Below are 41474 nucleotides of genomic sequence, written 5' to 3'. Positions count from 1 at the left end.
ACTTTTTATTGTAGCTTGACACAGTTTAGTTTACACTCTCAGAGGGAATGCGTGAGCACTCCCTCTTATTCTTTCCGTATGTTCCGGCAATCACTATCAGCGACCGCCCCTAGCTCTTCTATCTCCAGCCATATCCGTCTTGGAACCACGATTCACCGATGATGGTTTATACCTAATTCCTGCCTTGGTATGTGAAGCATCCATTCCCCTTCGGGATGCTGATCCATACTTCTTATCGTGAGCAGCGTTGTGCCGAGCCAATTCCCTACGCTTAGCCTTCTGTGTAGGTGAAGACTCAAAGCGTGTATCGTATTTCTTCTTGCGCTCCCTTGCTGCCGGATGAGTCTGATAATATCTAGCTGATTGTGATACCATAGCTATCTTAAATTTAATGTCTTTTCGATTTCACTATATTATATTGCTCGCAGATGTCGCAGTAAACTCCATAAGCCAAGTTATCAACCATTTCATTGTACTTGTCACCATTGTGACCTTTCACCCAGTGAAAACGGACTCCTGCCAAATGAGCAGAGCATTTCTTGTATAACTCATAGAGGTCAGGATTCATCTTTGGTGGAGTACTCTTCCCCAACACAAGTATGCAGTACTGGCTATCTGTGTAAACATCAAGATAAGAACCATCTGGGCAAGACTTAGCTGCACTGATGATAGCAAGCAACTCCATACGGTTGTTAGTTGTCTGCAATCTGCCGTGATTCTTCATCTTGACAATCTCTCCATCCTTCAATACGATGTAAGCAGAACCTCCTGCCTTATACTTGGAATGATTGTCACAACTTCCATCCGTATAAGCCACATAGTTCATTCCATTATCAGGAAAAGGCTCCACTGGGTCGAAATCATCCGACTTTTCAGTCAATTTTGCTCTTATTGCACTAGAGAACTTTCCCTTGGCATTGAACACTCCAAAATTAGCATCTGTGAGAATCATCCAGTTCACTGGCTCCCCACCATTTGCCTTCTTCCAATTTCTTTCTTCAAGATGATCATACAGACTCTTGATGTACTCATCTGTTCCATAGTTCTTTGATATACAATATCTCTTGAACTTCTCATAGGTAGGTTTATCCATAACTAATAAATTATTTAATATTTTCTTTCTTTCAATGTATGTTACCAAAACAAACACCTAAGCAATTAACAGAAGAATCCGTCAGGGATTCCTCCTATGCTCATGTCTCTCTGAATAACCTTTTCACTCTGCTTGCCATAGATAAGATGTCTGAATCCATCCGACACCGCTCTGTCTGCAATAGAGTAAGAACAGGCAAGAACAACAAAACCAAGAGTACCAATAATGAAATCAGCTTTTGTTTTTCTCGTTCTCAACAATGTTCTCTTTGTTTCTTCCTCATTCCTGATGTCAAAGGAATGTTTCTCTGCAAGAGTAGAATCAATCCTTCCACTGGCAATAAGTCTCTTCTTGATCCTTGAAACAGAACTACTACTTGTATTGAGAGCCTTCTGAAATTGCTTTATTGTGATTGCTTTACCTTTGGCACCGACCTTTTCACCCTCAGGTGCTTTCATACAACAGTCCTTATGCTCGGCAGCACAAATCTCAAATTCAAAAAGTTTCTCGTTGATGAGATTGAATAGTTTCTTCAAGGTATATTCTTTAACCTCAAACTTACAGACCATAGTACCACGATACTCTCGACCCTTACGTGTCCACTTTATCGTGTTGTCACGGAATGATGAGACAACAACCTTATTTCCATCTACAGAAAACAAGCTGTCATCTTTCATATCTTGAATAAGTCTTTCTGCTTTTGGCTTTCCGATATGCAACTCCTTTCTTAATCTGTATTCCGTAACATTCCACATTACAGAATTGCTATGCTGCATCTTTATCCAAATAGCAACCGCAAGGAGTTCCTTCATGCTCTTGCTTGAAGAGTATGCCTTTAAAAGTTCTATGGTAATATTGATGTACTGCATAACTGAATATATAAAAAATGAGAATCCCCAAGCCTAGGTAGCGGTCTAGAACTCAGGGATTCCATATCTTGTCGGCTTTCGCCGGAAAGGAGGTCTTCTTTCATTTGTCATTCCGCTACGTTTGACTGGTGCAAAGATAGAAACTTTTTTTTGAACAACCAAATGTGAAGTTTTGTGAAAAACGAGCAAAACTACACTTTATTATACATTTGAAATACACGTATTATACATTTGGCTATTTGTTAAAAGACTATAAAAATAATAGTGGATAAAAGCTAGGCTAAACTTCTGAACAACAATTTGTTATTTTTCTTTTTGGTGCTAGCTAAAAATTTGGTGCTATTTTGGTGCTAGAAAATTTCAGCACCAGCACCAATGCACGCTTAACTATCTGTATAACAGCAGAAAAGCCTATCCTCTCGGATAAGCTTTTTCCTTTAATACAAAAACATTATGAATTATTTCTATTAGCGAACAAGATTCGTTTTATTAATATATTCTATCTAAAAGTCATATTTCAAACAAACTAATAGTTTCAAACAATTACCGTACTCCTACGATTCATCTATTCTTGTTTACGGGTGCAAAGATACGACTTTTTTCTTATTCTTGCAATACCTAATAATGGGGGTTTTAGATAATACCTAAAACTGATGAGCCAGACACTTTAGGCTATTGCCATTTTCCCCTCTCCTATAGACACAAAAAAACTGCAAGTCAGACTTATCGTCCAACCTGCAGTCCATTCATATCTCTCTCTTATAATTTCTTTTCAGAATTCAATCGAAATTGAATTACTTCAAACCACGATTCATAAGTGTTGCATTCAGAAGCATCACATACTTGCGATACTGAGAATCATTGAGGATGCTGTGCATGTACTTGAGATCCTTAATGACAGCCTTGTCAATCATAGCTGCACGCTCATCCTTTGCTGCAGTTGCAGCATTCATCATATCAGCTGTGAAGTTCTTGTGAACATCAGCTACAGCCTCTGCCTGATCAATATTGAGTGACAATGCATTAGCCAAGCTACCCATCTTTACATTCATGTTGTAAGCTGCTGTTGCGTTTGTTGCCTCGTCTGCTGCAAAAGTAGTTGTTGCCATTGCGAACATTGCTACTGCCAAAATCATAATCTTTTTCATAATCTTTTTACCTTTCTTTACTTTACGAGCCATCTTCTGAACCTACACTATCTATCTTATAACCTAGGAGGCTCTAGAAGGACTCTTGTTAAACATTATCCTGATGTCTTTTCTTTAAGACACTGCAAAGATACAAACTTTCCGTTGTGTACGCAAACAATTTACAAGAAAAATGCTCTAAAGGGCCTCTTTTTTGATATATATCAACATCAAAAGGCTTCTTTCTTCTACTTTTCGTTATCCAACACTTGTTTTTGCATTCAAAAGGTAAGCAGTTTTACAATATCAGTAACATTTGCGTTTCAAAAGAGAATTACTATGAGAAAAAGCCTAGCAAGTTGCCATTTTCCAGCCATAGAAAATGAGCACTCTGAATCTTTTTTTCCGAAAACCCCAATATTTCTACTATTTCTTTTCCATATCCCAATTATTTATTGTATCTTTGCAGAAGATTTACAATAGAAACAATGGAAGAACAAAATCATATAGACAAGGCACTCGCCTTCCTCGAAAGCCTCGAAAAGTTGGGAAACCAGCTCAAAGTAGCAGAAGAGAATCAGAAACAGTTCCTCGCCAGAATGCTTGAACTCAAGAAATCTGGCGAAACTGACAGTGAGGAATACGCAGACCTTTCACGCAAGAGCAAAGGATTACAGGACATCATCGACAAATGGCGCCCTATCTATCTGGAGCGAATGGAAATGGTGAAAAGCGTACAGATGAAGAAGCGTAAGCGCACTGGAAAGAAGTAACTACAATAGTGCTATCAGGCTGGGACAAAGAAACTGCAAGCAAGGTATAAAGAAACTATATATATAATGAACGCGCGTACATTATATATATATATATCAAATAACCTACAGATAGCACTATCAATGGAAAACAATAAAAAAAATAAAATAAAATGGAATCAAACAACAAAAACAAGTTTATTAGAGTATCATACGCATTGTATGACGTAACAAAGGGTGATAACGGCGAAGAGATGCTGATTGAGCGCACTACAGATGAGCGTCCTTTCTTCTTCATCAGCGGTATGGGTGTAACCTTGCCTGCTTTCGAGGAGAAGATAGTTGATTTGGCTGAGGGCGAAGAGTTCGACTTCAAGTTGGATCCTGAGCAGGCTTATGGTTTGCACTATGACGAGCGCGTAATCGACCTCGACAAGCAGATCTTCACTATCAATGGACAGTTTGACGCTCAGCACGTACAGGTAGGTGCTATCATCCCATTGCAGAACGAGGATGGTAACCGCTTCAATGCTGTAGTCAAGAATATCACAGACGAGAAGGTAACTTGCGACCTCAACCACCCATTGGCAGGTTTGAAGCTTAACTTCTGCGGTCAGGTTCTTGAGAGCCGTGAGGCAACAGCAGAGGAAATCGCCAAGATGGCTCAGATCATCAGCGGTGAGGCTGGTGGTTGCGGCGGCGGTTGCGACAACTGCGGCGGTGACTGCAAGGATGGCAACTGCGAGGGCGGCTGCGATTGCAACAAGTAATATTTGAGAATAAACGATAGCGGCTATCTCAATACCATTGGGATAGCCGTTTTTCATATCAACTAAAGAATTTGGCAATGAGGAATACATTTGGCAATCTTTTCACTCTCACAACATTTGGCGAGAGTCATGGCATAGCTGTAGGAGGCGTCATCGACGGTTTCCCTGCAGGCATAGACATCGATATGGACTTTATCCAGAGCGAGCTCAACCGTCGTCGCCCTGGACAAAGTCACATCACCACAGCACGAAAGGAAGCAGACCAGGTAGAATTTCTAAGTGGTGTTTTCGAGGGAAAATCTACGGGAACCCCTATCGGCTTTGAGGTGCGCAACCAGAACCAGCATTCTCAGGATTATGAGAATATGCGCTGTCTGTTCCGTCCATCCCATGCCGACTTCACTTACAATGAGAAGTATGGCATCCGTGATCATCGCGGTGGCGGCCGTTCATCTGCACGCATCACCATCGCCCGCTGCGTAGGTGGTGCCCTGGCCAAGTTGGCACTCCGCCAGCTCGGCGTCAGCATTACGGCATATACATCGCAGGTTGGCAGTATCGCCCTGGAGAAGGATTACCATCTATATGATCTCAACACCATAGAGGACAATCCTGTTCGTTGCCCAGACCAGACAAAGGCAAAGGAGATGGAAGACCTCATCGCCCAGGTCAAGGCTGATGGTGATACCATCGGAGGCATCATCACCTGTGTCATCCAGGGATGTCCTGTAGGATTGGGTGAACCTGAATTCGATAAACTCCATTCCCAACTTGGTGCAGCCATGCTCGGCATCAATGCCGTCAAAGGATTTGAATATGGAGAAGGATTCGCCGGAGTTACTGCTCGCGGAAGCGAACAGAATGATGTCTTCGTTCCTAAAGCTAAGAATATGGATGCTACTGATGATGCGGCAAACCATCAGGAAACTACAATCAATCAGGATGTTGCAGCTCGTATCACAACCAAGAGCAACCATAGCGGCGGCATCCAGGGAGGATTGAGCAATGGTCAGGATATCTACTTCCGGGTAGCCTTTAAACCAGTAGCTACCCTCCTGATGGAACAGGATACTGTAGATTTGGAAGGAAATCCTACCAAACTCACAGCTCGCGGACGCCACGATCCATGCGTATTGCCAAGAGCCGTACCTGTAGTAGAGGCAATGGCAGCCATGGTTATCCTGGATAATTATCTTTTGAATAAAACGGTGAGATTATAAAAATAGTTAGGAGTTAAGATTGAGGAGTTGACTACCAACCACAACAACATCCAATTCTTAACTCCTATCTTTTTAACAAATATCTCCTCACAGGTCAAAGTTTACTGTCCTTCAAGAGTTTTGGACAATATTCATTGAAGAAGCATTTATCACAAAGCGGCTTGGCACTTTTGCAGACATATCTGCCGTGCAACAGAATCCAGTGATGCGCATTCGGAATATCTTCTGCCGGAATGTGCTTCATCAGAAAATCCTCCACCTTGCGAGGCGTATCAGCCGTACGAGGCACCAAGCCCATGCGATGGCTCACACGATAAACATGCGTATCCACCGCCATCGTGGCATGCCCAAACCAAACGGCACGGATCACATTCGCTGTCTTTCGCCCCACTCCAGCCAGTTTCACCAGATCATCAGCAGTCTCCGGCACCTCACCTCCAAAGAGTTCAACCAGTTGCCGTGACATCTGTGCCAGATGTTTCGCCTTGGCATTGGGATAGCTTACCGAACTGATCAGCTCATAGATATCCTCCTCGCTCGCCTTCGCCATATGCCGTGCATCTGGATAGCGGGCAAAGAGAGCCGGCGTAACCATATTGATACGCTTGTCGGTACACTGAGCCGAAAGCAAGGTAGCAACCAGAAGCTGAAATGCGCTACCGAATTGCAACTCGGTAGTCACATTCGGCAGCGCATTTCTGAAGTGATTCAATATGAAATCGTATCTTTCGTTACGAAGCATATTTCAATACGTTTATATTTTCCGGAATATTACTTCTTCTTGGCAGGAGTTTCCTCTGCACCCTTCAACTTGCCCTTGTAAGCCTTGTTCAAGCCAGTGATAACCTCACTGGTAATATCGTATGCCTTATCAGCATAAAGCAGATTGTCACCACTCTTAGAGAAGATGATGCTATACTTCTTGTCCTTGTTATATTGAGCCAGATAGTTAGCAATGCTGTCGTGGAGAGCCTTGTTGTACTTGTTCTGCTCAGCAGCAAACTCATTGCTCAAACGCTGCTGCAATCCCTGAAGATCATTGTTCTGCTTCTGCAAACCAGCCTGGATAGCCTCAGCCTGCTCACGGGTGTAAGCATTCTGCTGAATCTTCTGCTGGAAGTTAGCAGCAGCTGCCTGCAACTGCTGACCCTTCTGAGCGATAGTAGCCTGAATATTCTGACCCTTTTTCTCCAGCAAGGCAGCATACTCCTTAGCGAATGTGTATTGAGTCATGATAGAGTCAACCTCTACGTATGCAATCTTCAACTCTGCTGGAGCCTTGCTCTCAGACTTAGCCTCAACCTGAGGCTGTGACTTATTGCATGATGCCAACGACAAGGCAGCTACAGCAGCAATAGCCACTGAACTCAAAATGTTCTTTTTCATTTCTTCTGTATTTTTATTATTATTTATTCCTAAAACTAAAATGATTTAATACGCCTTGTTTGCTTCGCGCGCTTCGCGGTCTTGGTCAACCACACAGTGGATACCCATCTTGCGCAAACCAGGATTGTCGTGAACATGCTGAGAAGAGAACTTACCATTCTTCTTAAAAATCAGCTTCACACTAAATAATGCCATTGCGATAGCAATTATTAACAGACTTAATAACATTAATTTTATCATTTTTATTACCTTTGCAGTGCCTTAGTGCACTTCACGTTGCAAAGGTACGATTTTTCGGGCAAAAAGCAAAAGAAATCTCATAAATAAATGACTTTCTTGATGCAAAAATAACAAAATAAGAGAATAATACATACAAAATAACATTATCAATGGAAAAAAATGAATTAAAACCTGCTCTTGTGTTCGAGCAGTTCGCTAAAATCAACGAGATACCTCGTCCTTCCAAGCACGAGGAGAACATGATTGAGTTTTTGAAGGAATTTGGCAAGAGCCATAACCTTGAGACTGTTGTTGATGAGACTGGCAACGTATTGATTCGCAAGGCTGCCACCCCAGGATATGAGAACGCTGACACCATCATCCTTCAGAGTCACATGGATATGGTATGCGACAAACTGGTGGACGTAGAGTTCGACTTCCACAAGGATGCCATCCAGACCTACGTAGATGGTGAATGGTTGAAGGCAAAAGGTACTACCCTAGGTGCTGACGATGGTATCGGATGTGCCATCGAGCTTGCCATCCTCGCAGCCAATGACATCGAGCATGGTCCTATCGAGTGCGTCTTCACCCGTGACGAGGAGACCGGCTTGACAGGTGCTGTAGGTATGAAGGCTGGTTTCATGACCGGCAAGATGCTCATCAACCTTGACTCAGAGGATGAGGGTCAGATTTTCGTATCCTGCGCAGGCGGCCAGACTACCAAGGCTACCTTCCACTTCACCCGCGAAGAGGCTCCAGCAGGCTACTTCTTCATGGAGGCATCCCTGAAAGGTCTCAACGGCGGTCACTCTGGTGATGACATCAACAAGAAGCGCGCCAATGCCATCAAGGTACTTGCCCGCTTCCTCTTCCTGGAGAACGAGAAACTCAATGGTGCCCTTCGTCTGGTAAGCTTCAACAGCGGCAAGATGCATAACGCCATCCCTCGCGACGGCAAGATTGTCTTTGCTGTCAAGAATGAGGCAAAGGAGCAGGTACGTGCAGACTGGAATATCTTCGCATCTGAGGTAGAAGATGAGTTCCACGTAACTGAGCAGTCTATGCTTTTCAACATGGGTTCTGCCGATGCAGCTCCTGTTATCGAGAAGGCCGTAGCCGATAAGTTCATCATGGCTTTACAGGCTGTAGATAATGGTCCACTCACCACCTGTCAGGACGAGGCACTTGCCGAGATGGTAGAGACATCCAGCAATGTTGCAAGCGTGATGACCGACGAGAATAGCATCAACATCGTGGCTTCTCAGCGCAGCAATGTGATGAGCAACCTGGACAACATGACCAACACCGTGAAGGCAGCCTTTCTTCTGGCAGGTGCCGAAGTAAACGTGGGAGGCAAGTATCCTGCATGGAAGATGCGTGCCAACAGCAAGCTGACCGACATTACCGTGAAGAGTTACGAGAAACTCTTCGGCAAGGAGCCATGGGTAAAGGGTATCCACGCCGGTCTGGAGTGCGGTCTCTTCTCAGAGCGTTATCCAGACCTCGATATGGTAAGTTTCGGTCCTACCCTTCGCAATGTTCACACACCAGAGGAAGCACTTCTGATTCCTACCGTTCAGATGGTATGGGATCACCTGCTGGATATCCTCCGCAGCGTGAAGTAAGAAGAACTGAGTGAATTCCTAACAAAGGATATGAAATCATGAAGAAGATACTATTCGTATTGACATTAGGCTTGGCGCTGGTTCTCACTTCCTGTGGCGACCAGCACAAGGCTCAATCACTCGTCAAGGATTTCCTCAATGAAAACCTGGAAAACGAAGATTGTAGCTTTAAACGCTTCAGCCAACTCACTCCTACAGCCATGATCGATTTTAACAGAGTAAAATCTATGCGTCAGGAGATGAACCAGTTGCCATATATGAAAAAGAACATCGACTATAACGATGGCACCTTCCCAGATACCTTAATGTATCTGAGAGCCACCTACCAGTTGACTACTCATGATGGCAAGAAAGAAGAACTCACCCAGACATTCTATCTTGACAAGGCTTTGACCCGAGTCATCGCTTTCAAAGAGAACTGATTCTATCTCAAAAAAAGCTAAAATCAAGAATTCAAGTTTAGATTGTAAAATTAGAAAAACATAAAAACAAGGCTGCACTCCTATCAAAGGGAATGCAGCCTTATTTTCGTGATAAAACCTCTAGCCAAGGGACCTCATCCTGCCAAAGCCTTCTCAACAAAACCACGAACCTTCTTACGGGCAACTCCCAGTTTCTTTTCTGCTTGTTTATATTTCAGATTTAGGGTTACCGCAATCTGACGAACCGGCATATCTTCGTAGAGATTCAGACGATATACTGAACGCTGGCTCTCTGTAAGCTGAGCAATACCCCGCTCCAGTATCTCATTCACTTCACGAGCCGAGAAGATAGACTCCACCCCTTCAGAAGAACTATTTATCCAACTGCCCTTCCTGATAAAATGCTCATACTTCTCATATTGCTGTCTGCAACGCCAATAATCGACGATTTTATTCCTTGCCATTGTATAGACCAGACAAGGCAGAGTTACCGGTGATATCATCTGATCCGACTGCAGAAGTCGGACAAAGATATCCTGCACAATATCCTCAGCCTCATCCACAACTTGCAGACGAGATATCACAAACTTCTTGAGTTCGTCATAATGATTTGTGTAATAATCAGCAATGATGCATTTTTTAGATGCAACATCCTGTTCTGGTTCAACATTCTGTTTCATATCAGGAGGGTTTTATCTGTTTATAGTTTATTTGTTTCTTCGATCAAGTAGTGCAAAGGTACAAAAAACAGATAATATCACCAAAGAAAAGAAACAAAAAAATGTGCTAAATGCCTACATTGAAACATTTAGCACATATCTAGATACGATTTGTAACATTTGATGTTACACTACGTAAAGTAATATACTTTTTATAAAGCAGCAATTACTTGATCATATCCACACTTCTCTTCAGGAAAGCATCGAGAGAAGCACCCTTCAGCATACCATTCTGCAACAAAGCGAGGTCGATGAGCTGATGAACGATGTTGTTGTTCTTGGCATAACCAGAGATGATATCGTTGCGCTTAGCCTTCTCATCGCTGATAGCCTTCTCCGTGTTGTGAACATCATCCTTCTCCTCCTGGGTAATCTCTTCTGGCTTCTTCTTACCCTGCTCCTGATGAAGCACAGCGAGACGAGCTTCCTGACCCTTGATTTCTGCAAGGATTGGCTTCAGGCTTTCGGCGGTATTAGCCTCAGCATCCTCCAATACCTTCTTCACCAATGCATGGTCTGAGTTCAATACGATGTTGTAGCTGTCTGGCATCTGACCATAGAAGTTCATACCTGCCTGGAACTGACTCATTGCCTTCATACGGCGCATATACTCGTTCTGAGTAATGAGCACAGGTTGGTTCTGCTCACCCAAAGCCTGAATCTCCACGAAGAACTCTGCCTTGTCGAGCTTAGGCATCTGAGAACGGAACACCTCTGTCAAATTGTCAGACTGATCCTTTGTCAAATCTGTCTTCTTGGCATCTTCCTTCACGATGAGTCGGTCGATGATATCCGCATCCACACGGGTAAAGCGACTTTTCTCCAACTTTTGCTCCAACATATTTACCATAGGTGTATCGAGCTGACCTTCCATCAGGAGCACAGAGTAACCCTTCTGCTTGGCAGCCTCGATGTAAGAGTACTGCTCCTCCTTATTGTTAGCATAGAGATATACCAGATTGCCATCCTTATCCGTCTGGTTGTCCTTGATCAGCGTCTTGTACTCCTCGTAAGTGAAGTACTTGCCCTCAACATCCTTCAGGAGTGCGAAGTCCTTGGCACGCTCGTAGAAATCTTCCTGTGAAAGCATACCATAATTGATGAAGAGCTTGAGATCATCCCACTTCTCCTCGAATTCCTTGCGGTTCTCCTTGAAGATTGAGCTCAGACGATCTGCCACCTTCTTAGTGATATAGGTAGAAATCTTCTTCACGTTGCTATCGCTCTGCAAGTAGCTGCGGCTCACGTTCAATGGGATGTCTGGTGAGTCAATGACACCATGCAACAGGGTCAGGAACTCAGGAACAATGCCCTCTACCTGGTCGGTAACGAATACCTGGTTGCAATACAGCTGAATCTTGTTACGCTGCATGTCGATGCTGTTCTTGATGCGTGGGAAGTAGAGAATACCCGTCAGGTTGAATGGGAAATCTACGTTCAGGTGAATCCAGAACAATGGATCGTCCTGCATTGGATAGAGAGTATGATAGAACTTCTTGTAGTCCTCATCCTTCAAGGTGCTAGGAGTCTTGGTCCAGAGAGGCTCCACATTATTAATAATGTTATCCTCGTCTGTCTCCACGTTCTTGCCGTCCTTCCACTCAGTCTTCTTGCCGAAGGCTACAGGCACTGCCATAAACTTGCAGTACTTGTTCAGGAGTTCCTCAATCTTGCTCTTCTGGAGGAATTCCTTGCAGTCGTCAGCAATATGGAGAACGATATCTGAACCGCGGTCAGCCTTGTCAGCGTCCTCGATTTCGAAAGCAGGTGAACCATCGCAGCTCCACTTTACAGCCTTGCTACCCTCTTTATAGCTCTTGGTGATGATTTCCACCTTGCTGGCTACCATGAAAGAAGAATAGAAACCGAGTCCGAAGTGACCGATGATGGCATTGGCATTCTCCTTATACTTATCAAGGAAGTCAGTTACACCTGAGAATGCAATCTGGTTGATATATTTATCGATTTCCTCCTCAGTCATACCGATACCACGGTCGCTGATGGTCAAGGTACCAGCCTTCTCATCTAGAGAGATACGCACTGTTGTGTCACCAATCTCACCCTTGAAGTCGCCCTGGGCAGCAAGAGTCTTCAACTTCTGTGTAGCATCCACAGCGTTGGAAACCATCTCACGGAGGAAGATGTCATGATCTGAATATAAGAATTTCTTGATGACAGGGAAAATGTTCTCTGTCGTTACACCGATATTACCTTTCTGTGCCATAATTATAATGTTTATTTATATGTTTTACTTTATTTGTTTTTGCTATAGGTTTTACAAATAACGTGCCAAAAAGGGAGAAAAGAACAAAATGGCAGAATAAATCTGACAATATCATCAGAACAAGCAATAAGCCTTAAGGGAAAAAATAAAAAGCCTTAAGGAAAAAAATATTTTCCCTTAAGGAAAAAAAGAACTATCCTTAAGGGAAAATATTAAATGTGAAAAATGCCCTATTTACAGGCTTTCCGACATCAGCATTCATATTCCGAAATTTTATAACACCCTACAAGCTCGGATACCTATCTGAGATGGATGCTTCTGCATATAGGTATAAAGTGTCATCGGTTCATCAATCACTTTTTTGTGGATGCTGCTGGCATTGAGCAGATGTAATCCATCCTTATGCCAGGAAGCAATACCAATATGCGTGGTGTCCAATCCCTTCTTTCGAGTTATCATCAGAAGGATATCACCATCCTTGATGGTATTTCTGAAAAGCTGGTTGTTACGAATCTCCCCTTTCGGGATATAGCGATAGCGCTTGCCGTTGATGCTCTGCTCCAAAGCACGGATACCCGACTTCCACTGCGGATGAGCCAAAAGCATCTTGTAACTGGAAGGATGGGTGGACATCCAATTTACGTTGATGGTCTGGACTTCAGTGAAGGGAGGATTATTCTGAATATCCTTCACGATGCCTTCCTTTACATTGTCATCCACCCAGAGGGTGAAATAGTGCTGGCGTTTTACATACGCTACCTCTCCGCCGATATAGCGCACGTGCTTCAGATGATTACAGAAAGCTGCAAAACTGGTTTCCTGATGCTTGGCACACATCGTCAGGGCAGTCACGATTTCCACGTAGGTAGTACAATCCAGCTCCCTGGTATTCACCACGAGCAGCTCTTCCTGTGTTCTGTCCAAGGTGCCACCCACATAAGGAATACCCACAAACTGCTTTCCAAACCACATCATCCAGTTGGCAGGCTTTTTCTTCATCGCCTTCGCCTGCTGCAGCAAGGATACGATTCGCAGACTATCCTGGCGCTGATAAACCACGCCCGTCTTGGCAAAAGCAGGCATTACCATCAGGAATGCCGCTGCAAAAACTAAAAAACTGTGCTTTACTTTCATCATTTTACATTTTTATATTCTCGTTTCTTTCCAAAGTTCACACCCACATAAATATTGAGCGAACCGAAGGAACTGTTGGTTGAGAAATGATCCTTGTGATAATTATACGAATGGATGACAGTACTGGCACCTGCATACCAGCGGTCGTTGTTCCATACCACTCCAAAACGGCCGACACCATCAAAATTGAAATTCTTGAAGTTGAAGTTCTTCAGATCAAACTTATCCTTTTCCGGGTCTCCCGATTTGGAGTGATTATAGGCAAGACCTACGGAGAGGGAGGCATTGAAGAGCCAGTTTTTGGCAAACACCCAGTTATAGCCATATCCCACCGTAGCGGAATAATCGCTATACTTCACTTTCGAGAACATCAGACTGCTATCAATTTTAGCCTCCAACTGTTGCTTGGTTTTCTGATTGAGCCGCTCATCCACTATGGCAGAAAGCTTATCCCAATCCACTTCCAGCTGATGCTGGGTATATCCCAGTCCTACCATCCATGAGCCAGCACTTTTCTTCTGTCTTGTACTTTGAGAGTAAGCTGCTGGATATGAGAACTTACGATGATTAAATATGTAGTAAAGATTCAAGCCTTTAATACTACTTTTAAAACCATCGAAAGATACTTTTCTCAGAGCATCCGTATTGATATGATCACCCAGATTCATTCGCTGAATATGATAATCATTACCCGTCTGGCGCCAGAACAGATCCACACCCAGCAAACTGCTGTACAGACTCAGGTTGAACTCCTTCTTGCTGCTATGATTATCCTTGGTATTGATATGCTTCAGGTCGAGGGTATAACCCAGGAATACCCATCGCCATCCCAGATAAGGTCCCAGGCGCCAGGAAGGATCAGGCGCAAAGGAGATTCGCTGCCCCTCCTTGCCATACAGGGTATATTCCTCGTAGGTATTGGTATTCTGCAGCATCACCGTATAGTTGAAGTGCTGCGGTTCTATATACCTTTCATCTATATTGGAGAACTCTCTAAAGAAGGTAGTGAAGGTCTTACCCAGACGATGAAAGAAAGTGCGCTCATGACGGGCACGAATCAAGCTGTCCTGAGTATTACCCTTGAACATCGAAGAATTGAAAAGGGTCTTGATGAGAGATGAATCCTGTCTTACAGGGCATTCCAACGTATCTCGCTCCGCCGCCATCAGTGGCAGCAGAACGAGATACAGCAGTCCTACTATAATACCAATTTTTCTCATCCCATTTAGGGTATCCTTTCTAATTCTTCCAAAGCACACGATCAAGCACCCAGTTTACCGGGGTAGCAGAAACACTGGTGCAGGTACAGGTATTGATGCCCTGCAGATGCTCTATCACATTTCTGATGATAGGCAACTGAACATACGGTGGATTGGCAACGGTGATGCTCGATCTGCCCTCGCTAGTTATCAACTCGATAGGCTGATAGGTAAAGACAGAGAAAGAGAGCGAACCTTTGTCGCCAATCACCTCAATACAGTCTTCCTTGGCACTCTCATGTCCCACGAAGCACCAACTGCCGCTCGCCGGAATACCACTTTCGAAGAAGAAACAGGCAGATACCGTATCTTCTGCATCATAAAGATGCGCACGGTTGGCAGGATAACCATGGGCACGGGTGATGACTCCAAAGAGATCCTGCAACAGGTCTATCTGATGAGGAGCCAGGTCGTAGAAATATCCTCCACCGGCAATATCCGGCTGCAATCTCCAAGGCATCTCCTTGCCACTCTTGGTGTCCAGATCACGTGGAGGCACAGAAAAACGAACCTGTACATTGATGACATCACCTATAGCACCACTTTTGATAATCTCCTTTACTTTTTGAAAATAAGGAAGATAACGACGGTAATAGGCAACAAAACATGGCACCCCCGTCTGCTCGCTGATACGGTTGATACGAATACAATCGCTATAGCTTGCCGCCAATGGTTTCTCGATATATACCGGTTTGCCGGCACGCATTGCCATAATGGCGAAGGTGGCATGCGATGATGGTGGCGTAGCGATATATATTGCATTCACATCTGGATCATCGATGAGTTCCTGTGCATCGGTGTACCATTTTCGTATATGATGACGCTCGGCATAACCACGAGCCTTCTTCTCGCTACGGCTCATCACCGCAACGACCTGCGAACCCTCTACCTCATTGAAGGCAGGTCCGCTCTTCTTCTCGGTTACTTCTCCGCAGCCGATAAATCCCCAGTTTATCTGTTTCATCCTATTACTTTTATATTCTGATTTTACCTGAATATTGTTTATCCGGACACGATTATATACCAGAATCCGGCTGAGTATATCTTGACCCAATAGATCCAGATGGCAGGCTTTTACTCTTCTGCCAGTGATTTATTGATTTCGTCAATATAGTCGAGTACTTCATCACGACCCGTCTTCTTCTCACTACTGGTGATGAAGTAAGGAGGAAGTGCCTCCCAACGGTCCTCCAGAGCGTGCATCCATTTCTCGGCATTCATACGAGCCTTTACCGGCCCCAACTTATCCGCCTTGGTAAAGACGATACAGAAAGGCACATTGCTTTCGCCCAGCCAATCCACGAACTCACGGTCAATCTTTTGCTGCTCATGACGCACATCGATCAGAACGAAGACATTCGCCAACTGTGGGCGCTGCAGGATATAACTGCTGATCATCTGCTCCAACTGTTTCTGTACTGTCTTCGAGCGTTTGGCGAAACCATAGCCAGGAAGGTCAACCAGATACCATTCATTATTGATGATAAAATGATTGATAAGCAATGTTTTACCCGGTGTAGCAGAAGTTTTAGCCAAACCCTTATGATTGCAAAGCATATTGATGAGGCTCGATTTGCCTACATTACTACGGCCGATAAAAGCATACTCAGCCTTATTATCTTTTGGACACATGCTCACGCGTGGAGCAGATATCGTAAATTCTGATTTCTTGATTTCCATTCTTTCTATATTCTTTTATAATTATTATTATAGGCAGCACACGAACTAATCATAAAGTTCAATATTCAACCGCTCAAAGTTCAATGTCTATAGCATCTCTGACAGTTCCAGCCACCTCATTTCCTTCTCGTCAAGCTCATCCTTGATTTCCGGCAGACGCTTGCTCTTTTCGGTCAATTCCTCTACCGACAGGGTACCACTGCAAAGGGCTTCTTCCAACTTTTTCTGCTCATCGGTAAGCTTCTCTATTTCCTGGGTCAGCTGTTCATATTCACGCTTCTCCTTATAGCTCATCTTACGCTTGTTCTCAAAGTTGGCATCACGCTTGGCTGTGCCGGCACCATCATTGGCAGCCGTATTGTTATTGCCTGCATTTTTAGCCGTAGCTGCAACTTTTTCTGCTTCATCCTTCTCCTGCAACCTGCTCCAGTCTCTATACTGGGTATAGTTGCCAGGGAAATCCTGAATTTCGCCTTCGCCCTTGAATACCAGGAGATGATCTACCACCTTGTCCATGAAGTAACGGTCGTGACTCACCACGATTACGCATCCGGCGAAATCCTGCAAGTATTCTTCCAATACCTGGAGGGTCTGGATATCGAGGTCGTTGGTAGGCTCATCGAGCACCAGGAAGTTAGGATTCCTCATCAACACCGTACAGAGATAGAGTTTGCGCTTCTCGCCACCACTCAACTTATATACATAGTTGTGCTGCTCCTCGGGAGTAAAGAGGAAGAACTGCAGGAACTGCGAAGCCGTCATGTGCTTGCCGTTGCCCAGGTCGATATAGTCGGCTATCTCCGTGATGACATCTATCACCTTCTGGTCTTCCCTGAACTTGAGTCCCTCCTGCGAGAAATAGCCAAAGCGCACAGTCTCACCAATGTCAAACTTACCACTATCCGGCTGCACCTCACCCAGGAGCATCTTGATGAAAGTAGATTTTCCCGTACCATTATTACCTACGATACCCATCTTCTCAAATCGGGCAAAGTTGTAGTAGAAGTTATCGAGAATCACCTTCTTCTTTCCTCTGTCATCAAAAGCCTTGCTCACATACTGGCATTCGAAGATTTTCGAACCAATATATACGGTAGAAGCCTTCAATCTTACCTGACGGTCTTCGATGCGCTGCTTGGCTACCTTCTCCAACTCATAGAAAGCATCCTCACGATATTTCGCCTTATGACCTCGAGCCTGAGGCTGACGACGCATCCAGTCCAGCTCTCTGCGATAGAGATTCTTGGAATGCTGGATTTCTGCACGCAGATTATCCATACGTTCCTGGCGCTTTTCCAGATAGTAGGCATAGTTTCCACGATAGGTGTAGATGGTCTTATCGTCGAGCTCCAGGATGGTATTACATACCTTATCGAGGAAGAAACGGTCGTGCGTAACCATGAAGATGGTCTTGTTGCCACGATTCAGATAACCCTCCAGCCACTCTATCATCTCCAGGTCGAGGTGATTGGTAGGCTCATCGAGCATCAGGAAGTCAGGCTCATCTATCAGCACATTGGCAAGTGCCACACGCTTCTGCTGTCCTCCACTCAACTGTCCCATCGGCTGGTCCATATTGGTGATATGCAACTGAGTGAGGATCTGCTTTGCCTTGAGCACCTTTTCTGGATCATCCTCATGATTGAAGCAAGCTTCCAGCACGCTTTCCTCTGGATCAAACTTAGGAGATTGTTCCAGATAGCCCACCTTTAAGTCGCGTCGATAGATGATATCACCACTCTCATGTCCCTCCTTATCCATGAGCACCGACATCAATGTAGATTTACCCGTGCCATTGCGTGCCACGAGTCCCACTTTCTGTCCTTCAGCTATAGAGAAGGATATTTTATCAAAAAGAACCTCTGCTCCAAAGCGTTTGGTGAGGTTTTGAACGTCTAAATACGGTATTTGACTTGCCATTTTCGTTATTTTTGTGCAAAGTTACAGAAAAAATTTGGCAGAAACAAATTTTTTGCTTATCTTTGCACTCGAAAAGTTCAAATACATCTAGTGTTTCCATTGTAGAAACGCTACATTTCATAGAAAAATCATATAATATACAATATATAATAATGTATAGCAAAGACGAATTATCAGCAAAAAGTGTCCTTCAACTGAAGGACCTTGCAAAAGAAATTGGCGTCAAGATTAAATCTGGCGACAATAAGGAAACGATTATCTATACGATTCTTGATGCTTTGGCAGAGGCATCAGCAGACGGTGCTGCGCAAAAGCGTAAACGCACACGCATCGCCAGCAAGAAAGAAGATCGAGTATATTCTGTTCATGGAATCGAGGGAGAAAACTTCGATGTTATGAAAAACCAGGTTAACGGCCCTGCCGCTACTGATACAACCACTGAAGGAGACACTCCACAAGCTATCCCTGCTAGCGTTGACCCACTGGCTGCTTTCCCTAAGCACAGAGGGCGCAAGAGCAAGGCAGAACTGGAAGCCATTGCGGCTGCTAAAGCGGCTGCCATCAAAATGCAGCAGGAAGGAATGAAGGCAGCAGAAAATACTGCTGAGCTACCAACCGAAAATGCAGATCATACAGACAATACTGAAAGCCCAACAGAGCAGGCTACTGTTTCTGAGGAAGAAGCTATGGCTACAGCTCTGGCAAGCAATGAGCAGCCAACCGAAGAAGCTCCTGTATCTGACAACCAGGAGACAGAGATTCCTGAGGCGCAGTTTACTGCCGACGGTTCGGGCAATGACAACAGTGAGTTGATTGCCATGCTCCAGGCTAAGATGAATGCTCACAACGAGAACAGTACTCCTGCAGAACCAAAAGAAAACAATACTCCAAAACATACTCCTGAGCCAGCTGTAGCCGAGACTACACCAGATGGTATCTGGTCAGGCGACCCGGGCGATGGCACCGATTTCATCACCGTGGTAGATTTACCAATCGAGGATCAGGCAGCCATGCCTACATACGATATCTTCGACCGTCCGATGACTCCGGCAGCAACTGCAGCACCAGCTTCTGCACAGGCCCCTAAGGAGGTAAGTCAGGAACCGGAATATGATTTTACAGATATCATCTCTGCCAATGGCGTACTCGAAGTACTCTCTGATGGATATGGCTTCCTTCGCAGCAGCGATTTCAACTATCTCTCATCTCCAGATGATATCTACGTAGCTACCAATTTTGTGAAGCGCTACGGATTGAAGACTGGTGATGTCATCCAGTGCCACGTTCGTCCACCACATGAGGGTGAAAAGTACTTCCCGCTCACCAGCATCGACAAAATCAACGGTCGTGACCCATCGGATGTAAGAGACCGTGTTCCATTCGAGCACCTCACCCCACTCTTCCCTAACGAAAAGTTTGAGCTCTGCGGCGACCGCCGTACCACCAACCTGAGTACCCGCATAGTAGATCTCTTCTCACCTATCGGTAAGGGACAGCGTGCACTCATCGTGGCTCAGCCAAAGACCGGTAAGACCATCCTGATGAAGGATATTGCCAATGCCATTGCAGCCAACCATCCAGAGGCATACCTGATGATGCTGCTCATCGACGAACGTCCTGAGGAGGTTACCGATATGGCTCGCACCGTGAATGCCGAGGTAATCGCTTCTACCTTTGATGAGCCAGCCGAGCGCCACGTGAAGATTGCCGGTATCGTTCTGGAGAAGGCAAAGCGTATGGTAGAATGCGGTCATGATGTAGTCATCTTCCTCGACTCTATCACACGTCTGGCACGTGCCTATAATACTGTAGCCCCAGCATCAGGTAAGGTGTTGACGGGTGGTGTGGATGCCAATGCATTGCAGAAGCCTAAGCGTTTCTTCGGTGCAGCCCGTAATATCGAGAACGGCGGTTCACTCACCATCATCGCTACAGCCCTTATTGATACAGGTAGTAAGATGGATGAGGTCATCTTCGAGGAGTTCAAGGGTACAGGTAACATGGAGTTGCAGCTCGACCGTTCACTCAGCAACAAGCGTATCTTCCCTGCAGTCAACCTCGTGGCTTCTTCTACCCGTCGCGACGACCTCTTGCAGGATAAGACAACCCTCGACCGTATGTGGATTCTCCGCAAGTTCATTTCCGACATGAACCCGATTGAGGCGATGAACACCATCCACAAGAGTATGCAGCAAACCCGCAACAACGAAGAGTTCCTCATTTCCATGAACTCATAACGATAAATGTCACACAAAAAAGAGTCCAGTAAGTCCATTCATACTTACTGGACTTTTTCTTTCTATTTGATAGGTAAAACAGAGCATCTCTGTACATAAAAAGACAGATTGCAGATTCGGTATATAAGCATGACAGCAATACCGGGAATATACTATAAAAATGTCATTTTCATCACATATCTGAAGTAGTTGATACAGGTCAAAAAATACTTGTTGCATTTATATTTCTTAGCATAAAATGCCGTTATTTGATAAAAAAGTGTTAACTTTGCACTCGTATTAAGGAATAACAGTAACAAAAAATTAAAAAGATTTAAAGATTATGATGACTATTTTTACAATGGCAGTAGCCGCAGTTATGTTTTCAGGTATGGTACTTTGTATGGGTATGTTCTTGAGAGACGTAATCAACTCAATCCCGGAAATGACTAATATGAGCCACTCTGTTAGTTTGAGCAAGTAAAAATAGAAATCTCTATTATATTTTACAGTGAGAGAGATTTAAATATGAGAAAGGGCAAGCTCCATTTTTGGAGCTTGCCCTTCTTGCTTTCCAGTTCATCATTAATATTCCATAGAGAAAGTGATGCCTCTTCTCATCATATCCTTCACGGTTGGCTTCAAGCGGGTCAGGAATCCCTCCCATGAACGGTTCTTCTGGAAACTCCAGCCTGCCTCAGCCAAAGCCAGCGAACGAGGATAAGCCTGATAGTAGATACGCTCTGGCGAATTGATGCACTCGCTCCAAAGGGTTCCGGCTACACCGAAGAGATTGTTCTTCTCAAACTCCTCGCCCATACCCCAGGCAGGATCCAGGCTATAGGCTGCCTTCAGAGATGTTACAGGCATACCCCAGTTTACCTCAGGCATATCGCCCTTTGCCATCGGATAATCAAAATAGCAATGCTCTCCAGGACAAAGCAGGATACGGGCATTGTTCTCTACAGCCGCTACCAATGCTTCCTTTGTCAAACCGGCACGCCAGGCAAAGGTAACACAACCAGGCTGTATCTTCTTGAAATCGGTCTCATACCAGAACATTGGAGTCTTGTGATACTGGGTACGAAGCAGATCTATCACCTTGTCAAAGAGATAGCCCTGCAACTTCCAGTTCTCAGAGCGGTCGGTTGTGGTAATACCCAGCTTCTTCTTCAATGCCTGGCACTTAGGACAGTTGGTCCAACAGTCGAGCGCAGGATTTCCAGCCTCATCACCACCCAGATGGATATATTCTGAAGGGAAGATATCAGCCAACTCCTTGAATACATTACCCAGGAATTCGTAAGTGAAGTCATTACCCGGACAAAGCAACTCATCCGATACACCGCAGGTGGTACGGATAGGTTTCTGAACACCCTGACAGGTCAACTCCGGATAGACACTGATGGCAGCTACCTCATGTCCCGGCATTTCAATCTCAGGAACCACCTGGATATGATACTTGGCACAATATGCCACGAAGTCGCGCATCTGCTCCTGGGTATAATAGCCCTTGATAGGCATCAGCATATCGTCCATTCCCCATCGGCTACTCGCCTCGGCAGTGAGTCTAGGATATTTCTTGATTTCAATGGTCCAAGCCTGGTCATCTACGAGATGGAGATGAAGCATATTCAGTTTATAGCGGGCCATCTCCGGAACAAAAGCCTTCAGATCCTCGTATGGAACGAAGATACGGCAAGGATCCACCATCAACTCTCTCACATGGGTGCGAGGCTGGTCTTTCAATGTCAGCTGCGGGATGGCATCACAACCTACCTTAGAGGCATCGCCACGGAGCAACTGGTCGAAAGTCATTAAACCGTAGAAGACACCAGCAGCAGTCTTACCCTTGATTACAACTCCCTTCTGCTGCACATCCAGGGTATAAGCCTCATTGTCAGCCAGCGTCTCATCCAGGGCAAGCGTCATAGTGAGCTGTCCGCCCTTTTTCAAATCCTTATGCTGCTGCTCTACTCGCTCCTTCAGGATTCTCTCGGCATGTTCCTGCTCATTGGCAAGACCATCGGCAGCTACGATCTTCCAGTTTCCTGCCACCTGCAAAGGTGCCGCCTTGGCATTTACTTTCAGGTCCATCGGGGTAGGAATCAGACAAGCCTCAGGATTGCAGACTTCTCTCGCCTGCTTCACCTCACCGAAGAAGTGATTCCATCCCAGCGCCTTGCGATAGAGTTTCTCGCTACCTCTTGGCATCACCAGTTTAACGCCACGCATATTTACACCCGAAAAAGCGGTAGAAGCTGCCTTTGGCGGAATCTTGGAATTCACCTTGATGACCTTGACACCTTCCAGATTGGCAAAGGCAAACTCTCCCAACTCCGGCGTTCCGTCTATCGTGATGTTTTTCAATGCCTTGCAACCAGAAAAGGCTGCAGCTCCCACCTTCGTCACGCTCTTAGGAATCACTACATCCTGCAGATTGTCGCAGGCAAAGAAAGCCTGACTACCAATCTCCTGCAACTGGTTTGGCAGGATGATACTCTGCAGATGATGACGGGAATGGAAGGCATTCTTTGGAAGAACAGGACAAGTAGCCTCGCTCAAGTCCAGAGTTCTCAATTGCCAGCACAAGTCACGAAGCTGTCGGAAATCCGAATTTCTCGTGGTTGTTAATGTTCCTGTCAATTTCAGGTTAATAGCAGCCGATTTTTTCTCAGCATTGAGGTCCTTCATATTGGCGACGGTCTGCGCCGACAACGAGGTTGCCAACAATGCAAAAACTGCAAAAGAAATCATTTTTCTCATACACTAATGGTTTTTAAAGGTTTATATACTATTATTCTAATTAATATTAAACGAAATTTATACTCTTGCCACATTCTACGAACTCTGCATTCAGGACATCTATGTCTTTCCACTTTTCCCAGTCTGGGTTCTGCTCAGCAAGTCCCACAACATCAGCCCCATAGGTAAAGAGTCGATCTATCATCGCTCCATAGGTAAGATGATCGATCTTCTCGATTGGATGCAGGATGATCGATTCCTCGAAACTACCCTTCTTCTCGCTTCGGATTTCCACCAGCAGCTTTGCCTGAAGCAGTTCCTTCACGGCGTGATTGATGATCTGCTGCGGAATCTTCGTCACCTCATGGATATCTTTCGGCGTATAAGCCTGCTCACCATCATTGAAGCGATGGCACACCTGATGCATCACCACGGCACAGACCTTGATACGCTGTTCCAACTTCACATGTTCGTACTTCAAGTCCAGGTCATAATGATGAAGGTTCTGGTTGGTATAGCAGAGCAAGGCACCGAACACTACGATTGCCCACGAAATCTGGAGCCACAGAAGAAACAACGGAATGGCAGCAAGCGAACCATAGATTACGTTATAGCTCGAAAGGAATACCTGCAGATAAATATATCCATACTGCAATGCCGTCATGCTGATGCCCGCCAGAAGCGAAGGCACCAGCGTACTGCGAAACCGGATATAGGTATTAGGAATCACGCAATAGCAGAATACGAAGAATAGGAACATCGGCACAAATGCAGCTACATGCAGAATGAAAGCCGGGATAGTCTCTCCCATATCAGCAATCCGATCCACATCATCTATCACATTCACCGTCCATACATTAAAGAAAGAGGCGAAGAGAATCATCATACCCAGTCCGAAAAGGATGGTAGGATATTCTGTCACGATCTGCTTCCACGAACGCTCACCCGTATGCCAGATGTCATCAAAGGTGAGCTCTATCTTCTGCATCAGTGAGATGATGGTATAGAGAAACATCACAATACCCGTACCGATGATATAATTACTCTGCGTGTTCTCGATATAATTGTGAACGAAATTTACGATAGTCTGAGCCACAACGGGTTGCGCCTCGAAAGTGGTAGATAGCCACGACTCCAGCATAGCCGTATAACCGAAACCGCGGGCAATGACAAACATCATCGCCATGAATGGAATCAATGCCATAAACGAGGCAAAGGTCAATGCCGCCACATCCCTGGCCCACATATCCTTGATATAGAAGATACGACCGGCGAGCATACCCATCTTGAGCCAAGATTTCATCTTGCCTCGAAAATCCTGGATATTCGAAGAATTCAACTCCCTGATATCCTCGTAGAAACCTACTATTTTATCTATCAATCCCATAAACTCCGGTTTTTTGTTATCAAGCAACAAATCCCCTCACAACACCCGGAAGATGCCGTGAAGGGATTTGTCTTAGTATTTTGCTAATCAGATTCTACTACTCTTTAGTAGAACTTGAAGTAGTTGCGAGCGTTGTTGTAAGAGATGTCCTCTACCATGCGAGAGAGGCTCTCCATGTCGTTAGGAAGCAAGCCCTTCTCTACATCATTGCCGAGGAGGTTGCAGAGCAAACGACGGAAATACTCGTGACGTGGGTAGCTGAGGAATGAACGTGAGTCGGTCAACATACCTACGAAACGGCTCAGAAGACCCAATACAGAAAGTGCGTTCATCTGACGGGTCATACCATCGAGCTGATCGTTGAACCACCAGCCAGAACCGAACTGGATCTTACCTGGGCAAGAACCGTCCTGGAAGTTACCAAGCATGGTAGCGATTACCTCGTTGGCACATGGGTTCAATGTATAGAGGATGGTACGGGTCAACTTACCCTCCATATTCAGCTCATTGAGGAAGTTGCTCATTGCCTTAGCGGTAGTAAACTCACCGATAGAGTCGAAACCGGTATCAGCACCGAGCTTGTTGTACATCAATGTATTGTTGTCGCGGATAGCACCATAGTGGAACTGCTGAGTCCAGTCGGCAGCGTGATCCATCTCAGCGCAAACCTTCAGGAATGCATGCTTATACTGACGGATCTCGAGAGCAGAAAGCTGCTGTCCACGCATAGCCTTAGCGAAGATAGTCTCAATCTGAGAATCTGTGTATGGCTCATCGTAGAACTCCTCGATACCGTGGTCGCTCAACTTGCAGCCATTCTCAGAGAAGAAGTCGTGACGCTTCTGCAAAGCATCAACCATATCCTGAAAAGTAGTGAGGGTAACACCAGCTACCTCGCCCAACTTGTTCATATACTCAGCGAAATCAGGCTTCTCGATGTTCATAGCCTTATCAGGACGCCAAGCTGGAATCATCTTGATCTCAAAACCGCTCTCGCGTGTCTGCTTGTGGTAACGGAGATCATCGATAGGATCGTCTGTTGTGCAGACGCATTCTACATTATAGTGACGCATCAAGCCGCGAGCGCTGAACTCAGGCTGCTGCAACTTCTCATTACACTCGTCGTAGATTTCACGTGCAGTCTTAGGGCTCAACTGCTTGTTGATACCAAAAGCTGTCTTGAGCTCCAGGTGTGTCCAGTGATAAAGAGGGTTACGGAAAGTATATGGTACAGTCTCTGCCCATTTCTCGAACTTCTCCCAGTCGCTGGTGTCAGTACCTGTGCAGAAACGCTCATCTACACCATTGGTACGCATAGCACGCCACTTGTAGTGGTCACCACCGAGCCAGAGTTCTGTAATGCTCTTGAACTTGTGATCATTCGCAACCATCTCAGGGATGAGGTGGCAGTGATAATCGATGATTGGCATCTTAGCCGCATGATTGTGGAAAAGATCCTGCGCTGTCTTGGTGTCAAGCAGGAAGTTTTCATCCATAAATTGCTTCATAACTGTATAGTAGTTTTTAAATGTTTATTTAATAATACTAATGATGACGCAAAGATACAACAAATATCCCAAAAAGAAATCGTTTAAGGGAAATATTTTTGATTATTTCACTTAAACGATTACGTTGTGCGTATTTTACACGATAATTCTGGTCTTATGATAGTTCTCTCTGAACTCACTTGGCGAGCACCCCTTCTTCTTCTTGAAGATGCGATTGAAGTTACTGAGGTTATTGAAACCGCAGTCGAACCCGATCTCGCTGATGCTTTTTGCAGTATCCACCAGCATTCTGGCGGCATAGCCCAGACGGAGGTCGATGATATACTCCGAGATGTTTCTGCCCGTATGGAGCTTGAAGAATCGGCTGAAGGCACTCGAGCTCATACCCGCCAGCGAGGCGAGATCCGGCAAACGGAGTTCATCCATATAGTTCTTCGAGATATAGTTCTTCACCTTCAGAATACGGCGGCTGTCATCCTCCACCGCTACCTTGGCATAACTGCTCGAAGCCAGGGTTCTCGCATTCTCACACTTCGACAGTTCATAAAGAATGGTGAGAAACTGCTGCACGGCATAAAAGCCATCTTTCACTGTACTCAGGGTATCCAGCAATCGATAAACCTTCATAATCGCCTTCAGAGGAAAGCAAAGTCCCTTCTTTGCCTCCTGCATCATGCGGGTAATGCTGGCATACGGATTTCTTCCGAAGAGAGTCTCCTCACCCATACTGAAATCAAACTGGATGGTAATCTCACGGATATCTTCACTGCGACAGACGTTCTGTTCCCATACGTGTTCCAGATCAGGTGATGTGATGAGACAAAGGTCGAAGTCGCCAATTACCTCCTGAGAATCACCCACAATACGCTTTACTCCCGCCGCATTCTCTACAAAATTGAGTTCGAACACCGAATGATTGTGTATCGGATAGGTAAACTCCTTCTTGTGCCTGTCGGCAATGTAAAGCACATCCTTACCCATCAGCGGGGTAATCTCATGTATGATTCTTCTGTCTTCAGCCATAATGTATAGTGATTAATGATCAGTGATTAGTTATCAATGATTATTCTATGCTTGTAATAATCAATAACAACTAACCACTAATCAATATATTAAATATTCAAAGTTCTGAGGATTTCACTCATCTTCTGCTTGGTAGCGATACGGGTAGGAACCAGCGGCAGGCGCAGCTCGTTTTCGATAAAGCCCATATCATTGAGCAATGCCTTCACACCGGCAGGATTACCATCTACGAAGAGAAGGCTGTAAAGCTCAGTGAAGGAATGATGAATCTTGCGGGCTGGCTCGTACTCACCACGGAACTCCAGACGGATCATTCTGCTGAATGCCTTTGGCAGGGCATTACCGATGACAGAAATCACACCGGCAGCGCCACTCGCAATCATAGAGAAAGTAAGGGCATCATCACCGCTGATTACTTCGAAATTATCCGGCTTGTTCTTGATGATCTCATCTACCTGCTCCAGACTACCACTCGCCTCCTTCACGGCTACCACATTAGGGAAGTCGCGGGCTATGCGGCAGGTGGTTTCCGGCTTCATATTGATACCGGTTCTGCCAGGTACATTATAAAGTACGATAGGCAGCGGACTAACCTGTGCGATGGCCTTGAAATGCTGATACAAACCTTCCTGGGATGGCTTATTATAATAAGGACAGATGCTGAGGATTCCGTCGATGCCACTCCAGTCGCTATTCTTGATTTCCTCTACGACAGCAGCAGTATTGTTGCTGCCACAATATTTCAATATCTTGACGCGACCCTTGTTCACGTCTTTCACCAATTCTGTAATCTTGTCTTTCTCTTCCTGGGTCAGGCAAGGAGCCTCACCAGTTGTTGCAAGGATGCAAAGGAAGTCTGCACCATTGTCAATTTGGAACTCTACCAATCGCTTGAGCGACTGATAATCTACCGAACCATCGGCCTTAAAAGGAGTAATGAGGGCAACACCAAGGCCCCTAAATATATTCTGTGCCATAATCTAAATAAACAAAATCGTTGGCAAAAGTACACAATTATTAGCATATTGCAAAATAAAATCGCAATTTTCTTTCAAGATTGTACCATTTTTGAAAATATTCTGTATTATTATACCATATTTCACGTTTTTTTAGTAACTTTGCAGTCGTTTTAAGTGAAAAGCAATGAGATATTTTATATTCTTTGGTTACGACGGAACCAACTATCACGGCTGGCAGATTCAGCCCAATGCCAATTCGGTGCAGCAGGAGTTGCAGCGCGCCCTTTCCATCCTTCTCAGAAAGGAGATAGAGGTGGTGGGTGCAGGAAGAACCGATACCGGTGTGCATGCCCGAAACATGGCGGCGCATTTTGACTGGAATCCGGAAGAGAAAGTTTCGGAAGAGAAAGTTTCGGAAGAGAAAGTTTCGGAAGAAAGAATCCCGATGGCCCTCGACCAGCTGGAGTATCGTCTGAACAGAATTCTGCCACGCGACATTGCCGTCTATGAAGTGCGGGAAGTTCATCCTGAGATGCATGCCCGCTTCTCTGCCACCTCGCGTACCTATCATTATTATATCCATACGCGCAAGGATCCCTTCGAGCGCCACTATTCGCTGCAGATGAACTACCCGCTGGATTTCGAAAAGATGAACCAGGCGGCGCAGCATTTCCTGCATCACGAAGACTATGCGGCTTTCTGCAAGGCAGGCGGTGACAACAAGACCACCATCTGCCATGTGTCGGCTGCCAGATGGGTCCAGACCTCCCCTACCACCTGGTATTTCGAGATCACCGCCAACCGTTTCCTCCGAAACATGGTACGTGCCGTAGTGGGCACCCTCATTGATGTAGGCAGGGGCAAGATCACGATGGAGCAGTTTCTCGACATCCTGCACAACGGAAGCCGCAGTGATGCGGGCGAAAGCATGCCAGGCAACGCATTGTTCCTGGAAGACGTGGGGTACAACGAACTTTGAACTTTGAGATTTGAACTTTGAACTTTATGATTGGCAATAATCCTATAAGTTGCAAGACAAGCCATATCATAAAGTTCAAAGAAATCATAAAGTTCAAAGTAATCATAAAGTTCCATGGTCAAAGTTCAAAGTAATCATAAAACTCAAAGTTCAAAGTAATCATAAAGTTCAATGGTCAAAGTTCAAAGTTCAAAGTAATATGTGGTTAGTATTAGCATTTCTCTCAGCAGCGCTGCTGGGATTCTATGATGCCTTCAAGAAGAAGGCACTTTCAGGTAACGCAGTGATTCCCGTGCTCTTTCTGAACACGCTTTTCTCATCGCTCATCTTCCTGCCGTTCATCATCTTGAGCTATACAGGAAATTCGCTGGATGGAACGATGTTTCATGTAGCAGAAGGCGGATGGGAAGTTCACAAGTACATCGTGCTCAAGAGTTTCATCGTATTGAGCAGTTGGATTTTCGGTTATTTCGGCATGAAGCATCTGCCGCTCACCATCGTGGGACCTATCAATGCCACCCGTCCGGTGATGACACTCGTGGGTGCCCTGCTGGTTTACGGTGAGGTTCTCAACCTCTACCAGTGGATTGGTGTCATCCTTGCCATCATCTCCTTTGCCATGCTTTCGCGCAGCGGAAAGAAGGAGGGCATCGACTTCAAGCACAACAAGTGGATCTACTTCATCGTACTGGCTGCCGTGCTCGGTGCCGTGAGTGGTCTCTACGATAAGTATCTGATGGCTCCACCTGAGAATGGCGGTGTGGGATTAGATAGAATGATCGTACAGAGCTGGTACAATATCTACCAGTGCTTCCTCATGGGAGCCATGCTCCTGATGATCTGGTGGCCAACGAAGAAGAACTCCACTCCATTCCATTGGCACTGGAGCATCATCTTCATCAGCATCTTCCTTTCGGCTGCCGACTTCGTATATTTCTATGCGCTCAGCCTGCCGGGTGCCATGATCAGTATCGTAAGCATGATCCGCCGTGGTTCGGTCATTGTCAGCTTCCTCTTCGGTGCAGCTATCTTCCACGAGAAGAACCTCAAGGCGAAGTTCGTGGATCTCCTCCTCGTCTTGCTCGGAATGCTCTTCCTCTACTTCGGAACGAAGTAATGATTATAAAAAAAGTCTTGCAAGCCAATGTGCCTGCAAGACTTTTTTATGTTTTTACCAGATATGTGCACGCTTGTTCTTAGGAACAAAGAGCTTGTCGCCCTTCTTGATGTTGAATGCCTTATACCATGAATCCACCATTGGGAGGGCACCGTTCACACGAGCCTCGTTTGGAGAGTGAACATCCACGGTCATCAGATACTGCAGGTACTCAGGACGGGCATTGCCTGCCCATACACGTGCCCATGCCAGGAAGAAGCGCTGCTCTGGAGTAAATCCATCCTTCACACCCAACTTCTCTGTCTTCATCACATTCTGAAGTGCACGGAAAGCGATGTTCAAACCACCGTTGTCACCGATGTTCTCACCCAGGGTCATCTGGCCGTTTACCTTCTTGCCAGCCAACTCAATCTTGTTGAAATGGTCAACCAGGATCTTGGTGCGAGACTCGAAGTTCTTCTTGTCAGCAGCAGTCCACCAGTTGTTCTGGTTTCCGGTCTTGTCAAACTGGCTGCCCTGATCGTCAAAGCCGTGACTCATCTCATGACCGATTACACCACCGATACCACCATAGTTCATCGCATCATCGGCTGTTGGGTCGAAGAATGGAGGCTGGAGAATAGCTGCAGGGAAGCAGATCTCGTTGGTAGTTGGGTTATAATAAGCATTGATAGTCTGAGGAGTCATTCCCCACTCAGTCTTATCTACCGGCTTGTTCACCTTGCGGGCGATGGCATCCTTGGTAAAGAACTCAGAGATATTTGCCATATTCTCGTAGAGAGAAAGGCTGTCATCTACCTGCAATCCGCTATAGTCCTTCCACTTGTCAGGATAACCGATCTTGATGATGAAGTTCTCCAGCTTATCCTTAGCCTGTGCCTTGGTAGCAGCACTCATCCAGGTAGCCTCGTCGATACGCTGTGCAAGGGCGGTCTGGAGATTGTGAACCAATTCGAGCATACGCTTCTTGCTGCTCTCTGGGAAGTACTTCTCTACGTAGATTTTTCCGATAGCCTCACCCAACACACCGCTCACGGTACTTACAGCACGCTTCCAGCGAGGACGGTCCTGCTGAACACCGCTCATTACCTTGCTCAACTCGAAGGATACGGCACGGAAATCATCGCTCAACACGCTGGTTGCACCAGAAATCACCTTGATTTCTGCGTATGTCTTCAAATCATCCAGAGAGGTCTCTGCAAGAATCTTCTCAACCTCGTGGATTGGTTCAGGCTGACCCACGCAAATTTCCTTGAAAGCTGGGAAACCGGATGCCAGGAACACGTTGCCCCAGTCGATGCCAGGGTAATCGAGCACGAGCTGGTTGTAGGTCATCTTGTGATAGTTCTTGTCGATGTCGCGGAGCTGTACCTGGCTATAGCTTGCCTTAGCGATGCGGGTCTCGATAGCCATCACAGCCTCCATCTTCTTCTGGGCGGTAGCCTCGTCGTTGCCTACCATCTGGAAGAGCTTCTTCATATAAGCCTTGTATGCATCACGAATCTTCTTGGTCTGCTCGTCATCGTTTACATAGTAATCGCGTACACCAAGACCGAGACCACTCTGTCCTACCTCAACGAGGTTGTTGGCGGCATCACGAAGGTCGGCGCCCACACCGATGCCATACATCATGGTACTCTCGCCACGGAAATCGAGCTGAGCGGTTACGAGCTGATACTCTCTGCGATCCTTGATGGCTGCGATGCGGTCGAGAGTTGGCTTGATAGGTGCCCATCCCTCCTTGTTCAGGCGAACACTGTCCATACGGAGGTTGTAGAGCGAACCGATCTTCTGTCCGAGTGAACCCTTCTGCTGTGGCTTGGAAGCATATTCAAGGATGATGTCCTGGATGCGCTTCTGGTTCTGCTCAAAGAGGTCGGTGAAAGCACCATTGTCGGTATGCTCGGCATCGAGTGGATGATTCTTCATCCAGTTGCCTGCGGCATAGCGATAGAAATCATTACCCGGCTTGATGGTCAAGTCCATGTTGGTCTTGTCAATACCGGAGCCCAACTTCTCCTGCTGGGCAAAAGCAGTTGTTGCACTGAGCAACAATGCTGCGAATAATACTTTTGTTTTCATTATTGTTTTATTAAATAAATCTTTTTGTATGGGGGATTTCAAATCCCCCGGTTTAATAGGTCGAACATTTTTTAACGACGGATTGCAAATCCGTCGGAACGCCTGACGGTGGACTTACTGTTCGGAACGCCTGGCGGTGGACAGGGCAAGACCTGCAAATGTCAGGGCGCCATTCAGCATCAGAAGCTCATAGCCGAACTTATAGCCCACATACTGCGAGGTAAGGGTATCGATGGCGAAGCAGATGAGCGGACTGGCGATGCAGACCCATGGCGACCAGCGGTCGTTTACCTGCCGCTTGGTGAGCAGACTGAAGGCAAACAAACCCAGCAGCGGACCGTAAGTATAAGAGCAGAGGATGTAGATGGCATCTATCACGCTCGTAGAATTAATCGCCTTGAAAGCGATGATGAAGAGCATGAAGACGAAAGCCACCAGCAGATGCATACGCTTGCGAAGCTTCACATCATCTTTCTTGCCCAGAATATCCACGCAAAGGCTCGTAGTAATCGCAGTCAATGCTGAATCGGCACTCGAAAAGCTCGCCGCCACGATACCGATGGTGAACAGCACCACTACCAGGGTTCCCATCACTCCCGATGCTGCGAACATCGGCAACAGATCATCCGGAGCCTGCGGCAGCGCTACGCCCTGCTTCTGTGCCAGCATCATCAGCAACACACCCAGACTCAGGAAAAGCAGATTGGCAGGCACAAAGGCGAAACCATAGGTACAGACATCCTTCTGAGCCTCACGAAGCGACTTGCAGGTAAGATTCTTCTGCATCATATCCTGATCTAATCCCGTCATCACGATTACCACGAACACGCCGCTCAGGAACTGTTTCCAGAAATTCTGCTTCGACATCCAGTCGTCAAAGACGAAGATGCGCGAATGACTGTCGTGGACGATTGCCGTGATAGCCTCAGATGGCGTCATTCCCAAGGCTGCCACCACATGATAGATAATCAGGATGAGCGCAGCAAACATACAGGTAGTCTGGAAGGAATCCGTCCACACCAGCGTCTTGATGCCACCCTTGCGGGTATAGAGCCAGATGAGCATCACCATCATAGGTACCGTCACCCAGAACGGAACTCCCACTCCATCGAGCACGAACCGCTGCAACAGAATGCAGACCACGAAAAAGCGGACTGCCGCTCCCGTCATCTTCGACAACAGAAAGAACGAAGCACCCGTCTTGTAGGAACGTTCGCCCAATCGCTGCTGCAGATAGCTGTAGATGGTGGTGAGATTATACCGGTAGTAGATAGGCAGCAGGAGAAAACCTACCAGAAAGTAGCCCAGGATAAAGCCGATGCACATCTGCAGATAGGTCATATCAGTCTTCATCACCATACCCGGCACACTCACGAAGGTGATGCCCGAGATAGAGGCGCCCACCATTCCGAAAGCCACCATATACCATGGCGAACGTCTGTTCGCCCTATAGAAAGTTTCATTGCTGCTGGTACGCCTTGCCGTAATATGGCTGAAGAGCAACAGCACGCAGAAGTATGCTAAAATTGTGATGATGATAATCATTTTTTCTCTTATATCTTTATTTACGTTGCAAAGGTACAGTAATTTAAGGAAATAACAAAATTATTTTCATAACTTAACAAAGAAATAACATACAGAAAGAAAGTGAAGAGTGAAAAACGAAGAGTGAAAACGAAGAATGAAGAATGGAGAATGAAAAACGAAGAGTGAAGACTGGAGAAGACCAGAGGGTATAAAAAACAAAAACCTTCGAGAATCACTTCCCGAAGGTTTCAGCGGTGCGTACGAGACTCGAACTCGTGACCTCCTGCGTGACAGGCAGGCATTCTAACCAACTGAACTAACGCACCAAATTAAGATATTAACTTAACCGCTTATAGCGCATTTCTCATTTGCGAGTGCAAAGGTACTATATTTTTTTGATTCCACCAAATTTTTCCGCTATATTTTTACAAAAAAGATTGAAAAAAATATGCGTCCTCATATCCACTGCCCGTTTTCAGCCATCCTTTCAGCAATTTATCACCCTGAAAGCCAACTACTTCAAGCATTTTCACTGCATTTTGGTTACTTTCCGCTACAATGGCATAAATCTGATGCAAATGCAGCACATTTGATGCATATTGCATCAAAAGACGGATAGCCAACTGTGCCAAGCCCTGATGCTGATGTTCCTTTTTGATAACAATTCCCAGCTCAGCACGCTGATGACGGGGGTCGAAATTCATCAGATCGATGATGCCCACAGCTTCCTGTTGCTCGTTTTCTACAATCAGGCGAACCTGTTTGTCGGTATAGATATCCGCCGTAGCCGTAGTAATATAGTCGAGCAACACCTGTCGGGAGTACGGCACATTGGTGCACCCCATCTCCCAGAGACTTTCATCATTCTCCATTTCATAGAGAAAATCCAAATCTTCCGGTTCCAAAGCCCTAAAACGAATCTTCTTATCTTCCATAATCCTCCCAAATAAATATTTTCCTTTTATATTTCCTAATCTACCTACTATGATATGAGCACCTATTATATAATGTACGCGCGTACCTTATATATATTGTGCATTTCATCCATATCCATCACATCCCCTTCCGTTATCACCTTCCCGATCTCCCGGGTATAGATAGCCAGCTTGTCAGGCTCATCTGCCCGGAGCGAAAGCTGATGCAGAATCTCCTCATAGCTCATCTTATCGGCATCAAACAGCAGATACTCCGATTCATCCACCACAGAAGGCGTAAAGAACCCCAGACTCTTTCTCATTCTCGCCGCCAGCATCCTGACCAACGCTACGGAAGCACTGGCATAGATGGCTGTCCGGATAGGAAGACTCAAGAGTAGCGACATACCCGCATAATGCTTGCGGAAGAAGATGAGCATCGCCTCATAGAAGACATGCACATAGCGGAAACTGGATTTCTGCGTGCTCTCTCCCTTATAATGCAGGATATCCAAAGGCAGAAAATAGTTGTGATAACCGCCCTTCAACATGCGATAGGAAAGGTCGATATCCTCTCCATACATGAAGAAATCCTCATCTAACAGTCCCACCCTATCTAGGGCTTTACGGCGCAACATACAGAAAGCGCCACTCACCACCTCTATCCGGTTCGGCTGATCCCATGGCAGGAATCCCATATAATAGCGTCCGAACAGTGGATGCTTGGGCCATCGGTTGCAGAATCCCAGCATCTTGAAGAAGGAAACCATCGGTGTAGGCAATCCTCTCCTGCTCTCCCTCGCCCATCTGCCATCCGCATTCAGCATCCTCACGCCTGCCGCTCCCGCATCGGGATGGGCATCCATAAAGCGGATGCATTCGCTCAGCACCTGCTCGCCCACGATGGTGTCAGGATTCAGAAGGAGTACATACTCCGCCTCGCTCTGACGGATGGCGATATTGTTGGCTCGGGCAAAACCCAGATTGTGGTTGCTGCCCACAAACCGTACCATCGGATATGCTTCACGGGGATAGCGGCGCTGCAGATACTCCAGCGATCCATCGGAAGAATGATTATCCACCACGATGATCTCTGCCACATCTACCTTTCCGGAGGGAAATGAAGAAGATGAAGCATCATCCCCCTGCATCACTTCGAAGGCACGGAGCACCGAGCGGATGCATTGGTCGAGATAATACTTCACGTTATAGCTTACTATGATAACCGAGAGTTTCAATGTCTATCTTAACTATTAACTGTCAACTATAAACCATCACTTATTCGCCTTCCTCACTGGTTTCCTCGATACATCTGCCGATAGATGGATAAACGAAGAAAAGACAGAGCACAAGGATGATTGCCATATAGCCGAATGCAGGCGACATGGTCTGATAATACATAAAGGTATTGATGAGCATAGGCAGACAGAGCATGTTGATGCGGGTAGTGCCCCAGAAAAGCAGAGCATCGCCCTTTTCCGCCAACAGTTTGCGGCGGACTGCCTTCAGGCTGAACAGCTTCAGCGCCATCGGAATCACCACAATGGTGGTAAGCTCCATCACTACCAGGATGCCGAACATCATCGTCTGGTTGGCAGCGATATCATTGGCGGTCAGTATCTCCGTTTCATAGAGAACTACCAGCAGAAAAGCCACCAACAGCATAAAGAGGAAGTTGGTCATCAATATTCGTTGTACTTGTTTGATATTCATTTATTTTTATTGATTAAATGGTGTTCTGTTCAGGATACTTCTACCCAGCGTCACTTCATCGGTATATTCCAGTTCATCTCCCACAGAGATGCCTCGGGCTATGACGGAGAGTTTCACGGGATAGTCGGCAAGCTTGCGCGAGATATAGAAATTGGTGGTATCGCCCTCCATCGTACTGCTCAGGGCAAGAATCACCTCCTTTACTCCCCCCGCAGCCACACGCTGTACCAGAGAATCAATCTCCAGGTCAGCAGGTCCGATACCATCCATCGGCGAGATGATACCTCCCAGCACATGATACAGTCCATGAAACTGCTGGGTATTCTCCACTGCCAGCACATCCTGCACATTCTCCACCACGCAGATGACAGAGGCATCGCGCCGGGGATCGGAACAGATGGGGCACACCTCGGTATCACTGATATTATGGCACACACGACAGTACTTCACCTCGCGCTTCATGCGGGCGATGGCATCCACAAACTGATCCACATCCCCCTCCTCCCTACGGAGCATATAAAGCACAAGGCGCAAAGCTGTCTTGCGCCCTATACCCGGCAGCTTGGAAAACTCTCCCACTGCCTTTTCCAATAATGCAGAAGAATATTGCTGCACCATCACACTAGAGATAAATACCGATTCCCACCTTGAAACCTATTGTAGAATAATCAGTATGCTTCTTGAAGCTCTGATCATAGTAGATAGCCGGCTCAATGGTTACCTGCTTGCTGACAAAGTAGGAATAACCTACCTCCACGCCCGGCATGAAGTCATTGTAGCTGCCCGAATGAGCCACCTTGGCACCAAAACCGAGATACAATCCATTCTGCTCGATATAATATCTGGCCTGAGCTCCGGCAGAAAAGTAATCCTTCACGCCATCCTGACCCGAATGAGTATATTCTACATGCCCCAGGAGCATCCAGTCATCTTCTACAAAATAACCTGCCTTTGCCTGAACACCGAAGTTCAAGTCCTGACTGCCATTATAACTGAGATTGAGACCCGTGAGCGACGCGCCGCAATACTGCTTTCCACTTTCAAACTGAGCATTGGCTCCCAGGCTAACCAGAAGAGCTGCAGCTGCCAAAACTATTTTTTTCATACGTAACATTTTTATGTGTTGCTATTATTAATTTTCATATTCTGTCTATACCAGGCAAAGAACCAGACCAGCGCTACCACCAGAATGATGACACTACCCGTATAAGCCACCGGCTCGCTCAATGCCAGAGCCATCGGCGAGAGGAGCAGGAAGGTAGAACATACCACTGTCATCAGCAAGGCTGGCACCAGGGTGATGATGAACGGCTTCTTGCGCTGTACCAGATACACGGTCAAAGTCCAGAGTGTGAAGACCGCCAGCGTCTGGTTAGCCCATCCGAAGTATTGCCAAATAACATTGAATCCATCAGGATTCTCCATCTGCCACACCAGAATGCCCATCGTAACGGCAAACAGAGGTACGCAGATATAGAGACGGCGACGCATTGCACGCTGTTCCAGTCCGATAGCCTCGGCTATGATGAGTCGGGCACTGCGCAGAGCCGTATCGCCACTGGTGATAGGCGCAGCCACTACTCCCAGCAGGGCAAGCACTCCACCAGCCACACCCAACCAACTGGAGCAGACAATCTTCACCACGGTAGGAGCATCAAAGTTCTGAATGAGCGACTTTCCGCCATCCACCTGAGCGATAAACTGCTGAGCCACCTCTGGACTCACGCATTCACGCCATCCTCCATAATAGAAGAAGTACATGGAAACCGTAGCCCATATCAGCGCTACCACTCCCTCGGTAATCATCGCACCATAGAATACAGGGCGGCCCAGCTTCTCGCTCTTCATGCAGCGAGCCATCAACGGGCTCTGGGTAGCATGGAAGCCACTGATGGCTCCACAGGCGATGGTAATGAAGAGACATGGGAAGATAGGACTCTTCTGGACGAACGGTTCCGTACCCAGCCACGCCGGATTCTCGTTGAGATTGCAGGAAGCCAGATTGCTCCACAACTCAGGCAAGGTTGGCCACTTGATGAACAGTCCTATCATCAGCGCACCTGCCATGAAAAGCAGCGAAAAGGCAAAGAGAGGATATATCTTTCCGATAATCTTGTCGATAGGCAGAAGCGTGGCGATGATGTAGTAGATGAAGATGAGGATAATCCAGAACATCTTACCTCCCACAAACGAGCCAGAACTGCAGATGCCACCCAGAATAATGGCAGGACTATATACAAACACGGCACCCACCATCATCAGCAGCAGTACCGAGAACACGAGCATCACCTTCTTGGTGTTGCCGCCCAGATACTTGCCCACCAGCTCCGGCAGTCCAGCGCCATCATGGCGGATACTGAGCATACCACTCATATAATCGTGCATGGCACCGGCAAAGATGCAGCCAAACACAATCCACAGATAAGCCACCGGTCCATACCAGGCACCCATGATGGCTCCAAAAATCGGTCCAGTACCGGCAATATTCAGGAACTGAATCATAAAGATTTTCCAACTAGGCAGCACCATAAAGTCAACTCCGTCGGCTTTTGCCACTGCTGGCGTAGGACGGTCGTCAGGACCGAATACATGCGCCACAAATTTTCCATAAAGGAGGTAACCCAATATCAAGGCTGCCAAACTAATGATGAAACTGACCATTTTCTTTTATTGTTTTTTTGAATTCTCTCTTCTTTTTGAGCCTAATCGCACTTTTTCATACGAATTGCACCGCAAAAGTAACATTTTTATTTGAAATACGAAAAATTATCCGTATCTTTGTTGCCAAATTGAAAGAATATGAAGAAATTATATACATTTTTAATGTTTTTAGGCAGTATTTTACCTGCACAGGCTCGCAATATACCTGAAAAGAAGCAGATACTGCCGGGTTCCAGCATCATATACAACAGTCTGGCACCCAAGCACGAGGTAAGAGCCGTATGGCTCACCACCATCGGCGGAATCGACTGGCCTCACTCCTACTCCCAGTCGCCCAACTCGGCCAAGAAGCAGCAGCAGGAACTCTGTCAGATCCTCGACCGCCTGCAGCAGGCTAAGATCAACACCGTACTCATCCAGACCCGCATCCGTGGCACCATGATCTATCCTTCCGATTACGAACCTTGGGATGGATGCCTCTCGGGATTCCCGGGAAAGACGCCGGGCTACGATGCCCTGCAGTTTGCCATCGATGAATGCCACAAGCGCGGCATGGAGCTCCACGCCTGGGTGGTTACTATCCCTGTAGGAAAATGGGAAGCACTGGGATGCAAGAGCCTTCGGAAGAAATTCCCGGGACTCATCAAGAAGATAGGTGCTGATGGATACATGAATCCGGAAGACAGCCGCACCGGTGATTACCTTGCTGGAATCTGCCGCGAGATTACCCACCGATATCATGTGGATGGCATCCACCTCGACTATATCCGATACCCGGAAACCTGGAAGATCAAGGTGAGCCGCGACCAGGGAAGAAACTACATCACCCGCATCGTGGAGAAGATTCACAACGCTGTGAAGTCGGAAAAGCCTTGGGTCAAGATGAGCTGCTCGCCAGTGGGCAAATACGATGACCTGAGCCGTTACTGGAGTCACGGATGGAATGCCAACACCAAGGTTTGCCAGGATGCACAGGGATGGCTGCGCGACGGACTGATGGACGAACTCTTCCCGATGATGTACTTCCGTGGCGAGAACTTCTATCCTTTCGCCATCGACTGGCAGGAGCAGAGCCACGGCAAGACCGTGGTGCCTGGACTCGGCATCTACTTCCTCGACCCGAAAGAAGGAAAATGGAAGATTGATGACGTGACACCCGAAATGTACCTCACCCGCAGCATGGGAATGGGATACTGCTTCTTCCGAAACAAGTTCCTGCTGGACAACAAGCAGGGCATCCTCGATTTCACAGAGAGATTCAACGAATATCCATCGCTCGTACCTCCGATGACCTGGGCAAGCAACCGCCAGCCGCAACAGCCACAGGCTCTCAGCGTAAGAAGCGAAAAGGGAAATGTTCAGATTTCATGGAATAATCCGTCAGAATATACCGATGGCACTGCTATTCCTACTCCCTATATATATAATAATGTATATGCGAGCAGAAAATATCCCGTGGATGTTACAGATGCCAGAAACCTCATTGCGGCTCGACATCTGGGCAACGAACTGCTCTTGAAGTCGGAAGATGACGACCAGCCACTCTATTTTGCCGTTACTTCAATGGACGGATATGGCATAGAAAGTGGCGCTACCCAGGAAAACAGCCGAGATTTCAGCAAAAAGTTGACCGCCTGGGGTGCCGCCAGGATGTTGCGCTGTGATGCTAAAAACGTACATTTGCCGGAAATCGCCAAAAAGTTGGATACAAACGTCTTTCTGGTCGAAACCCTGCAAGGTACGGCTGTGGAACACCTTGTGAGCGAACACAATCTGATAGATATCAGTAGGTTAAGCAGTGGAACCTATCGCCTTTGCAGCATCAATCAGCGGGGTGTGAAGCATACGTTGGGAACCTTCTACAAGAAAAAAATTGCAGAAAATTGAAAAAAACTGCAGAAAAATTTGGTGGAATCAAATATTTGTAGTACCTTTGCACTCGCAATTCAGAAATGAGGCTATCAAGAAGATGCACCCTTAGCTCAGTTGGTAGAGCAACTGACTCTTAATCAGTGGGTCTAGGGTTCGAATCCCTAAGGGTGTACAACTTGAAAAAGCTAAAGAAAATGGTTCCGTAGCTCAACTGAATAGAGCACTTGACTACGGATCAAGAGGTTCAAGGTTTGAATCCTTGCGGAATCACTTTCAATGCAATCAGCCCCCACTCTGGAATCGACAAGAATGGTTCCGTAGCTCAACTGAATAGAGCACTTGACTACGG

Annotated in this window: 36 protein-coding genes and 3 tRNA genes; 11 read left to right on the top strand and 28 right to left on the bottom strand. The window is 46.2% G+C overall.

Translation table 11 applies throughout. The features are described 5' to 3' along the window. Positions 1-96: 96 nt before the first annotated feature. The 4 genes from DXD25_RS12840 to DXD25_RS12825 all read right to left on the bottom strand — a co-directional run bounded on the left by DXD25_RS12840 (position 97) and on the right by DXD25_RS12825 (position 3110). Complete coding sequence (locus DXD25_RS12840) at positions 97-375, bottom strand: hypothetical protein (RefSeq protein WP_117663849.1); 279 nt, start codon at positions 373-375, stop codon at positions 97-99. 13 nt (positions 376-388) lie between these two features. After that, positions 389-1093 (bottom strand): RNase H family protein, encoded by a 705-nt coding sequence (locus DXD25_RS12835; protein ID WP_117663848.1) that lies wholly within the window; start codon positions 1091-1093, stop codon positions 389-391. A gap of 65 nt (positions 1094-1158) precedes the next feature. Then, positions 1159-1962 (bottom strand): hypothetical protein, encoded by an 804-nt coding sequence (locus DXD25_RS12830; protein WP_147327913.1) that lies wholly within the window; start codon positions 1960-1962, stop codon positions 1159-1161. A 794-nt stretch (positions 1963-2756) separates the two neighbouring features. After that, positions 2757-3110 carry a hypothetical protein gene (locus DXD25_RS12825; RefSeq protein ID WP_089542820.1) on the bottom strand — a complete coding sequence of 118 codons (354 nt, stop codon included), beginning with the start codon at positions 3108-3110 and terminating at the stop codon, positions 2757-2759. A 467-nt stretch (positions 3111-3577) separates the two neighbouring features. Between DXD25_RS12825 and DXD25_RS12820 the strand changes: the two genes are divergently transcribed. From DXD25_RS12820 to aroC, 3 genes are all read left to right on the top strand, one after another. Further along, the gene (locus tag DXD25_RS12820) at positions 3578-3862 is read left to right on the top strand and encodes a hypothetical protein (protein WP_089542711.1); all 285 of its coding nucleotides are present in this window, start codon (positions 3578-3580) and stop codon (positions 3860-3862) included. 152 nt (positions 3863-4014) lie between these two features. Beyond that, a complete protein-coding gene (locus DXD25_RS12815; protein WP_117663846.1) occupies positions 4015-4611 on the top strand; it encodes a peptidylprolyl isomerase in 597 nt (198 codons plus the stop codon). A 77-nt stretch (positions 4612-4688) separates the two neighbouring features. Next, the gene (gene aroC, locus DXD25_RS12810; RefSeq protein WP_117663845.1) at positions 4689-5831 is read left to right on the top strand and encodes a chorismate synthase; all 1143 of its coding nucleotides are present in this window, start codon (positions 4689-4691) and stop codon (positions 5829-5831) included. Between the two features lie 94 nt (positions 5832-5925). On the opposite strand, the gene nth is transcribed toward aroC, so the two are convergent. The 3 genes from nth to DXD25_RS12795 are packed head-to-tail and all read right to left on the bottom strand — an operon-like array spanning position 5926 to position 7457. After that, the gene (gene nth / locus DXD25_RS12805) at positions 5926-6573 is read right to left on the bottom strand and encodes an endonuclease III (RefSeq protein ID WP_117663844.1); all 648 of its coding nucleotides are present in this window, start codon (positions 6571-6573) and stop codon (positions 5926-5928) included. A 29-nt stretch (positions 6574-6602) separates the two neighbouring features. After that, on the bottom strand, positions 6603-7217 hold the full coding sequence (locus DXD25_RS12800; RefSeq protein WP_117663843.1) for an OmpH family outer membrane protein: 615 nt from the start codon (positions 7215-7217) through the stop codon (positions 6603-6605). A gap of 45 nt (positions 7218-7262) precedes the next feature. After that, positions 7263-7457: a hypothetical protein gene (locus tag DXD25_RS12795; RefSeq protein WP_089542716.1), complete on the bottom strand. Its 195-nt coding sequence runs from the start codon at positions 7455-7457 to the stop codon at positions 7263-7265. Between the two features lie 149 nt (positions 7458-7606). Between DXD25_RS12795 and DXD25_RS12790 the strand changes: the two genes are divergently transcribed. Then, complete coding sequence (locus DXD25_RS12790) at positions 7607-9064, top strand: aminoacyl-histidine dipeptidase (RefSeq protein WP_117663842.1); 1458 nt, start codon at positions 7607-7609, stop codon at positions 9062-9064. Between the two features lie 38 nt (positions 9065-9102). Then, positions 9103-9486, top strand: coding sequence for a hypothetical protein (locus DXD25_RS12785; protein ID WP_117663841.1), 384 nt, complete (start codon positions 9103-9105; stop codon positions 9484-9486). A gap of 134 nt (positions 9487-9620) precedes the next feature. Here DXD25_RS12785 and DXD25_RS12780 read toward each other — a convergent pair whose 3' ends face one another. The 7 genes from DXD25_RS12780 to DXD25_RS12750 form a co-directional block, all read right to left on the bottom strand. Next, a complete protein-coding gene (locus DXD25_RS12780) occupies positions 9621-10166 on the bottom strand; it encodes an RNA polymerase sigma factor (protein WP_117663840.1) in 546 nt (181 codons plus the stop codon). A gap of 205 nt (positions 10167-10371) precedes the next feature. After that, the gene (gene htpG / locus DXD25_RS12775) at positions 10372-12429 is read right to left on the bottom strand and encodes a molecular chaperone HtpG (protein ID WP_117663839.1); all 2058 of its coding nucleotides are present in this window, start codon (positions 12427-12429) and stop codon (positions 10372-10374) included. Between the two features lie 273 nt (positions 12430-12702). After that, positions 12703-13566, bottom strand: coding sequence for an N-acetylmuramoyl-L-alanine amidase-like domain-containing protein (locus DXD25_RS12770; RefSeq protein WP_233522312.1), 864 nt, complete (start codon positions 13564-13566; stop codon positions 12703-12705). After that, complete coding sequence (locus DXD25_RS12765) at positions 13563-14783, bottom strand: DUF4421 domain-containing protein (RefSeq protein ID WP_233522311.1); 1221 nt, start codon at positions 14781-14783, stop codon at positions 13563-13565. Before DXD25_RS12765 ends, DXD25_RS12770 begins: the two co-directional genes overlap by 4 nt. Before the next feature lie 19 nt (positions 14784-14802). Continuing rightward, on the bottom strand, positions 14803-15786 hold the full coding sequence (locus DXD25_RS12760; RefSeq protein ID WP_089542721.1) for a Gfo/Idh/MocA family protein: 984 nt from the start codon (positions 15784-15786) through the stop codon (positions 14803-14805). Positions 15787-15896: 110 nt separating this feature from the next. Then, positions 15897-16502 (bottom strand): ribosome biogenesis GTP-binding protein YihA/YsxC, encoded by a 606-nt coding sequence (gene yihA, locus DXD25_RS12755; protein ID WP_117663838.1) that lies wholly within the window; start codon positions 16500-16502, stop codon positions 15897-15899. A gap of 87 nt (positions 16503-16589) precedes the next feature. Then, on the bottom strand, positions 16590-18422 hold the full coding sequence (locus tag DXD25_RS12750; RefSeq protein WP_117663837.1) for an ABC-F family ATP-binding cassette domain-containing protein: 1833 nt from the start codon (positions 18420-18422) through the stop codon (positions 16590-16592). Between the two features lie 152 nt (positions 18423-18574). On the opposite strand from DXD25_RS12750, the gene rho reads away from it, so the two are divergent. After that, a complete protein-coding gene (gene rho / locus DXD25_RS12745) occupies positions 18575-20659 on the top strand; it encodes a transcription termination factor Rho (protein WP_117663836.1) in 2085 nt (694 codons plus the stop codon). Between the two features lie 564 nt (positions 20660-21223). On the opposite strand, the gene DXD25_RS12740 is transcribed toward rho, so the two are convergent. The 5 genes from DXD25_RS12740 to dapA all read right to left on the bottom strand — a co-directional run bounded on the left by DXD25_RS12740 (position 21224) and on the right by dapA (position 28278). Continuing rightward, entirely contained in the window at positions 21224-23404 is a 2181-nt protein-coding gene (locus DXD25_RS12740; RefSeq protein WP_117663835.1) for a family 20 glycosylhydrolase, read from the bottom strand. Between the two features lie 46 nt (positions 23405-23450). Beyond that, entirely contained in the window at positions 23451-24770 is a 1320-nt protein-coding gene (locus DXD25_RS12735; RefSeq protein WP_117663834.1) for a YihY/virulence factor BrkB family protein, read from the bottom strand. Between the two features lie 104 nt (positions 24771-24874). Beyond that, positions 24875-26278: a glucuronate isomerase gene (gene uxaC / locus DXD25_RS12730; RefSeq protein WP_117663833.1), complete on the bottom strand. Its 1404-nt coding sequence runs from the start codon at positions 26276-26278 to the stop codon at positions 24875-24877. A 135-nt stretch (positions 26279-26413) separates the two neighbouring features. After that, entirely contained in the window at positions 26414-27301 is an 888-nt protein-coding gene (locus tag DXD25_RS12725; RefSeq protein WP_117663832.1) for an AraC family transcriptional regulator, read from the bottom strand. Between the two features lie 89 nt (positions 27302-27390). Further along, a complete protein-coding gene (gene dapA / locus DXD25_RS12720; RefSeq protein WP_117663831.1) occupies positions 27391-28278 on the bottom strand; it encodes a 4-hydroxy-tetrahydrodipicolinate synthase in 888 nt (295 codons plus the stop codon). A 166-nt stretch (positions 28279-28444) separates the two neighbouring features. Here dapA and truA point away from each other — a divergent pair, with 166 nt between their 5' ends. After that, positions 28445-29239 carry a tRNA pseudouridine(38-40) synthase TruA gene (gene truA / locus DXD25_RS12715; protein WP_117663830.1) on the top strand — a complete coding sequence of 265 codons (795 nt, stop codon included), beginning with the start codon at positions 28445-28447 and terminating at the stop codon, positions 29237-29239. Between the two features lie 199 nt (positions 29240-29438). After that, positions 29439-30356 (top strand): DMT family transporter, encoded by a 918-nt coding sequence (locus DXD25_RS12710; protein WP_089542731.1) that lies wholly within the window; start codon positions 29439-29441, stop codon positions 30354-30356. Positions 30357-30410: 54 nt separating this feature from the next. On the opposite strand, the gene DXD25_RS12705 is transcribed toward DXD25_RS12710, so the two are convergent. The 9 genes from DXD25_RS12705 to DXD25_RS12665 form a co-directional block, all read right to left on the bottom strand. Then, positions 30411-32438 carry a M13 family metallopeptidase gene (locus DXD25_RS12705; protein WP_117663829.1) on the bottom strand — a complete coding sequence of 676 codons (2028 nt, stop codon included), beginning with the start codon at positions 32436-32438 and terminating at the stop codon, positions 30411-30413. 114 nt (positions 32439-32552) lie between these two features. Further along, positions 32553-33983, bottom strand: coding sequence for a sodium:solute symporter (locus DXD25_RS12700; RefSeq protein WP_117663828.1), 1431 nt, complete (start codon positions 33981-33983; stop codon positions 32553-32555). A 234-nt stretch (positions 33984-34217) separates the two neighbouring features. Continuing rightward, a tRNA-Asp gene (locus DXD25_RS12695) sits at positions 34218-34291 on the bottom strand. A gap of 99 nt (positions 34292-34390) precedes the next feature. Next, complete coding sequence (locus DXD25_RS12690; protein WP_117663827.1) at positions 34391-34900, bottom strand: GNAT family N-acetyltransferase; 510 nt, start codon at positions 34898-34900, stop codon at positions 34391-34393. A 65-nt stretch (positions 34901-34965) separates the two neighbouring features. Further along, the gene (locus tag DXD25_RS12685) at positions 34966-36117 is read right to left on the bottom strand and encodes a glycosyltransferase family 2 protein (RefSeq protein WP_117663826.1); all 1152 of its coding nucleotides are present in this window, start codon (positions 36115-36117) and stop codon (positions 34966-34968) included. A 40-nt stretch (positions 36118-36157) separates the two neighbouring features. Next, positions 36158-36592 (bottom strand): hypothetical protein, encoded by a 435-nt coding sequence (locus tag DXD25_RS12680; RefSeq protein ID WP_147327912.1) that lies wholly within the window; start codon positions 36590-36592, stop codon positions 36158-36160. A 6-nt stretch (positions 36593-36598) separates the two neighbouring features. Further along, positions 36599-37210 carry a recombination mediator RecR gene (recR, locus tag DXD25_RS12675; RefSeq protein ID WP_117663824.1) on the bottom strand — a complete coding sequence of 204 codons (612 nt, stop codon included), beginning with the start codon at positions 37208-37210 and terminating at the stop codon, positions 36599-36601. Between the two features lie 4 nt (positions 37211-37214). After that, positions 37215-37706, bottom strand: a complete 492-nt coding sequence (locus DXD25_RS12670; protein WP_117663823.1) for an outer membrane beta-barrel protein — start codon at positions 37704-37706, stop codon at positions 37215-37217. Positions 37707-37708: 2 nt separating this feature from the next. Next, positions 37709-39253, bottom strand: a complete 1545-nt coding sequence (locus DXD25_RS12665; RefSeq protein ID WP_117663822.1) for a carbon starvation protein A — start codon at positions 39251-39253, stop codon at positions 37709-37711. Positions 39254-39391: 138 nt separating this feature from the next. On the opposite strand from DXD25_RS12665, the gene DXD25_RS12660 reads away from it, so the two are divergent. From DXD25_RS12660 to DXD25_RS12650, 3 genes are all read left to right on the top strand, one after another. Further along, positions 39392-41140 carry a glycoside hydrolase family 10 protein gene (locus DXD25_RS12660; protein ID WP_117663821.1) on the top strand — a complete coding sequence of 583 codons (1749 nt, stop codon included), beginning with the start codon at positions 39392-39394 and terminating at the stop codon, positions 41138-41140. An 84-nt stretch (positions 41141-41224) separates the two neighbouring features. Then, positions 41225-41297: transfer RNA gene (locus DXD25_RS12655), tRNA-Lys, on the top strand. Positions 41298-41321: 24 nt separating this feature from the next. Then, positions 41322-41395 (top strand) — tRNA-Arg (locus DXD25_RS12650). The last annotated feature ends 79 nt before the right edge of the window (positions 41396-41474 follow it).

The organism is Prevotella sp. TF12-30, from assembly GCF_003436715.1.
Taxonomy (GTDB): Bacteria; Bacteroidota; Bacteroidia; order Bacteroidales; family Bacteroidaceae; genus Prevotella; species Prevotella copri_A.
Note: the sequence above shows the minus strand (reverse complement) of the source record. Positions and strands in the feature narration are given on the sequence as shown.

What these genes read in the sequence shown, in the direction of transcription:
- DXD25_RS12840 (WP_117663849.1), bottom strand. Translation starts at nt 375, where the DNA reads ATGGTATCACAATCAGCTAGATATTATCAGACTCATCCGGCAGCAAGG.
- DXD25_RS12835 (WP_117663848.1), bottom strand. Translation starts at nt 1,093, where the DNA reads ATGGATAAACCTACCTATGAGAAGTTCAAGAGATATTGTATATCAAAG.
- DXD25_RS12830 (WP_147327913.1), bottom strand. Translation starts at nt 1,962, where the DNA reads ATGCAGTACATCAATATTACCATAGAACTTTTAAAGGCATACTCTTCA.
- DXD25_RS12825 (WP_089542820.1), bottom strand. Translation starts at nt 3,110, where the DNA reads ATGAAAAAGATTATGATTTTGGCAGTAGCAATGTTCGCAATGGCAACA.
- DXD25_RS12820 (WP_089542711.1), top strand. Translation starts at nt 3,578, where the DNA reads ATGGAAGAACAAAATCATATAGACAAGGCACTCGCCTTCCTCGAAAGC.
- DXD25_RS12815 (WP_117663846.1), top strand. Translation starts at nt 4,015, where the DNA reads ATGGAATCAAACAACAAAAACAAGTTTATTAGAGTATCATACGCATTG.
- aroC (WP_117663845.1), top strand. Translation starts at nt 4,689, where the DNA reads ATGAGGAATACATTTGGCAATCTTTTCACTCTCACAACATTTGGCGAG.
- nth (WP_117663844.1), bottom strand. Translation starts at nt 6,573, where the DNA reads ATGCTTCGTAACGAAAGATACGATTTCATATTGAATCACTTCAGAAAT.
- DXD25_RS12800 (WP_117663843.1), bottom strand. Translation starts at nt 7,217, where the DNA reads ATGAAAAAGAACATTTTGAGTTCAGTGGCTATTGCTGCTGTAGCTGCC.
- DXD25_RS12795 (WP_089542716.1), bottom strand. Translation starts at nt 7,457, where the DNA reads ATGATAAAATTAATGTTATTAAGTCTGTTAATAATTGCTATCGCAATG.
- DXD25_RS12790 (WP_117663842.1), top strand. Translation starts at nt 7,607, where the DNA reads ATGGAAAAAAATGAATTAAAACCTGCTCTTGTGTTCGAGCAGTTCGCT.
- DXD25_RS12785 (WP_117663841.1), top strand. Translation starts at nt 9,103, where the DNA reads ATGAAGAAGATACTATTCGTATTGACATTAGGCTTGGCGCTGGTTCTC.
- DXD25_RS12780 (WP_117663840.1), bottom strand. Translation starts at nt 10,166, where the DNA reads ATGAAACAGAATGTTGAACCAGAACAGGATGTTGCATCTAAAAAATGC.
- htpG (WP_117663839.1), bottom strand. Translation starts at nt 12,429, where the DNA reads ATGGCACAGAAAGGTAATATCGGTGTAACGACAGAGAACATTTTCCCT.
- DXD25_RS12770 (WP_233522312.1), bottom strand. Translation starts at nt 13,566, where the DNA reads ATGATGAAAGTAAAGCACAGTTTTTTAGTTTTTGCAGCGGCATTCCTG.
- DXD25_RS12765 (WP_233522311.1), bottom strand. Translation starts at nt 14,783, where the DNA reads ATGAGAAAAATTGGTATTATAGTAGGACTGCTGTATCTCGTTCTGCTG.
- DXD25_RS12760 (WP_089542721.1), bottom strand. Translation starts at nt 15,786, where the DNA reads ATGAAACAGATAAACTGGGGATTTATCGGCTGCGGAGAAGTAACCGAG.
- yihA (WP_117663838.1), bottom strand. Translation starts at nt 16,502, where the DNA reads ATGGAAATCAAGAAATCAGAATTTACGATATCTGCTCCACGCGTGAGC.
- DXD25_RS12750 (WP_117663837.1), bottom strand. Translation starts at nt 18,422, where the DNA reads ATGGCAAGTCAAATACCGTATTTAGACGTTCAAAACCTCACCAAACGC.
- rho (WP_117663836.1), top strand. Translation starts at nt 18,575, where the DNA reads ATGTATAGCAAAGACGAATTATCAGCAAAAAGTGTCCTTCAACTGAAG.
- DXD25_RS12740 (WP_117663835.1), bottom strand. Translation starts at nt 23,404, where the DNA reads ATGAGAAAAATGATTTCTTTTGCAGTTTTTGCATTGTTGGCAACCTCG.
- DXD25_RS12735 (WP_117663834.1), bottom strand. Translation starts at nt 24,770, where the DNA reads ATGGGATTGATAGATAAAATAGTAGGTTTCTACGAGGATATCAGGGAG.
- uxaC (WP_117663833.1), bottom strand. Translation starts at nt 26,278, where the DNA reads ATGAAGCAATTTATGGATGAAAACTTCCTGCTTGACACCAAGACAGCG.
- DXD25_RS12725 (WP_117663832.1), bottom strand. Translation starts at nt 27,301, where the DNA reads ATGGCTGAAGACAGAAGAATCATACATGAGATTACCCCGCTGATGGGT.
- dapA (WP_117663831.1), bottom strand. Translation starts at nt 28,278, where the DNA reads ATGGCACAGAATATATTTAGGGGCCTTGGTGTTGCCCTCATTACTCCT.
- truA (WP_117663830.1), top strand. Translation starts at nt 28,445, where the DNA reads ATGAGATATTTTATATTCTTTGGTTACGACGGAACCAACTATCACGGC.
- DXD25_RS12710 (WP_089542731.1), top strand. Translation starts at nt 29,439, where the DNA reads ATGTGGTTAGTATTAGCATTTCTCTCAGCAGCGCTGCTGGGATTCTAT.
- DXD25_RS12705 (WP_117663829.1), bottom strand. Translation starts at nt 32,438, where the DNA reads ATGAAAACAAAAGTATTATTCGCAGCATTGTTGCTCAGTGCAACAACT.
- DXD25_RS12700 (WP_117663828.1), bottom strand. Translation starts at nt 33,983, where the DNA reads ATGATTATCATCATCACAATTTTAGCATACTTCTGCGTGCTGTTGCTC.
- DXD25_RS12690 (WP_117663827.1), bottom strand. Translation starts at nt 34,900, where the DNA reads ATGGAAGATAAGAAGATTCGTTTTAGGGCTTTGGAACCGGAAGATTTG.
- DXD25_RS12680 (WP_147327912.1), bottom strand. Translation starts at nt 36,592, where the DNA reads ATGAATATCAAACAAGTACAACGAATATTGATGACCAACTTCCTCTTT.
- recR (WP_117663824.1), bottom strand. Translation starts at nt 37,210, where the DNA reads ATGGTGCAGCAATATTCTTCTGCATTATTGGAAAAGGCAGTGGGAGAG.
- DXD25_RS12670 (WP_117663823.1), bottom strand. Translation starts at nt 37,706, where the DNA reads ATGTTACGTATGAAAAAAATAGTTTTGGCAGCTGCAGCTCTTCTGGTT.
- DXD25_RS12665 (WP_117663822.1), bottom strand. Translation starts at nt 39,253, where the DNA reads ATGGTCAGTTTCATCATTAGTTTGGCAGCCTTGATATTGGGTTACCTC.
- DXD25_RS12660 (WP_117663821.1), top strand. Translation starts at nt 39,392, where the DNA reads ATGAAGAAATTATATACATTTTTAATGTTTTTAGGCAGTATTTTACCT.